The sequence below is a fragment of the Pseudomonas sp. SLBN-26 genome (assembly GCF_006715895.1).
GTDB classification, from domain to species: Bacteria; Pseudomonadota; Gammaproteobacteria; order Pseudomonadales; family Pseudomonadaceae; genus Metapseudomonas; species Metapseudomonas otitidis.
Window position 1 is genome coordinate 4,115,035 of the sequence record NZ_VFOB01000001.1, and the last position, 54,746, is coordinate 4,169,780.

The 54,746-nt window shown below is 68.4% G+C and carries 52 protein-coding genes, 1 other RNA gene and 1 pseudogene (2 of these 54 only partly in view); 18 read left to right on the forward strand and 36 right to left on the reverse strand.

Translation table 11 applies throughout. The features are described from left to right. The 4 genes from FBY21_RS18990 to FBY21_RS19005 all read right to left on the reverse strand — a co-directional run. A protein-coding gene (locus FBY21_RS18990; protein ID WP_142012944.1) for a polyamine ABC transporter substrate-binding protein crosses the window boundary here: on the reverse strand, positions 1-95 show its start. The gene continues 1,006 nt to the left of window position 1, outside the view; only the first 95 of its 1,101 coding nucleotides appear in the window; its start codon is at positions 93-95; its stop codon lies beyond the left edge, outside the window. 157 nt (positions 96-252) lie between these two features. Next, positions 253-1,623, reverse strand: coding sequence for an aspartate aminotransferase family protein (locus FBY21_RS18995; protein ID WP_107328487.1), 1,371 nt, complete (start codon positions 1,621-1,623; stop codon positions 253-255). Between the two features lie 64 nt (positions 1,624-1,687). After that, positions 1,688-3,046: a glutamine synthetase family protein gene (locus FBY21_RS19000; protein ID WP_142012946.1), complete on the reverse strand. Its 1,359-nt coding sequence runs from the start codon at positions 3,044-3,046 to the stop codon at positions 1,688-1,690. Between the two features lie 42 nt (positions 3,047-3,088). Continuing rightward, on the reverse strand, positions 3,089-3,841 hold the full coding sequence (locus tag FBY21_RS19005) for a gamma-glutamyl-gamma-aminobutyrate hydrolase family protein (protein WP_044402208.1): 753 nt from the start codon (positions 3,839-3,841) through the stop codon (positions 3,089-3,091). A gap of 276 nt (positions 3,842-4,117) precedes the next feature. On the opposite strand from FBY21_RS19005, the gene FBY21_RS19010 reads away from it, so the two are divergent. After that, positions 4,118-5,497: a glutamine synthetase family protein gene (locus tag FBY21_RS19010; RefSeq protein WP_074967085.1), complete on the forward strand. Its 1,380-nt coding sequence runs from the start codon at positions 4,118-4,120 to the stop codon at positions 5,495-5,497. A gap of 185 nt (positions 5,498-5,682) precedes the next feature. Further along, positions 5,683-6,741, forward strand: coding sequence for a polyamine ABC transporter substrate-binding protein (locus tag FBY21_RS19015; protein ID WP_044402202.1), 1,059 nt, complete (start codon positions 5,683-5,685; stop codon positions 6,739-6,741). A gap of 5 nt (positions 6,742-6,746) precedes the next feature. Here FBY21_RS19015 and FBY21_RS19020 read toward each other — a convergent pair whose 3' ends face one another. From FBY21_RS19020 to FBY21_RS19060, 9 genes and pseudogenes are all read right to left on the reverse strand, one after another. After that, complete coding sequence (locus tag FBY21_RS19020) at positions 6,747-7,655, reverse strand: CobW family GTP-binding protein (protein WP_142012948.1); 909 nt, start codon at positions 7,653-7,655, stop codon at positions 6,747-6,749. Then, positions 7,648-9,405, reverse strand: coding sequence for an amidohydrolase (locus FBY21_RS19025; protein ID WP_074967081.1), 1,758 nt, complete (start codon positions 9,403-9,405; stop codon positions 7,648-7,650). The genes FBY21_RS19020 and FBY21_RS19025 overlap by 8 nt, the downstream gene beginning before the upstream one ends. 84 nt (positions 9,406-9,489) lie before the next feature. Further along, positions 9,490-10,671, reverse strand: coding sequence for a pyridoxal phosphate-dependent aminotransferase (locus FBY21_RS19030; RefSeq protein WP_142012951.1), 1,182 nt, complete (start codon positions 10,669-10,671; stop codon positions 9,490-9,492). Positions 10,672-10,702: 31 nt separating this feature from the next. Then, positions 10,703-11,392 carry an ABC transporter permease subunit gene (locus FBY21_RS19035; protein WP_142012953.1) on the reverse strand — a complete coding sequence of 230 codons (690 nt, stop codon included), beginning with the start codon at positions 11,390-11,392 and terminating at the stop codon, positions 10,703-10,705. Positions 11,393-11,400: 8 nt separating this feature from the next. Beyond that, a complete protein-coding gene (locus FBY21_RS19040) occupies positions 11,401-12,111 on the reverse strand; it encodes an ABC transporter permease (protein WP_074967529.1) in 711 nt (236 codons plus the stop codon). Continuing rightward, positions 12,111-12,875 (reverse strand): transporter substrate-binding domain-containing protein, encoded by a 765-nt coding sequence (locus tag FBY21_RS19045; RefSeq protein WP_142012955.1) that lies wholly within the window; start codon positions 12,873-12,875, stop codon positions 12,111-12,113. Before FBY21_RS19045 ends, FBY21_RS19040 begins: the two co-directional genes overlap by 1 nt. Before the next feature lie 38 nt (positions 12,876-12,913). After that, positions 12,914-13,636 (reverse strand): annotated as a pseudogene (locus FBY21_RS19050) (ABC transporter ATP-binding protein); the annotation flags it as partial. Positions 13,637-13,719: 83 nt separating this feature from the next. Beyond that, the gene (locus FBY21_RS19055; protein ID WP_142012958.1) at positions 13,720-15,297 is read right to left on the reverse strand and encodes an amidohydrolase; all 1,578 of its coding nucleotides are present in this window, start codon (positions 15,295-15,297) and stop codon (positions 13,720-13,722) included. Between the two features lie 13 nt (positions 15,298-15,310). Next, positions 15,311-16,915: a 5-guanidino-2-oxopentanoate decarboxylase gene (locus tag FBY21_RS19060; RefSeq protein ID WP_142012960.1), complete on the reverse strand. Its 1,605-nt coding sequence runs from the start codon at positions 16,913-16,915 to the stop codon at positions 15,311-15,313. Positions 16,916-17,069: 154 nt separating this feature from the next. On the opposite strand from FBY21_RS19060, the gene FBY21_RS19065 reads away from it, so the two are divergent. The 4 genes from FBY21_RS19065 (at position 17,070) to FBY21_RS19080 (ending at position 21,084) form a co-directional block, all read left to right on the forward strand. Then, positions 17,070-18,005 carry a LysR substrate-binding domain-containing protein gene (locus tag FBY21_RS19065; protein ID WP_074967073.1) on the forward strand — a complete coding sequence of 312 codons (936 nt, stop codon included), beginning with the start codon at positions 17,070-17,072 and terminating at the stop codon, positions 18,003-18,005. Positions 18,006-18,068: 63 nt separating this feature from the next. Then, on the forward strand, positions 18,069-20,378 hold the full coding sequence (locus tag FBY21_RS19070; RefSeq protein ID WP_142012962.1) for a multiheme c-type cytochrome: 2,310 nt from the start codon (positions 18,069-18,071) through the stop codon (positions 20,376-20,378). 90 nt (positions 20,379-20,468) lie between these two features. Then, a complete protein-coding gene (locus FBY21_RS19075) occupies positions 20,469-20,771 on the forward strand; it encodes a DUF2388 domain-containing protein (RefSeq protein ID WP_044402169.1) in 303 nt (100 codons plus the stop codon). Between the two features lie 85 nt (positions 20,772-20,856). Beyond that, the gene (locus tag FBY21_RS19080; RefSeq protein WP_142012965.1) at positions 20,857-21,084 is read left to right on the forward strand and encodes a hypothetical protein; all 228 of its coding nucleotides are present in this window, start codon (positions 20,857-20,859) and stop codon (positions 21,082-21,084) included. Between the two features lie 125 nt (positions 21,085-21,209). Here the strand turns inward: FBY21_RS19080 and gcvH are convergent, their stop codons facing one another. The 9 genes from gcvH to FBY21_RS19125 form a co-directional block, all read right to left on the reverse strand. Next, the gene (gene gcvH, locus FBY21_RS19085) at positions 21,210-21,593 is read right to left on the reverse strand and encodes a glycine cleavage system protein GcvH (RefSeq protein ID WP_142012968.1); all 384 of its coding nucleotides are present in this window, start codon (positions 21,591-21,593) and stop codon (positions 21,210-21,212) included. 45 nt (positions 21,594-21,638) lie between these two features. Then, a complete protein-coding gene (gene gcvT, locus FBY21_RS19090; protein WP_074967067.1) occupies positions 21,639-22,721 on the reverse strand; it encodes a glycine cleavage system aminomethyltransferase GcvT in 1,083 nt (360 codons plus the stop codon). A gap of 184 nt (positions 22,722-22,905) precedes the next feature. Then, complete coding sequence (locus FBY21_RS19095; RefSeq protein WP_142016515.1) at positions 22,906-24,558, reverse strand: ABC transporter permease; 1,653 nt, start codon at positions 24,556-24,558, stop codon at positions 22,906-22,908. 17 nt (positions 24,559-24,575) lie between these two features. Next, the gene (locus tag FBY21_RS19100; protein ID WP_142012970.1) at positions 24,576-25,577 is read right to left on the reverse strand and encodes an extracellular solute-binding protein; all 1,002 of its coding nucleotides are present in this window, start codon (positions 25,575-25,577) and stop codon (positions 24,576-24,578) included. A 110-nt stretch (positions 25,578-25,687) separates the two neighbouring features. Further along, positions 25,688-26,905, reverse strand: a complete 1,218-nt coding sequence (locus FBY21_RS19105) for a 2-octaprenyl-3-methyl-6-methoxy-1,4-benzoquinol hydroxylase (protein WP_044402151.1) — start codon at positions 26,903-26,905, stop codon at positions 25,688-25,690. Between the two features lie 9 nt (positions 26,906-26,914). Continuing rightward, positions 26,915-27,397 (reverse strand): DUF4442 domain-containing protein, encoded by a 483-nt coding sequence (locus FBY21_RS19110; RefSeq protein WP_044402148.1) that lies wholly within the window; start codon positions 27,395-27,397, stop codon positions 26,915-26,917. 7 nt (positions 27,398-27,404) lie between these two features. Then, entirely contained in the window at positions 27,405-28,589 is a 1,185-nt protein-coding gene (gene ubiH, locus FBY21_RS19115) for a 2-octaprenyl-6-methoxyphenyl hydroxylase (RefSeq protein ID WP_142012973.1), read from the reverse strand. Between the two features lies 1 nt (position 28,590). Then, positions 28,591-29,925, reverse strand: coding sequence for a Xaa-Pro aminopeptidase (gene pepP, locus FBY21_RS19120; protein WP_044402143.1), 1,335 nt, complete (start codon positions 29,923-29,925; stop codon positions 28,591-28,593). A 46-nt stretch (positions 29,926-29,971) separates the two neighbouring features. Then, positions 29,972-30,526 carry a YecA family protein gene (locus FBY21_RS19125; protein WP_044402140.1) on the reverse strand — a complete coding sequence of 185 codons (555 nt, stop codon included), beginning with the start codon at positions 30,524-30,526 and terminating at the stop codon, positions 29,972-29,974. Positions 30,527-30,684: 158 nt separating this feature from the next. Here FBY21_RS19125 and FBY21_RS19130 point away from each other — a divergent pair, with 158 nt between their 5' ends. The 4 genes from FBY21_RS19130 (at position 30,685) to FBY21_RS19145 (ending at position 32,025) form a co-directional block, all read left to right on the forward strand. After that, positions 30,685-30,894, forward strand: a complete 210-nt coding sequence (locus FBY21_RS19130) for a TIGR02449 family protein (protein ID WP_044402137.1) — start codon at positions 30,685-30,687, stop codon at positions 30,892-30,894. Further along, complete coding sequence (locus tag FBY21_RS19135) at positions 30,891-31,205, forward strand: cell division protein ZapA (protein WP_044402134.1); 315 nt, start codon at positions 30,891-30,893, stop codon at positions 31,203-31,205. The genes FBY21_RS19130 and FBY21_RS19135 overlap by 4 nt, the downstream gene beginning before the upstream one ends. 34 nt (positions 31,206-31,239) lie before the next feature. Next, positions 31,240-31,418: non-coding RNA, 6S RNA (ssrS, locus tag FBY21_RS19140), on the forward strand. 7 nt (positions 31,419-31,425) lie between these two features. After that, positions 31,426-32,025, forward strand: a complete 600-nt coding sequence (locus FBY21_RS19145; RefSeq protein WP_142012975.1) for a 5-formyltetrahydrofolate cyclo-ligase — start codon at positions 31,426-31,428, stop codon at positions 32,023-32,025. Positions 32,026-32,053: 28 nt separating this feature from the next. Here the strand turns inward: FBY21_RS19145 and FBY21_RS29600 are convergent, their stop codons facing one another. Beyond that, entirely contained in the window at positions 32,054-32,197 is a 144-nt protein-coding gene (locus FBY21_RS29600) for a hypothetical protein (RefSeq protein ID WP_164707296.1), read from the reverse strand. Between the two features lie 209 nt (positions 32,198-32,406). Here FBY21_RS29600 and FBY21_RS19150 point away from each other — a divergent pair, with 209 nt between their 5' ends. Next, a complete protein-coding gene (locus tag FBY21_RS19150; RefSeq protein ID WP_142012977.1) occupies positions 32,407-32,856 on the forward strand; it encodes an EVE domain-containing protein in 450 nt (149 codons plus the stop codon). Between the two features lie 12 nt (positions 32,857-32,868). Here FBY21_RS19150 and FBY21_RS19155 read toward each other — a convergent pair whose 3' ends face one another. Beyond that, positions 32,869-33,285: a flagellar basal body-associated protein FliL gene (locus FBY21_RS19155; RefSeq protein WP_142012979.1), complete on the reverse strand. Its 417-nt coding sequence runs from the start codon at positions 33,283-33,285 to the stop codon at positions 32,869-32,871. 181 nt (positions 33,286-33,466) lie between these two features. Here FBY21_RS19155 and FBY21_RS19160 point away from each other — a divergent pair, with 181 nt between their 5' ends. Beyond that, a complete protein-coding gene (locus FBY21_RS19160) occupies positions 33,467-34,444 on the forward strand; it encodes an NADPH:quinone oxidoreductase family protein (protein WP_142012982.1) in 978 nt (325 codons plus the stop codon). A gap of 33 nt (positions 34,445-34,477) precedes the next feature. On the opposite strand, the gene FBY21_RS19165 is transcribed toward FBY21_RS19160, so the two are convergent. The 5 genes from FBY21_RS19165 to FBY21_RS19185 all read right to left on the reverse strand — a co-directional run bounded on the left by FBY21_RS19165 (position 34,478) and on the right by FBY21_RS19185 (position 39,975). Further along, positions 34,478-35,938 (reverse strand): amidase, encoded by a 1,461-nt coding sequence (locus FBY21_RS19165; protein WP_142012984.1) that lies wholly within the window; start codon positions 35,936-35,938, stop codon positions 34,478-34,480. Between the two features lie 132 nt (positions 35,939-36,070). Next, on the reverse strand, positions 36,071-37,105 hold the full coding sequence (locus FBY21_RS19170; RefSeq protein ID WP_142012986.1) for an extracellular solute-binding protein: 1,035 nt from the start codon (positions 37,103-37,105) through the stop codon (positions 36,071-36,073). A gap of 20 nt (positions 37,106-37,125) precedes the next feature. Then, a complete protein-coding gene (locus FBY21_RS19175) occupies positions 37,126-37,932 on the reverse strand; it encodes an ABC transporter permease (RefSeq protein WP_409563800.1) in 807 nt (268 codons plus the stop codon). After that, positions 37,932-38,840 carry an ABC transporter permease gene (locus FBY21_RS19180; RefSeq protein ID WP_074967041.1) on the reverse strand — a complete coding sequence of 303 codons (909 nt, stop codon included), beginning with the start codon at positions 38,838-38,840 and terminating at the stop codon, positions 37,932-37,934. The genes FBY21_RS19175 and FBY21_RS19180 overlap by 1 nt, the downstream gene beginning before the upstream one ends. Positions 38,841-38,853: 13 nt before the next feature. Further along, positions 38,854-39,975, reverse strand: coding sequence for an ABC transporter ATP-binding protein (locus FBY21_RS19185; protein WP_142012991.1), 1,122 nt, complete (start codon positions 39,973-39,975; stop codon positions 38,854-38,856). A gap of 211 nt (positions 39,976-40,186) precedes the next feature. Here FBY21_RS19185 and FBY21_RS19190 point away from each other — a divergent pair, with 211 nt between their 5' ends. Continuing rightward, positions 40,187-41,083 (forward strand): LysR substrate-binding domain-containing protein, encoded by an 897-nt coding sequence (locus tag FBY21_RS19190; RefSeq protein ID WP_142012993.1) that lies wholly within the window; start codon positions 40,187-40,189, stop codon positions 41,081-41,083. Between the two features lie 27 nt (positions 41,084-41,110). On the opposite strand, the gene FBY21_RS19195 is transcribed toward FBY21_RS19190, so the two are convergent. The 4 genes from FBY21_RS19195 to trxA form a co-directional block, all read right to left on the reverse strand. Then, positions 41,111-42,076: a CDP-6-deoxy-delta-3,4-glucoseen reductase gene (locus FBY21_RS19195; protein WP_142012996.1), complete on the reverse strand. Its 966-nt coding sequence runs from the start codon at positions 42,074-42,076 to the stop codon at positions 41,111-41,113. Positions 42,077-42,128: 52 nt separating this feature from the next. Beyond that, positions 42,129-43,595 carry a 4-hydroxy-3-polyprenylbenzoate decarboxylase gene (gene ubiD / locus FBY21_RS19200; RefSeq protein WP_044400925.1) on the reverse strand — a complete coding sequence of 489 codons (1,467 nt, stop codon included), beginning with the start codon at positions 43,593-43,595 and terminating at the stop codon, positions 42,129-42,131. Positions 43,596-43,724: 129 nt separating this feature from the next. Further along, positions 43,725-44,987, reverse strand: coding sequence for a transcription termination factor Rho (rho, locus tag FBY21_RS19205; RefSeq protein WP_044400922.1), 1,263 nt, complete (start codon positions 44,985-44,987; stop codon positions 43,725-43,727). A gap of 240 nt (positions 44,988-45,227) precedes the next feature. Continuing rightward, positions 45,228-45,554: a thioredoxin TrxA gene (gene trxA / locus FBY21_RS19210; protein WP_044400919.1), complete on the reverse strand. Its 327-nt coding sequence runs from the start codon at positions 45,552-45,554 to the stop codon at positions 45,228-45,230. 287 nt (positions 45,555-45,841) lie between these two features. Between trxA and ppx the strand changes: the two genes are divergently transcribed. Next, positions 45,842-47,347 carry an exopolyphosphatase gene (gene ppx, locus FBY21_RS19215; protein ID WP_044400917.1) on the forward strand — a complete coding sequence of 502 codons (1,506 nt, stop codon included), beginning with the start codon at positions 45,842-45,844 and terminating at the stop codon, positions 47,345-47,347. A 60-nt stretch (positions 47,348-47,407) separates the two neighbouring features. Here the strand turns inward: ppx and ppk1 are convergent, their stop codons facing one another. Both ppk1 and hemB read right to left on the reverse strand, forming a co-directional pair. Then, on the reverse strand, positions 47,408-49,612 hold the full coding sequence (gene ppk1, locus FBY21_RS19220) for a polyphosphate kinase 1 (protein WP_044400914.1): 2,205 nt from the start codon (positions 49,610-49,612) through the stop codon (positions 47,408-47,410). 19 nt (positions 49,613-49,631) lie between these two features. Next, positions 49,632-50,645, reverse strand: a complete 1,014-nt coding sequence (gene hemB / locus FBY21_RS19225; RefSeq protein WP_044400911.1) for a porphobilinogen synthase — start codon at positions 50,643-50,645, stop codon at positions 49,632-49,634. A gap of 236 nt (positions 50,646-50,881) precedes the next feature. Between hemB and FBY21_RS19230 the strand changes: the two genes are divergently transcribed. Next, entirely contained in the window at positions 50,882-51,478 is a 597-nt protein-coding gene (locus FBY21_RS19230; protein WP_162484930.1) for a DedA family protein, read from the forward strand. 1 nt (position 51,479) lies between these two features. On the opposite strand, the gene FBY21_RS19235 is transcribed toward FBY21_RS19230, so the two are convergent. Next, on the reverse strand, positions 51,480-52,712 hold the full coding sequence (locus FBY21_RS19235; protein WP_142012998.1) for a sterol desaturase family protein: 1,233 nt from the start codon (positions 52,710-52,712) through the stop codon (positions 51,480-51,482). 116 nt (positions 52,713-52,828) lie between these two features. Between FBY21_RS19235 and FBY21_RS19240 the strand changes: the two genes are divergently transcribed. From FBY21_RS19240 to FBY21_RS19250, 3 genes are all read left to right on the forward strand, one after another. Then, positions 52,829-53,662, forward strand: coding sequence for a dienelactone hydrolase family protein (locus FBY21_RS19240; protein WP_142013001.1), 834 nt, complete (start codon positions 52,829-52,831; stop codon positions 53,660-53,662). A gap of 13 nt (positions 53,663-53,675) precedes the next feature. Then, the gene (gene elbB / locus FBY21_RS19245) at positions 53,676-54,335 is read left to right on the forward strand and encodes an isoprenoid biosynthesis glyoxalase ElbB (protein WP_044400901.1); all 660 of its coding nucleotides are present in this window, start codon (positions 53,676-53,678) and stop codon (positions 54,333-54,335) included. A 146-nt stretch (positions 54,336-54,481) separates the two neighbouring features. Next, positions 54,482-54,746, forward strand: partial view of a thioesterase family protein gene (locus tag FBY21_RS19250; protein WP_142013004.1) — the 5' portion only. It continues 206 nt past the right edge of the window; 265 of the gene's 471 nt are visible here — the first part of the coding sequence; the start codon lies at positions 54,482-54,484; its stop codon lies off the right edge, out of view.

Below are 54,746 nucleotides of genomic sequence, written 5' to 3' on the forward strand. Positions count from 1 at the left end.
TAGACGTGCAACACCTTTTCTTCTGCCTGGGCCACGCCGGCCACAGCGCCAGCCAGCGTCACGGCGAGCAGGGTCTTGCCGAAGGTTTTGAACATGCGGGTAGCTCCGTTTGTTGTTTAAGTGTCCGAGCGGCGTCGTAACCGAATACGCCACCGCCCGGTGAGCCTGGCCAACGCACTGGCACAGTCTAGGGTGGGGGGCGGTGCTTACAACAGCTCGCGGTAGCGATTGTTTGCAAACTCGCCCATTTGCTCAACCCAGAACTGCACTCGCGGTGAGGTCAAGGCACTTGCGAGCCTTGGTCACCAGTTCGTCGATCTCGTCCTTGGTGATCACCAGGGGGGGCGAAATGATCATCGTATCGCCCACCGCCCGCATGATCAGGCCATTGCGGAAGCAGTGCTCGCGGCACTGCATGCCCACGCCCAGGTCGTTGAAGCGTTCGCGGGTCTTCTTGTTCTTGACCAGCTCGAGTGCGCCAACCATGCCCACTCCACGCGCTTCACCGACCAGGGGATGGTCAGCCAGCTCCTGCCAGCGTTGCTGCAAATATGGTGCCGTTTCCGCCTTCACCTTCTCGACGATCTTCTCGTCACGCAGGATGCGGATGTTCTCCAGGGCCACGGCGGCCGCCACCGGGTGACCGGAGTAGGTGAAGCCGTGGTAGAACTCGCCGCCCTGGTTGAGGACCTCGACGATCTCGTCACGGACGATGACGCCGCCCATGGGGATGTAGCCGGAGGTCAGGCCCTTGGCGATCGGCATCAGGTCCGGGGCGTTGCCGTAGTACTGGCTGCCGAACCATTCGCCGGTACGGCCGAAACCGCAGATCACTTCGTCGGCGATGAACAGGATGTCGTACTTGGCGAGGATCTCGCGGATCTTCGGCCAGTAGGTTTCCGGCGGGACGATGACGCCACCGGCGCCCTGGATGGGCTCGGCGATGAAGGCGGCGACGTTCTCCTCGCCGACTTCGAGAATCTTCTTCTCCAGCTGCTCGGCCGCCCAGACGCCGAACTCGGCCGGGGCCATGTCGCCGCCCTCGCCGTACCAGTAGGGCTGGGGAATGTGCACGATGCCGGGGATCGGCAGGTCGCCCTGGCCATGCAGGGCCTTCATGCCGCCGAGGCTGACGCCAGCGACGGTGGAGCCGTGGTAGCCGTTCCAGCGGCCGATCACCACTTTCTTCTTCGGCTGGCCCTTGGTCGCCCAGTAGTGGCGGACCATGCGCAGCACGGTGTCGTTGGCCTCGGAGCCGGAGCCGGTGAAGAACACATGGTTCATGCCGTCCGGCGCCAGCTCGGAAATGGCCTTGGCCAGTTCGATGGCCGGCGGGTGGGCGGTCTGGAAGAACAGGTTGTAGAAGGGCAGTTCGCGCATCTGGTTGGCCGCGGCCTGCACCAGCTCCTCGCGACCATAGCCGACGTTCACGCACCACAGGCCGGCCATGCCGTCCAGGATCTTGTTGCCTTCACTGTCCCAGACGTAGACACCTTCGGCCTTGGTGATGATGCGTGCACCCTTGGCATTCAGCGCCTTGTAGTCGGTGAAGGGCGGCAGGTGGTGGTCACGGCTGAGGGCCTGCCACTCAAGGGTCCTTGGATTGGTCACTTGGCTGTTCATTTCCATACCTCGTTAAACACTCTTCGGCGACGCCGGCCTTCACGGCCGGCGTGCCGGTTCCTGATCAGACGGAGAGCAGCAGGAACTCACGTTCCCAGGAGCTGATCACCCGTTTGAAGTTTTCGTGCTCGGCACGTTTCACGGCCACGTAGGCCTTGATGAACTTGCTGCCCAGGTACTTCTCGATCTCCCGGCAGGATTCCATCCGTTCCAGTGCTGCCTCGATGGTCAGCGGCAGGCGCAGGTTGCGGCGCTCGTAGCCACGACCCTTCACCGGCGCACTCGGCTTCACGCCTTCCACCATCCCCATGTACCCGCACAGCAGGCTGGCGGCGATGGCCAGGTAGGGGTTGGCGTCGGCGCCGGCCAGGCGGTTCTCCACGCGGCGGTTCTGCGGGCTGGCATCCGGCACGCGCAGGCCCACGGTGCGGTTCTCCTCGCCCCACTCCACGTTCACCGGCGCCGAGGTATCGGGCAGGAAACGACGGAAGGAGTTCACGTTCGGGGCGAACAGCGGCAGCAATTCGGGGATGTATTTCTGCAGGCCCCCGATGTGCTGGAGGAACAGGTCGCTCATCGAACCGTCATCGTTGGAGAAGACGTTCTTGCCCGTCTTGATGTCGATCACGCTCTGGTGCAGGTGCATGGCGCTGCCCGGCTCGTCGGTGATCGGCTTGGCCATGAAGGTGGCGGCCACGTTGTGCTTGAGGGCGGCCTCGCGCATGGTGCGCTTGAACACCAGGATCTGGTCGGCCAGGTCCAGGGCATCGCCGTGACGGAAGTTGATCTCCATCTGCGCCGGGCCTTCCTCATGGATGAGGGTGTCCAGGTCCAGGTCCTGCGTCTCGCACCAGTCGTACATGTCCTCGAACAGCGGGTCGAACTCGTTCGCGGCATCGATGGAGAAGGACTGGCGGCCGGTTTCAGGACGGCCGGAGCGGCCCAGCGGGGCCTGCAGCGGGAAGTCCGGGTCGTCGCAGCGCTTGGTCAGGTAGAACTCCATCTCCGGCGCGACGATCGGCTTCCAGCCCTTGTCCGCGTAAAGCTTGAGCACCTTCTTCAGCAGGTTGCGGGGCGACAGCTCGATGGGGTTGCCCTGCTTGTCGAAGGTGTCGTGGATGACCATGGCGGTGGGCTCGATGGCCCAGGGCACCAGGTAGACGGCCTTCTCGTCCGGGCGGCAGAACATGTCGATGTCCGCCGGGTCGAGCAGGTCGTAATAGATGTCGTCCTCGACATAGTCGCCGGTGACGGTCTGCAGCAGCACACTCTCGGGGAGGCGCATGCCCTTCTCGTCGAGGAACTTGTTGGTCGGCGAGATCTTGCCGCGCGCAATGCCGGTAAGGTCGCTGATCAAGCATTCAACTTCGGTGATTTTGCGTTCTTTCAGCCAGCTGGTGAGCTGGTCGAGCTTGGTAGTCATAAAGACCTCAGGGTTTGAGAGCCTCGACTGGAATAGCCGGGCTCAGCGTTGCCCCGCCCTCTCCCTGCAAGCCTCACCAAAGGCCTGGAAGATGGCGAGATATACGGGGTTGGAGCGAACCTGCCACTCGGGGTGCCACTGTACGCCGAGTGCGAAGGACCTGGCGCCTTCGACCGATACGGATTCGACCAACCCGTCGGGCGCCAGCGCTTCAACTCGAAGGCCGGGCGCCAGACGTTCAACGCCCTGGCCGTGGATGGAATTGACAAGAAACTCGCCCGGCACACCGAGGCCGGCGAGCACACCACCCGGTTGCACGGAAACCGGGTGGCGCGGTGCGTACTGGACCTCCAGCGGCTGGTCTTCAGGCTCGCGGTGGTCCATGAAGCCCTCGACCTCATGCACCTTCTGGTGCAACGAGCCGCCGAAGGCCACATTCATTTCCTGGAAGCCCCGGCAGATGCCCAGCACCGGCACGCCACGCTCCACTGCAGCACGCAGCAGGGGCAGGGTGATGGCATCGCGATCAGGGTCGTGGAGGGTGCCGGGCGCACTGGCCGGGCCGGAATAAAGATGAGGTTCTACGTTGGAAGGCGAACCGGTGAACAGGAGTCCGTCTAGACTCTCCAGCAGGGCATCGATGTCCAGAATATCGCCCAGCGCCGGAATGATGAGGGGGATACCGCCAGCCCCAAGGGCTACCGCCCGAAGATATTTGTCACCTGCAACATGGTAGGGATGTGGACCGATCTGCTTGGTGCAAGCGGTTACGCCGATCAACGGCAGGCGAGACATGGGGCACCCGTTTTATTGCTGTTATGGGTTTCGGCCGAGCTTAGCGTTGTTCATTTTTTTACACAATAGGGCTGTAAAAAATTGAACACACCCCACTGGACGCCGCGCCGGGCATGGCTCCGAGCAGGGCCAAGATGCCCTGAAACGCCCCAAAATTGGCCATCGAGCCCCGCTTTAGGGCAAAATAGGGCGCTATTGACATCCAGGGGGCTTTTCGATTGACTCAACCCCTAGTCAATACGTGATTGATATTTTTAACAAGAAAGGTGTTGCATCATGTCGGTACCCCCGCGTGCCGTTCAGCTTCAAGAAGCGAACGAGTTCCTTAAGGAACATCCTGAGGTCCAGTTCGTCGATCTCCTGATCGCAGATATGAATGGTGTGGTTCGAGGCAAGCGAATCGAACGCGCCAGTCTCCACAAGGTCTACGAAAAAGGTATCAACCTCCCCGCCTCCTTATTTGCCCTCGACATCAACGGCTCCACCGTCGAAAGCACCGGCCTCGGCCTGGACATCGGCGATGCGGACCGTATCTGCTACCCGATCCCCGGCACTCTGTGCGACGAGCCCTGGCAGAAGCGCCCCACCGCGCAACTGCTGATGACCATGCACGAAATCGAAGGCGAGCCGTTCTTCGCCGACCCGCGTGAAGTCCTGCGCCAGGTCGTGGAGAAGTTCGACGAGCTGGGCCTGACCATCTGCGCCGCGTTCGAGCTGGAGTTCTACCTGATCGACCAGGAGAACGTGAACGGCCGTCCGCAGCCGCCGCGCTCCCCGATCTCCGGCAAGCGCCCGCAGTCCACCCAGGTCTACCTCATCGACGACCTCGACGAGTACGCCGATTGCCTGCAGGACATCCTCGAAGGTGCCAAGGTCCAGGACATCCCGGCCGACGCCATCGTCAAGGAAAGCGCCCCTGCCCAGTTCGAAGTCAACCTGCACCACGTGACCGACGCCCTCAAGGCGTGCGACTACGCGGTCCTGCTCAAGCGGTTGATCAAGAACATCGCCTACGACCATGAAATGGACAGCACCTTCATGGCCAAGCCCTACCCGGGCCAGGCGGGCAACGGTCTGCACGTGCACATCTCCCTGATCGACAAGAAGACCGGCAAGAACATCTTCGCTGCCGATGATCCCGAGCAGAACGCCGCCCTTCGTCATGCGGTCGGCGGTGTGCTCGAGACCATGGCCGCCTCGATGGCCTTCCTCTGCCCCAACGTCAACTCCTACCGCCGCTTCGGCGCACAGTTCTACGTGCCGAACGCGCCGAGCTGGGGCCTGGACAACCGCACCGTGGCCGTTCGCGTGCCCACCGGCAGCTCCGATGCGGTGCGCATCGAACACCGCGTAGCCGGTGCCGACGCCAACCCGTACCTGATGATGGCGGCCATCCTGTCCGGCATCCACCATGGCCTGACCAACAAGATCGAGCCCGGTGCGCCCATCGAAGGCAACTCGTACGAGCAGCTGGAGCAGAGCCTGCCGAACAACCTGCGCGACGCCCTGCGCGAACTGGATGACAGTGAAATCCTGGCCAAGTACATCAGCCCGGACTACATCGACATCTTCGTCGCGTGCAAGGAAAGCGAGCTGGAGGAGTTCGAGCACTCCATCTCCGACCTCGAATACAACTGGTACCTGCATACCGTGTAATCGAGTGCAGAAACGCCGGCCCCAGGGCCGGCGTTTTTTTGCCTGCAATCCGCCTCCCCGCGTGCGGGCTGGGCAGTGGAAAACGCGCAAAGGCCCGAGCTAGAGAGGCCCAGGCGCTGATGTGAATCAACCTGCTGAACCTCATGCCGCCGCACAATGCTGCGCCATCCACCAGGGAGGACTCCATGCCCCGCTTCCTCGCCCCATTGCTGCTCGCGTTGCTGCCGACCCTTGCCGCCGCCGACGAGAGCATCCGCGTCTACAACTGGAACGACTACATCGCGCCCCAGGTCCTCAAGGACTTCGAGCAGCAGACCGGCATCCGCGTCGACTACCGCACCTACACCAGCGCCGAAGAGCTGCTCAAGGTCATCGACAGCGGCGAAGCGGCCGACGTGGTGGTGCCCTCCCACAACAACCTTCCCGAGCTGATCCGCGCCGGCAAGCTGCAGCCGCTGGACCTCGCCCGCCTGCCCAATCGCAAGCACCTCGACCCGCAGCTGATGAGCAAGCTCGCCGGCGTCGACCCCGACAACCGCTACGCCGTGCCCTACCTGTGGGGCGCCGTCGGCCTCGCCGTGAACGGCCCGCAGGCCGAGAAAGCCTTCGGCGGCCCGCTGCCCAACAGCTGGGCCGTACTCTTCGATCCCGCGCAGAGCAAGCGCCTCTCCAGCTGCGGCATGAGCGTGCTGGACGCCCCGGACGAAGCCCTCTCCGTACTCATGACCTACCAGGGCCGCAGCCTCGCCCGCACCGCGCCCAGCCGGCTCAAGCGCTCGGCCGAAGTCCTGGCAGGCCTGCGCCCGAACCTGCGCTACATCGACAGCGAGCGCTACATCGAAGACCTCAACAAGGGCCACCTGTGCGTCGCCATGGCCTGGGTCGGCGACGCCCTGAACGCCGCAGCCGCCGGCCAGCCGGTGCGCTTCGTGGTGCCCGACGAAGGCTCGGTGCTGTTCATCGACAACCTGGTCATCCCCAAGAGCGCCAACCGCGCCGACCTGGCCCACCGCTTCATCGACTTCCTGATGCAGCCCGAGGTCGCCGCCCGGATCACCAGCGAAACGCTCTACCCCAACGGCAACGTCGACTCGCGCCAGTTCCTCGAACCCAGCCTGCGAGACCAGCCCGGCCTCTACCCGGACAAGGAGACCAAGCGCCGCCTGTTCGCCCTGGAGCCCCTGCCCGAGAAGCTCGGCGCCACCCGCGACGAGATCTGGACCGCCTTCCGCGACGGCCGCTGAGCCATTCAGCCCAGGCAGTCGCGCAGACCGCGCTCCAGGGCTTCACGCCCGGCAAACCCCTGCCGGGCGATGAACACCAGCTGTGAACCCTCCGCCCGCTCCCGCATCGCCTCGAACTGGCTGCGTCCGCCCACCTGCTGCAGCCAGAGGCTCTCCTCCCGCCCGGCCAGGCGTATGCAGCCCTTGATACGGAAGATTTCCGCCGGCACCTGCCCCAGCCAGGCCTGCAGGCGCGCACCGTCGAAGCGCTCGCCGCTGCGCCACAGCCAGCTCTCGAACAGCCCGGCGTGGGCCACGCCCGCCACCGGCACCAACCCCGGCGCCCGCTGCGCCGGCTCCAGCCACAGCGCCTCCGGCAGGTCGGCCTGCACCCCGACATGCACCAGCGCCCGCCCCGGCAGGGCCTGCCGCACGGCGGCCAGGGTGGCCTCGTCCACCAGGTCCGCCTTGTTCAGCAGCAGCACATCGGCCGCCGCCACCTGGGCGCGGGCCAGGCGTGCGTAGTCGCCCTCCAGCGCCAGATGCCGCGTGGCGTCCACCAGGGTGATCACCAGGTCCAGCCGCAGCAGGTCACGCAACTGTGGATAACCCAGGGTCTGCACGATGCGCTGCGGGTCGGAAACACCACTGCACTCGATGACGATGCGCTCCAGGCGCGGCGAGAGCTGCGCCAGGCTGGCCAGCTGCGCCAGCAGGTCCTCCTGCACCGTGCAGCAGATGCAGCCGTTCTGCAGGCTGTACACCGCATCGGTCACCTCGGCCACCAGCGCCGCATCGATGTTCAGCGCACCGAAATCGTTGACGATCACCGCCAGCCGGCTGTCCCCGGCCTGCCGCACCATGCGGTTGAGCAGCGTGGTCTTGCCCGCGCCGAGAAAGCCCGCCACCACCGTGACCGCGATGCGCTCAGCCATCCTGGCGTGCCCCCGACTCGATCACCGGCGGCTCGCCGCGCCACACCGCCTGCAGCCCCAGGCCCGCCAGCGCCTCGCCCCGGTCGTACACCAGTTGCCCCTCGACGAAGGTCAGCAGCACCTGGGTGCGGTGGATGTAGTTGCGCGCCGGCTGGGCGAACAGGTCGCGGTCGAGCACGATCAGGTCCGCCGCCTTGCCCACTTCCAGGCTGCCGGTGCTGGCCTCCAGCCCCATGGCGAGCGCCCCGTTCAGGGTGGCCACCCGCAGCGCCTGGGGCAGGCTGATGGGCTCGCCGAAGCAGGCCGGGTCGTCGTTCCAGGGGTTCTGCCGGGTCACCATCGTCTCCAGCGCCAGCCAGGGATCGATGGACGCCACCGGCCAGTCGGTACCGAACACCGCCGTGCCACCGGCCTCCAGCACCCCTTTGAAGTCGTAGATGCGCTTCAGCCGCTCCTGGCCGTAGCCCGAACGCGCGCCACTGGCGAAGGGCGTCGGGTACCAGGCCGCCGGGGAGAACTCGGCGATCACCTGCAGCGCCTGGAAACGCGCCAGGTTGCCCGGGTGCAGCAGCGTACTGTGGGCACACTGGTGGCGCACCCCGCTGAAGCCGTTGCGCCGCCGCGCCTCCGCCACCGCATCGAGGAACACGTCGGACGCGCCATCGCCGGTGCAGTGGGCGATCACGCGGATGCCCCGGCGGTCCATGTCCACCAACATGTCGGTGATGTGCTCCGGGGTAAGGTTGAGCTTGCCGCGCCAGTCCGACTCGTTCGGCCAGGGCGTCAGCAGGAAGGAGGAGCGCGGCTCCACCGTGCCGTCGAAGTGGAACTTCACCGCGTTGGCGCTCAGCCGGGCGCTGCGGTAGTAGTGGCGCTCGCCGGCCAGCAGCTCCCAGCGCCGACGCACCGGGAAGATGTCGTCCTGCCAGCTGATCGCCGCCTCGATGCGCACCGTCAGCTCGCCGGCGTCGTCCAGCGCCTTCAGCGCCTGCAGGCGGTGTTCGCAGACGTGCACGTACTTGCTCGCCGTGACCCCGCGCGAACTCTGGAAGTGCACGCCATCACGGTAGGCCCGGCGCAGCACCGCCACCGGGGTCGGCGGCATGGCGGCGTGGATCATCGCGTAGGCGCCGTCGATCATCAGCCCGGTGGGCTCGCCGGTCAGCGGGTCGCGCTCCAGGTAGCCGTTGCGCGGGTCGGGGGTATGGCGGTCGATGCCCGCCAACTGCAGCGCCTTCGAGTTGACCATCATGGTGCCCCACATGCGGTCCAGCAGCGCCACCGGGCGGTCCGGCATCACCGCATCGAGCCAGGCGCGGCCGGGCACCAGGCCCGCCTCGCGGAAGGTGTAGCGCACCCAGTACTGGCCGTGGATCCAACCCTCCCCGGGGTGGGCATCGGCATAGGCGCGGATCGCTGCCTCCAGCTGCGCCGGCGTCGGGTCCTCGATACCGACATCGAGGTCGTCGCTGTAGCGCGGCGCCAGGGCCAGGTCCGGGTGGGTGTGCATGTCGTGCAGGCCGGGCATGCAGAAGGCCCCGTCGAGGTCGTGCACGCGGGTCTGCGGGCCACGCAGCGCCTGCACGGCGGCACGGCTGCCCACGGCCAGCAGGCGCCCCCCGCCGATGGCCACCGCCTCGGCCCAGGGCTGCGCCGGGTCCTGGGTGTAGAAGCGACCGTTGTCGAGGATCAGGTCAGCAAAATGGCCCGTGGCCGAATGGGTCGAGGAGAAGTTGTCGGCGTCAGTCATGGCGGCACCTTGTGATTTTCGGGCGTGGCCAGGCCCGGCGCGCGAATGCACCGTGAGCCTGGTTCGGTCAGGAATTGCGGTGGGTCAGCGCGAGCGTTGCAGGCGCTGGATAAAGCCGGCGATGCGACGGCAGGCTTCCTCCAGCTCGGCATCGGAGACGGTGAACGAGAGCCGCACGAAGCCCCGACAACTGGCGCCGAAGGCTTCGGCATCAAGCACCGAGACGCCGGTCTCGCGGAACAGCTGCCAGGCGAAGTCCATGCCCGACAGCCCCGTCTCGCGCACGTCCACCAGCATGAACATGCCCGCTTCCGGCACCTTGCAGCGCAGCAGCGGCACATCGGCGAGCCCCCGCACCACCAGGTCGCGGCGGCGGCGGTAGGTCTCGCGGGCGTCCCCCACCACCGCCTCGTCCAGCTCCAGGGCCTTCAGCGCGGCAGCCTGGATGAAGCCCGGCAGGCCGTAGATCATGCACAGCATCAGGTTGTCCAGGTGGCCGATCAGCGCCGGCGGCGCCACCACCCAGCCCACCCGCCAGCCGGTCATCGCATGGGTTTTGGACAGACTGTTGAGCACCACGGTGCGCGCCGCCATGCCCTCCAGGCTGGCGATGCTGCGGTGGCTGCGCTCGTAGGTGAGCTGCCCGTACACCTCGTCGGAAATCACCCAGAGGTCATGACGACGGGCCACCTCGGCCACCGCCTGCAGCTCGTCGGCGGTGTAGACGTTCCCGGTGGGGTTGTTCGGCGTCGCCAGGGCGATACCCCGGGTGCGCGGCGTGAGCACCGCCGCCAGGGCTTCGGCGGTGAGGCGGAAGTCGCCCTCCGCCGGCTGCGGGATGCTCACCAGGCGGGCGCCGGAAGCCTGGATGCTGGCGGCGTAGGTCAGGTACATCGGCTCCGGCACCAGCACCTCGTCGCCGGCCTCGAACAGGCACAGCGCCGTGGCGAACAGGCCGTTCTGCGCCCCGGCGACCACCGCCACCTGCTCGGCGCCCACCGGGATGCCCAGCAGCCGGCGCTGCTTGGCGGCGATGGCCTCGCGCAGGGCAGCGCGGCCGATCACCTCGGTGTAGTGGGTGTCGCCCTGGGCCAGGGCCTCGACGGCCGCCGCGCGGATCGGCTCGGCGGTGGTGAAGTCCGGGTCGCCGATGCTCAGGACGATGGCGTCCTCGCCGCGCGCCTGGGCGGCACAGGCCGCGTAGTGGATGTCCCAGGCGCTGACGGTCTCGCCGCTGATGCGCCCGACCAGGGATGAATACTTCATGCACGGCTCCTTGGGGTCCGGGTCCATGGGTTCAGGCCTGGCGCTGCGGCGTACGGCCGATGCGCGCGAAGCCCTGTTCGATGAGGAAGGCGAGGACGATGTACACCACCGCCACCACCAGCAACGGCTCGTACACCTTCAGCGTCTGCGCGCGCACCAGGTTCGCCGCCCCCAGCAGGTCGGTCACCGCCACGGTGGAGGCCAGCGCCGTGGACTTGAGCAGCATCACGCTCTCCCCGGCCAGGGCCGGGCGCAGCATCTGCAGGGCCCGTGGCATCCACACCCGCCGCAGCACCTGCGCGGGTCGCATGCCATAGGCCCGCGCCGCCTCCAGTTCGCCCCGGGGCACCGCCCGCAGGCCACCGCGCAGCACCTCGCCCACATAGGCCCCCACGCTCAGGGTCAGGGCCAGCGCCACGTACCAGAAGCCCTCGCGCAGGTAGGGCCAGAGCAGGCTGTGGCGGATCAGCGGGAAGCTGGCGAACACGCTGCCGAGGCCGTAGTAGAGGATGTAGATCTGCACCAGCAGCGGCGTGCCCCGCAGCACGCTGGTGTAGAACCGCGCCGCGCCGGCCAGCAGCGGGTTGCGGGCCAGCCGCGCCAGCGCTACGGCAACGGCCAGCAGGAAGCCGAAGACCGCCGACACCAGCAGCAGCTGCACCGTCAGCAGCACGCCACGGGAAAGCTCGCCGATGAAACCGTCCAGCCAGGAAAAGTCCATGGGGCCTCCTAGGCGAGCCGGGGCATCCACCGCTCGAAGCGCGCTTCGATACGGCGGAAGACCAGCCCGGAACACAGGGTGATGACGTAGTAGAAGGCCGCGACCACCAGGTAGAACATCAGGTAGTGCTTGGTCGAGGCCGCCGCCTGGCGCCCCGCGCCCAGCAGTTCGCTGTAGCCCACCACGCTGATCAGCGCGCTGTCCTTGACCAGCACCAGCCAGAGGTTGGACAGCCCGGCGACCACGTGGGGCAGCATGCTCGGCAGCAGCACCCGGCGCAGCACCAGCAGCGGGCGCATGCCGTAGGCCCGCGCCGCCTCCACCTGGCCCACCGGGATGGCCTCGATGGCGCCACGGATGATCTCCGCCGAATAGGCGCCCTGGACGATGCCCAGCACCACGATGGCGGCGAGGAAGCCGTTGACCTCCACCGGCGGCTGGCCGGCGGCGGCCATCAGCAGGTTGAGCAGGTCGGAGCCGGCGTAGTACAGCAGCAGGATCAGCAGCAGCTCCGGCACCGCGCGGTACAGCGTGGTGTAGCAGTTGGCCCAGATCACCAGCCAGCGCGGCCCCCACAGCTTCAGCAGGGCCACGCTCAGCCCCAGCACCAGCCCGAGGACGAAGGCCCCCAGGGAGATGCCCAGGGTGCGGATGGCACCCTCGGCCAGGGCCTGCAGCCAGCCGTCAGCGAACAGCAGCCGGGAGAAGTCGGGCGCCATCATGGCCGCGCCGCGATGTCGGTCTTGAAGTAGCGACTGCGGATGGCGTCGTAGGTGCCGTCGTCGCGCAGCGCCTGCAGGGTCTGGTTGAGGCGCTCGCGCAGGGCATCGTTGCCCTTGCGCACCGCCGCGCCGACGCCTTCGCCCAGCAGCGGGTCCTGGGGCGCCACGCCCTTGCTGGCGAGCATGGCGTTGTCCGGCAGGTCGAGCAGCGGCTCCACCGCCAGCTGGTCGGCGAGGAGGATGTCGACCCGGCCGCTGCGCAGGTCGGCGAGCAGGTCGTCCTGGTCGTTGTAGTAGCGCACCGTGGAGGTCTTGCCGTAGTGAGCCTTGACGTACGCCGAGTGGGTGGTGGAGCCCTGCACGCCGATGATCAGGCCCTTGAGGCCTTCCGGCGTGGGCGCCACGTCCAGGCTGCGGTCGGCGACCCACAGCGCCGGGGTGAAGAAATAGGGCTCGCTGAAGTCCACCACCTGGCGCCGCTCGGGGGTGATCGACAGGGAGTTCAGCACCACGTCCACCTGCTGCGCCTTGAGCGCCGGGATCAGCCCGTCCCAGGCCATCTCGTTGAGCGGGCACTGGGCCTGCAGGCGTTCGCACACCGCACGGATCAGCTCCGGCTCGAAGCCGCTCCAGTCACCTTTGCCGCTCTTGAAGGAGAACGGCGGGTAGGGCTCCAGGGCGATGCCGAAGACGATGGTCTCCTGGGCCGTCGCTGCGTGGCTGGCGGTGGCCAGGAGCAGGGCGAGAAGGGTTTTCTTCATGTGGATTCCCTCGGTTGTGGTCGTTGTTGTCAGGGGATTCAGCGGTTGTCCTGGGCCATCACGAACTGCCGGCAGCGCTCGCTGCGCGGGTCCAGCAGCACCTGCTCGGGCGGACCCTGTTCCTCGATACGGCCCTGGTGGAGGAACACCACCTGGCTGGACACATCACGGGCGAAGGCCATCTCGTGGGTGACCAGGATCATGGTGCGGCCCTCCTCGGCGATGCTGCGGATCACCCGCAGCACGTCGCCCACCAGCTCCGGATCCAGCGCCGAGGTGGGCTCGTCGAACAGCATCACCCGGGGCCGCACGGCCAGCGCCCGGGCGATGGCCACGCGCTGCTGCTGGCCGCCGGAGAGGAAGGCCGGGTAGGCGTGGCGCTTGTCCGCCAGGCCGACCCGCTCCAGCAACTGCTCGGCGTGGGCGATGGCCTCTGCGCGGGGCTCGCCGAGCACATGCACGGGCGCCTCGATGACGTTCTCCAGCACCGTGCGGTGGGGCCAGAGGTTGAAGTTCTGGAACACCATCGCCAGGCGCGCCCGCAGCCGCTCCACCTGGCGCGGGTCGCCGATGCGCCCATGGCCGTGGCGGTCACGCTTGAGCAGCACGGCCTCGCCGTTGATGCGCAGGCTGCCGGCATCGGGAATCTCCAGCAGGTTGATGCAGCGCAGCAGGGTGCTCTTGCCCGAGCCGCTGGCGCCGATCAGCGACACCACGTCGCCCTCCCGCGCCTCCAGGGAGATGCCCTTGAGCACGGCATGGTCGCCGTAGCTCTTGTGCAGCCCCTCGATGGCCACCACCGGGGTGGCGCCGTCACATGCCTGGTTCATCGCTTCGCTCCCGTTCATTCGTCGTCCCGCGCCGGAATCCACCACTCTTCGCCACGCACGGTGCGGATGTACTCCGGCCAGCGGAACCGGTGCGGCGCCTCGAAATCGGCCGGCAGCAGCGGTGCCTGCCAGTGCTCGCCGCCGATGCCGCCCCCGGTGCGCCGGACGAACTCGTCCCGCGCGGCCCCCAGCAGCTCGGGCCGGGTGAGCAGGTCCACCAGGGTCGCGGCGATGGTCTTGGCCGCCACCTGGATCATCGGGTCGATGGTCTCGCGGATGCCGCCCAGGGCATTGGCCACCCAGTCCGGGTAGGGCGTGCCGGCGGCGGCGAGCATCGGCCGCGCCACCAGCAGGCGCACCGTCGGGCAATGCCAGGTGTATTCCGGGTAGTCGTCGGAGGTGAGGTGGCGCTGCCAGGCCGGCATCTGCAGGCGCAACTGGCGCTCGCACTCGCGGGGGTCGATGAGGGCCTCGGTGGCCGCGAGGAAGGGCCGCTCCATGGGCTCCAGCCCCAGGTTGGCCTGGATCTCCCGGGCCACGGCGATGGCCGCCTCGCCCCACTGCGGCGCACCGACGGCGGCCAGGTTGTCGTAGGTGGCCTGGGCCAGCACGTGGTTGGGCAACCCGCCACGGGACTTGCACACCCAGGTCTTCTTCCACTGGCAGCCGGTGGCCAGGGCCGCCGCAGCGGCGTTGTTGTCCATCACCCGGCAGACGGTCTCGGCCTGCTCGATGGAGTCGCAGCGCAGCAGGTACTGGATCTGCGCCAGGTGCGGCGGCAGGTTGTCGGCGGTGGCCTGACCGGCGGTGAGGATGGCCTCGTTGAAGCTCCACAGGCCGGTGAACGGCAGGGTGGAGCGGCGCAGGCTCTCGTTGAGGGTGTAGAAGTGCACCAGCGCGTCGTTGGCGCCCGGCGCGCGGGCCGCCAGGTGGTTCTGCGGGATCGGGCTGTAGGCGTCGGCGGCGATCCAGTCCTGGGGCGCCTCGCAGGTGAAACTGTAGATGAAGGCGTAGGCGATGCCGCAGTGGGTGTCCCAGGTGGTGGTGTTGTTCAGCGGCAGCATGTAGGTGGGGTGGAAGCTGATGGCCGCGTCGAGGTCGTCGTAGTACCCCTTGGCCGCGTGCACCGGCTTGGAGGCGCGCAGCTTCTCCGCCGGCTCGCCGAAGAAGCGCAGGGTGCCCTTGAGGCCGTGCGCCTGCATGGCGGCCTTGGCGGCCAGCACCCCGCCCAGGGCGCTGATGCCCAGGGCCGAGTGCGGGTCGGTGTGGCCCGGGGCGAAGCGCGACAGACCCTCGCGGGGCATCGGCCGGGTGGTGGCGGCCTGGCAGTTGCCGGGCACCGCGTCGTACTCGGCGTAGCTGGCCAGCACCGGTCCGTCGCCGGTGCTGAAGGTGGCGCAGAAGGCCGTGGGCATGCCGCCGCTGGCCTCCTCCACGGTGAAGCCCTCGCGGCGCAGCAGGTCGACGTACCAGGCGCAGGACTTGTACTCGCGGAAGGCCGGCTCGGCGAAGTGCCAGATCACCTGGTGCCAGTCGGACAGCGGCTGGCGATGGCGTTCCACCCAATCCAGGGCAAAGGCTTTGGCAGACATGGGCGCTCCGGGCTCAGGCAGGCAGGAAGTCGGCGGCGTCGAGCTCGACCAGGTGCGGCTCGGCGCTCCCGTCCAGCTCGCCGAGCAGCGCACCCAGCGCCTCCAGGCCGGCCACGCGGTGGTGGCGGACATGGCAGGCACGGGCCAGGGCGGCGAAGTCCGGCGCGAGGATGTCCACCCCCAGCGGCGGCACCTCGCGGGCCAGCATGCTGTCGCGGATCTCGCCGTAGCAGCGGTTGTTCCACAGCACCAGGATCACCCCGGCACCGGCCTCGCGGGCGGCGATCAGCTCGGCGCTGGAGAACTGCAGGCCGCCATCGCCCACCAGCGCCAGCACCGGGCGACGGGGGCAGGCCAGCTTGGCCCCGATGGCCGCCGGCAAGGCGTAGCCGAGGGTGCCGTAGCCGGTGCCGGCGTTGAACCAGCTGGCCGGCGCCGGGGCCCGGTAGCCCAGGGCGCCCTGGTAGACCGGCTGGGTGGAGTCGCCCACCAGGATCGGTGCCGGCAGGCTGTCGCGCAGGGTGTCCAGCAGGGCCTGCATCGCCCGTTGCCGGGGGCTCCAGCCGTCGCGCTCGCAGGTATTGACCCGCGCCACGGCAGCCCGGGCCCAGTCACCGTCGCCCGCTCCGGCGGGCAGTGCCGCCAGCAGCGCCTCCAGGCCAAGACGGGCATCGCCCAGCAGGCCGACGTCGGCCCGGGCGGCACCGAGTACCTGCAACGGATCGATGTCCAGGCGGATCAGCGGCGCCTCGACGCGGAAGGGGCCGAGGCCGAAGAAGTCGTAGTCGGTCTCGCCCAGCTCGGTCCCGACGGCAAGGACCGCATCGGCCTCGGCGAACAGCGCCCGGCCGTGGGCAGCGGATTGCACCCCGTCGAGCAGCAGCGGATGCCCGGGCTCCAGCAGGCCCCGGGCGTTGGTGGTGAGGGCCACCGGCGCCTGCAGGCGCTCGGCCAGCTGGCGCAGGGCAGGGCCGGCACCCCGGGCCCCGCCGCCAGCGAGGATCAACGGGCGCCGGGCGCGGGCCAGCAGGGCGACCGCCTCGGCCACGGCGGCCGGTGCCGGCGCGGCAGCCTCGGGCAGCGGGCGCGGACGCAGGTCCAGGCCATCGGCGGGCATCTCCAGCACGTCCAGGGGAATCTCGATGTGCACCGGGCGCGGGCGGGCGCAACGGAACAGGCCGAAGGCGCGGGCCAGCACCTCGGGCAGTTCGTCGGGGCGCTGCAGGGTGTGGCTGAAGGCGCAGACGCCGGCGACCATGGCGCGCTGGTCCGGCAGCTCGTGGAGGTAGCCGTGGCCCAGGGCCTGGTGCTCGCGGCGGCTGGTGGTGGAGATCACCAGCATGGGCACCGAGTCGGCGTAGGCCTGGCCCATGGCGGTGAGGATGTTGGTCATGCCCGGGCCGGTGATGATGAAGCACACCCCCGGCTTGCCGCTGGCACGGGCATAGCCGTCGGCCATGAAGCCGGCCCCCTGCTCGTGGCGCGGGCTGACATGCCGCAGGCGGCTGCCGTGCAGGCCGCGATACAGCTCGACGGTATGCACGCCGGGAATGCCGAAGACGGTGTCGACACCGTAGCCTTCGAGCAACTGGACGAGCGCCTGGGCACAACGGGCCATGCGAGCACCTCTTGTTCTGGTTATGGGCTCCCGGCTTCCGCCGGAGGAAGGGCTCCAGTATTGGTGAACGACACGCAACTACAATCGAATTGTTTTTGCCTTATTGTTCGATCCTGCTCACCATTCGACCTTTACCGCCGCCCTGGAGCCGCCCATGCGCTTCCCTTCGATGACAGCCCTGCGCGCCCTCGACGCCGTCGCCCGGCTGGGCAGCGTCTCCGCTGCCGCCCGCGAGCTGAGCCTGACCCGCAGCGCCATCAGCCACCAGATCAGCAGCCTGGAAGAGGCCCTCGGCTTCGCCCTCACCGAGCGCATCGGCCGTGGCATCGGCCTCACCTACCGGGGCGAGCGCTACGCCCGGGAGGTGCAGCGGGCGCTGTCCAGCCTGCGCGAGGCCGCCCTGGGGCTGGACCAGCAGGAGGTCTCCGGGCGGCTCTGCGTGAGCTGCAACCCCGGCTTCGCCACCTACTGGCTGTGCCACCACATCGGCTCCTTCCAGCGCCAGTACCCGCAGGTGCAACTGCAGGTGGTCTCGCCCCGCACGCCGGACGACACCCGCAACCCCCAGGCCGACCTGTTCATCGCCTACGGCATGGGCGACTGGCCGGACCAGTGGGTGGAGCAGATCGTCGCCTTGCGCTTCTTCCCGGTGTGCAGCCCACGCCTGATCAATGCCCACGGCGGGCTCAAGCACCCAACCGAGCTGGCGGGCTTCCCCCTGCTGCACATGAACGACCACAGCGACTGGCGGGTCTGGCTGGCCACCGCCGGCGCCTCCCAGGTGGACGCCTCCAGCGGCATCGTCTTCTCCGACGCCCATTGCGCCCAATCGGCCTGCATCGCCGCCCAGGGCGTGGCCATCGGCGACAACCTGCTCAGCGGCGATGCCCTGGCCCGGGGCCTGCTGGTGCGCCCCTTCGAGACCAGCATCGATTCGCCCCGGGGCTACTACCTGGTGGCCGACCCGTTGAAGGCGGAACGCCCGGCGGTGCGCGCCTTCGGCAACTGGGTGCGGCACCAGCTGCAGGCCACCACCGGCGACCTGCGCCGCGAGCGGCCCCACCCGGGCGAGCCGCAGGCGCTGGTTTGACAGCCCCCACGCCTTCACGGAAGCTGCCGCCTTCCGTGCCCATGCGCCACAGCGGACGTCTGCATGCCTGATCCGAGCCCCACGCCCTCCACCCGCCCACGCCGCAGCTACGTGCTGCCGGTGCTGCTGTCGCTGGCGGTGCTGCTGGGGCTGGGCAGCTGGCTGTGGATCGCCGGCGGGCGCCCCTACACGCCGGCCAGCACGCCCCGCGCCAGCCTCGACGACAGCCCCGCGCAATGGGTGGACGAGCAGCAGTGCGCCACCTGCCACGCACCCCAGGCCCGTGCCTGGAAGGGCTCCCACCACCAGCTCGCCCTGCAGGAAGCCAGCGCCAATACGGTGAAGGGCGACTTCAATGACGTCCGCTTCGAGGATGGCGCCGGCGCCACGCGCTTCTTCCAGCGCGACGGCGGCTTCTGGGTGAACACGGCAGGAGCGGACGGCCAGCAAGGCGACTACCGCGTGGCCTGGGTGATCGGCGTCGAACCGTTGCAACAGGTCCTGCTGGCGTTCCCGGACGGGCGCTACCAGGCCCTCGACATCGCCTGGGACGTGCAGCGCCAGGCCTGGTTCCGCCTGCCGGCGGGCCAGGGCGTCGACAGCAGGGCCGACAGCCACTGGGCCCAGCCCGGGCAGAACGCCAACCTGCAGTGCATCGACTGCCACACCAGCGGCTTCCAGAAGAACTACGACGCCGCGACCGACCGCTATGCCAGCCAATGGCAGAGCCCCGGCGTCGGCTGCCAGGCCTGCCACGGCCCGGCCTCGCGCCACCTGGAGTGGGCGCACTTCAGCGGCCTGCACGCCCAGGCCGGCTTCAGCCTGGACCTCAGCCGCGCCAGCAGCCGCCTCCAGGTGGAAAGCTGCGCGCGCTGCCACGCCCGTCGCACGCCCCTGGGCGAGGGCTACCAGGTGCAGGACCGTTTCATGGACGACTACCTGCCCGCCGCCCTGACCCGCGAGTTGTACGAGCTGAATGGCCACTTCAAGGAGCAGGTCTACGAATACGGCGCCTTCACCCAGAGCCGCATGTACGCGCGCGGCCTGAGCTGCACCACCTGCCACGACCCCCACGCCGGCACCCTGAAGGTGGAAGGCGACCGCCTCTGCACCCAGTGCCACAACCCCGAGGGCCGCAGCCGTGTCGCCGGCATCGACGACCGGGGTCTGCGGGCGCGGGACTACAGCAGCCCCGACCACCACCACCACCGCTCCGGCGAGGCCGGCTCGCGCTGCGTCGACTGCCACATGCCGTCACGCACGCTGCTGGGCAACGACCTGCGCCACGACCACCGCTTCAGCCTGCCGGACCCGGCCCACGCGCTGAAGCTGGGCACCTCGGATGCCTGCCAGGCCTGCCACGCCAACCTGCCCAACGAGACCCTGGTGGGCGAGTTCGAGCGCTGGTACGGCCGCACCCAGGCCGGTGCGCCACGCTATGACGAGAGCCTGGCCCTGGTGCGCCAGGGCAAGCCGGGCGCCTCGCGGGCGCTGTTCCAGCAGCTGGAGCGTGCCGACCTGCCGGCCATCCGCCGCGCGACCCTGCTGGCGGAGCTGCCGGCCTACCCCAGCGAGCGGGCACTGAAGGTGGCCGCCAACGACCTCAACCACGCCGCGCCCCAGGTGCGCGAGGCGGCCATCCGCGCCGTCAGTGCCCTGCTGCCGCCGGAGCAGCGCCGCGACCTGCTGGGCCCGCTGCTGAGCGACCGCGTGCGCGCCGTGCGCATCGCCGCCGCCCGCGACCTGCTGGGCATGCGCACCACCGGGCTGGGCAACTACCAGCGCGCCTGGAGCCAGGCCATCGGTGAATACGAGGCGGCCCTCAGCAGCCAGGCCGAGCGCCCGGAGGTGCAGCTGGCCCTGGCCGCCCTGCAGCAGGCCGACGGCCGTGCCGACCAGGTGGAAGGCCGCCTGCGCACCCTGCTGGCACGCAACCCGGACTACCTGCCCGGCACCGTCGCCCTGTCCCAGTGGCTGGACGCCAACCAGCGCGGCGACGAAGCCCTGGCCCTGCTGGACCAGGCCCTGGCCCAACACCCCGAGGCGGGCGCCCTGCACCATGCACGGGGCCTGGCCCTGCTGCGCCGGGGTGATCGCAGCGGCGCGCTGCAGGCCCTCGAACACGCCGTCCGGCTGGAGCCGGTCAACCCGGGCTACGGCTACGCACTGGCCACTCTGCTGCACGATGCCGGCCGGCTGGAGGAGGCCTGCCGGCGCCTGGAGCTGGTGCTGGAAAGCCAGCCGGCCCACCGCGAGGCCCGCCTGGCGCTGATCGCCTACTGGCGCGAGGCGGGGCAGATCCAGCGGGTGCAGGCCCTGCTGGCCGAGCTGGAGCAACTGAACCCGGACGACCCGGCGCTGCGTCGCGAGTGACGCCACGACGGTTCGCATCGAGCCGGCGGAACTCCGGGCACGGGCCTAGAATCCAAGGTGTCAGGTCCCCCCAACACCCTGGAGCCCGCCATGCGTACCCGTCTTGCTGCCACCGTCCTCGCCCTGATCGCCCTCCCCGCCGGTTCGGCCATGGCCGATACCTTCTGGCGCAACGTGATCTCCTCCGGCGCCACCACCGCCTCCACCTATGTCACCTTCAAGGACCACAAGCTGATCGTCGCGGCCCGCGAGGATGCCAGCAGCTTCGTCGCCAGCGACGGGCAGATCCGTGGCCCTTACCTGGAGGCCGCGCTGCGCCAGGTGCGCGCCGACAACCCCGGCCTCACCGCCAGCGACGAGGAGCTGGCCAGCGCCATCCTCGCCAGCGAATAACGCGAAACGGACGATACGCCGCACGGAACGCAACGGGAGGCCGGGTTAGACTGGCCTCCCGCAACCGGCACAAGGACCGCGCCCCATGGGCAATCCGATTCCCACCCTCAAGGTCATCCTGATCCTCACCATCGCCGTCGACATGTTCTGGTTCGGCGACCGCCTGCTGTCGATCTTCGGCTTCAGCTTCTACGAGATCCTCCCCGACAAGCTGATCAGCCTCATCGCCCTGATGAGCAACGCCCTGATGATCCTCTTCAACGTGCTGCTGATCGGGCTGCTCTCGCGGCTGCAGCTGAAGGACGAAAACTGAGCGCACGCCACCACCGCCCGGCAGGGGCAGCGCTCTGGCATCTGTAGGCAAACGATTGGGAATAAACGCAGCCCGACCGTTGGTGACACCGGCCGGGCGCGCCCCATTGCGGGGCGCAAGCGTGATCAGGCTTCGGCGACGGCGGCGTAGCCGGCAGCGTCCAGCAGCTTGTCCAGCTCGGCGGTGTTGGTCGGCTTGAGCTTGAAGAACCAGGCGCCGTAGGGATCGCTGTTGACCAGCTCGGGCGAGTCGGCCAGTTCTTCGTTGATGGCGATCACTTCGCCGGAGACCGGCGCATAGATGTCGGACGCGGCCTTCACCGACTCCACCACACCGGCTTCCTGGCCAGCGGCCAGGGCCTTGCCCAGCTCCGGCAGTTCGACGAAGACCACGTCGCCCAGGGCCTCCTGGGCATGGTCGGAGATGCCGACGGTTACGGTGCCGTCGGCTTCCAGGCGCGCCCACTCGTGGCTGGCGGCGTAACGCAGGTCGGCGGGAATGTTGCTCATTGTTCTGGCTCCTAAGGACAGTGGCGGGCAGCCCGCCTGGGAAATTTAGATCAAGGCCCTGCCATTGCGAACGAAGTTCGGCTGGACCACGCGAACCGGGTACCACTTGCCACGGATCTCCACTTCGGCGCGCTCACCGGTGGCCGCCGGGACCCGCGCCAGGGCGATGGACTTGCCCAGGGTGGGGGAGAAGCTGCCGCTGGTGATCTCGCCATCGCCGATGCCCTCGACCCGCACCACCTGGTGGGCGCGCAGCACGCCGCGCTCTTCCAGCACCAGGCCCACCAGCTTCGGGTGGGGGCCGGCGGCGCGCTCGGCCTCCAGGGCGCTGCGGCCGATGAAGTCACGCTCGGCGGGCTCCCAGGCGATGGTCCAGCCGAGGTTGGAGGCCAGGGGCGAGGTGTTCTCGTCCATGTCCTGGCCGTAGAGGTTCAGGCCGGCCTCCAGGCGCAGGGTGTCGCGGGCACCGAGGCCGATGGGGGAGATGCCGGCGCCGACCAGCTCGTTGAGCATGTCCACGGCCTGGTCACGGGGGAACATGATTTCCAGCCCGTCTTCACCGGTGTAGCCGGTGCGGGCGATGAACCAGTCGCCTTCGGGCAGGCCCTGGAAGGGCTTGAGTTCATGGATCAGCGCGGCGCGTGGGCTGCTCACCAGGTCGGCCAGGCGCTGGCGCGCGGTGGGGCCCTGGATGGCCAGCAGGGCCAGGTCGTCGCGCAGGGCCAGGCGCACGTCGAAGGCTTCGGCGTGGCGCTGCATCCAGGCGATGTCCTTGTCACGGGTGGCGGCGTTGACCACCACGCGGTAGCCCTCAACGGTGAGGTAGACGATGAGGTCGTCCACCACGCCGCCCCGCTCGTTGAGCATGACGCTGTAGAGCGCCTTGCCGGGGCTCTGCAGGCGGCTCACGTCGTTGGCCAGCAGGCGCTGCAGGTAGGCCGTGGCCTGGCTGCCGGCAACGTCGACGACCGTCATGTGGGACACGTCGAAGACGCCGCAGTCGCTGCGCACCTGGTGGTGCTCCTCGACTTGCGAGCCGTAGTGCAGCGGCATGTCCCAACCGCCGAAATCGACCATCTTGGCGCCAAGGGCCAAGTGCAGGTCATGGAGCGGTGTGCGCTGTCCCATGGGTTTCTCCTTCCGGGCTTGGCGAACTGCGATCCGCGCTCAAGCCCCCGCCAATCCTGGCGTTCAGGGCTGCCGGGGGCCTTTCGTGACACGGGGTCCGAGGGGCGGGCCGCAACGAATGGCGCGCATTGTAGCTGCAAGGTCGGAGACTGGACACCCGACGGGTGACCGGCTGGTCGAGCGGCTATACGCCACCCATCGGGCGGGCCGAACGGCGGATCAGCAGCACCACCGGCAGCAGCCCCACCAGCACCAGGCTGAGGGCCGGCAGCGAGGCCCGTGCCCACTCCCCTTCGCTGGTCATCTCGAAGACCCGCACGGCCAGGGTGTCCCAGCCGAAGGGGCGCATCAGCAGGGTGGCGGGCATTTCCTTGAGCACATCGACGAACACCAGCAGCGCGGCGCTCAGCAGCCCCGGTGTGAGCAGCGGCAGGTAGACCCGGCGGAACAGGCCGAGCCCGCCCACGCCCAGGCTGCGGGCCGCCTCCGGCAGTGACGGGCGGACCCGCGCCAGCGCGCCTTCCAGCGGGCCGTGGGCCACCGCGAGGAAGCGCACCAGGTAGGCCACCAGCAGGGCACTGAGCCCACCCAGCAGCAGCGGCTTGCCGCCCCCGCCGAGGGCAGAGGACAGCGGCACGACGACGGCCCGGTCCAGGTGGCTGAACACCAGCATCAGCGCCACCGCCAGCACCGAACCGGGCAGGGCGTAGCCGAGGTTGGCCAGGCCCACGGCGGCCCGCACAGGCCGCGTCGGCTGCTGGCGCCGGGCGAACACCAGCAGCAGGGCGACGCCCACGGTGATCAGCGCCGCCAGGCCGGCCAGGGCCAGGCTGTGCAGCACCAGTGCCTGGTAGCGCTCGTCCAGGTCGAAGCGGCCGCGCTGCCAGAACCAGGCCAGCAGCTGCAGCAGGGGAATGACGAAGGCGCAGGCGAACACCAGGGTGCACCAACCGCTGGCAGCCAGGGCGCGCCAGCCCTGCAGCCGGTAGAGCGGTGCGCCGCGACCGCGCTCCTTGGCCGGGCGCGGCACGCCCCGGGCACGGCGCTCGCCGTAGAGCACCAGGCCGACGCCGAGCAGCAGCAGGCTGGCCAGCTGGGCGGCGCTGGACAGGCTGAAGAAGCCGTACCAGGTCTTGTAGATGGCGGTGGTGAAGGTGTCGAAGTTGAACACCGAGACGGCGCCGAAGTCCGCCAGGGTCTCCATCATGGCCAGTGCCAGCCCGGCACCGATGGCCGGCCAGGCCACCGGCAGGGCGACCCGCCAGAACGCCTGCCAGGGGGACTGCCCGAGGGTGCGGGCGGCTTCCATGAGGCCGCGCCCCTGGGCCAGGAAGGCGGCCCGCGCCAGCAGGTAGACGTAGGGGTAGAACACCAGCGACAGCACCAGGATGACGCCCCCGGTGGAGCGCACCCGGGGCAGCCGCACGCCGCTGCCGAACCACTCGCGCAGGGCGCTCTGCACCGGGCCGGCGAAGTCGAACAGGCCGATGAAGACGAACGCCAGGACATAGGCCGGGATGGCGAAGGGCAGCATCAGCGCCCAGTCGAGCCAGCGCCGGCCGGGGAATTCGCAGAGCGCCACCAGCCAGGCCAGGCTCACCCCGAGCAGGGTGACGCCGGTGCCGACGCCGAGCACCAGCACCAGGCTGTTGCCCAGCAGGCGGGGGAGCTGGGTGTCCCAGAGGTGGGCCCAGATCTCCCGGTCCACGTCCTGCCAGGCCAGCAGCAGCACCAGCAACGGCAGGACCACCAGGCTGGCGGCGGCGAATGCCGGCCAGTGCCAGTGAAGGCGCGGCGAGCGCGGGGGCGCCGGCTCGCCGCTGGCGGGGTTCGCCAGAACCCCTTGGGCGGGGCTCAGCGCCACGCCACCCGGTCCATCATGCGGATGGCCTCGGCCTGGCGCTGGCCGGTGACTTCCACCGGCATGTCGTCGGCCTTGAAGGGGCCCCAGGCGGCCACTTCGTCAGACGGGTTCACCTTGGGGTTGGCGGGGAACTCCTGGTTGAGGCTGGCGAACAGGCCCTGGGCGTCGGGGCCGGTCATCCACTCCACCAGGGCGCGGGCCGCCTCCGGGTGCGGCGCGTGGCGGGTCAGGCCGATGCCGGAGAGGTTGACGTGCACGCCACGGTCCGCCTGGTTGGGCCAGTAGAGCTTGGCGCGCAGCTGCGGGTTCTGCTTGTGCAGGCGCCCGTAGTAGTAGGTGTTGACGATGCCGACGTCGCACTGGCCGGCGTCCACGGCCTGGATCACCGCGTTGTCGTCGGCGAAGGGGTCGGTGGCCAGGTTGGCGACCCAGCCCTTGAGCACCTGTTCGGCACGCTCGGCGCCCTGGGCTTCGATCAGCGCGGCGGTCAGCGACTGGTTGTAGACCTTCTTCGAGGAGCGCAGGCACAGGCGGCCTTCCCATTCCGGGCCGGCGAGGGCTTCGTAGGTGGAGAGGTCTTCGGGCTTCACCCGCTCGGTGGAGTAGACGAGGGTGCGGGCCCGCAGGGACAGGCCGGTCCACTGGTCGCTGCTGGAACGGTACTGGGCGGGGATGTTGGCCTTGACCGCATCCGAGCCCAGGGGCTGGAGGATGCCCATCTGCTCGGCCTGCCAGAGGTTGCCACCGTCGACGGTGAGCAGCAGGTCGGCCACGCCGTTCTCGCCCTCGGCCTTGATGCGCTGCATCAGCGGCGCTTCCTTGTCGGTGATGAAGCGGACCTTGACGCCGGTCTTGACGGTGTAGGCATCGAACACCGGCTTGATCAGCTCGTCGATGCGCGAGGAGTACACCACCACCTCGTCGGCGGCTTGCACGCTGGGGATGCCAAGGCCGACGGCCATCAGGGTGAGAAGGGTCTTGCGCGCCTTCATTGCTCATGCCTCTCGTGGTCGGAAAGGCTGGCGATAGTAATCAATCTCAGTTGCATGCAGGCCGGCCATGTATGACCGGGTGTTTCTCCGGGGCGCGAGGCCCCGGACGGTCAGGCGCGGGCGAGGTCCGGCAGGTCCCCGGAGAGGCCGAGGGCCTGGCGCACGAACAGCGCCTTGGCCTCGGGCTGCTGGTTGACCCAGCGCAGGCCGGCATTGCGCAGCCAGCGCAGGGGCAGCGGGTCGGCCTGGAACAGGCGCTCGAAGCCCTCCATGGCCGCCATCATCCCCAGGTTGTAGGGCATGCGGCGGCGCTCGAAGCGGCTGAGCACCTTCTCGTCCGCCAGGCGCTCGCCACGGGCATGGGCGTGCAGCAGCACTTCGGCCAGCACGGCGGCGTCGAGGAAGCCGAGGTTGACCCCCTGGCCCGCCAGCGGGTGGATGGTGTGGGCGGCATCGCCGATCAGCGCCAGGCCGGGCTCGACGTAGCGCTTGGCATGGCGCTGGCGCAGGGGGATGCACAAGCGCGGGTCGCTGTGCTCGACGCGCCCCAGGCGGTGCTCGAAGGCCTCGCCGAGGGCGCTGCAGAAGGCTTCGTCGCCCAGCGCCATGAGCCGCTCGGCTTCTTCCGGGGTGACGGACCAGACGATGGAGCACCAGTGCTCGTCGCCCTGGCGGTCCAGCGGCAGGAAGGCCAGCGGGCCGTCGTCGGTGAAGCGCTGCCAGGCGGTGCGCCGGTGCGGCTGCTCGCAGCGCACGCTGGTGACGATGGCGTGGTGCAGGTAATCCCATTCGCGGGTGGCGCAGCCGGCCAGGCGGCGTACGGCGGAGTTGGCGCCGTCGGCGGCGATCACCAGCGGGGCACGGAGCTGGCGGCCGTCCACCAGGGTCAGCAGCCAGTCGTCGCCGGAATGGCGCAGGTGTTCGAGGCGGGCATTGGGCATCAGGCCGATGCCGCTGTCGTGCAGGGGCTCCAGCAGGGCGTCCTGCACCACGCGGTTCTCGACGATGTGGCCGAGCACGTCGGCATGGACGCTGGCGGCGGAGAAGTGGATGGCGCCGGTGCCGGTGCCATCCCAGACCTGCATCTCGCCGTAGGGGCTGGCGCGCCGCGCGACGACGCCCGGCCAGGCGCCGAGACGGTCGAGGATGCGCTGGCTGGCGGCGGACAGGGCGCTGACGCGGGGCTCGAATGCGGCCTCGGCATCGAAGGGCTTGACGCTGAGGGGGCTGCCGTCGATCAGGAGGATGTCCAGCCCGCTGTCCTTGAGTGCCAGGGCCAGGGCGCTGCCCACCATGCCTGCACCGACGATGATCAGATCCGCTTGCATGTCCGTTCCTTATGCGCCTTGTCGCGCCTGCGGCTTGAGCCGCACGTAGAGGGTCTTTCGCACCCGGGCCACCAGGGTGCCTTGGCCGTCGTGCACGTCGACGTGCAGGTCGGGCAGGTACTTGTCGCCGCCGGCGGTGTGCTGGCGGATGCGCTCGATCAGCGCGTCATCGATGTGGAACTCGGCGTACACCGGCCCGCGCCCGGGGGCGATGAAGTCGATGTGGGCGGCCTTGTCCCAGACGATGTAGTCGCGCCCCAGCAGCTGCATCAGCATGAGCATGTAGAAGGGGTCGGTCATGCTGTAGAGCGAGCCGCCGAACTGGGTGCGGACGTAGTTGCGGTTGTACCAGCCCAGGCCCATCTTGACCCGCACCAGGCGGAAGTCTGCGCTGATCTGCCGCACGCGGATACCCGCCCCGAGGTAGGGCGGGTAGAGGTTCAAGGCCCAGCGCAGGATGCGCGCCTTGCGCGCCAGTCGGCGGTCCGCCATGGCGCGGTCAGACCGGGCGGGTGCCCAGGCCCATGGCCTGGCGGGCGAACCAGCGCTTGGCCGGGGGCAACAGGTCGAGGCCGAGCAGGCCCAGGTTGCGCCCGGTGGCCAGCAGCGGCTCCTTGTTGGAGAACAGCCGCGTGACCTGGTCGGAGAAGCCGACGGTGAGGTCCTGGTCCAGGCGCTGGCTGGCGAGGTAGCCCTGCAGGGTGGCGAGGTCGCCCAGGGGCGCGGTGCTGGCCAGCAGGGTTTCCGCCAGGGCCACGGTGTCGCGCAGGGACAGGTTGTAGCCCTGGCCGGCGATGGGATGCAGGCTGTGGGCGGCGTTGCCGAGCACCACCAGGTTGGGGCGCACCTGCTCCTCGGCCTCGATCAGGGTGAGCGGGTAGAGGTGGCGGGCGCCGACCTGGGAGAAGGCGCCCAGGCGGTAGCCGAAGGTGGCCTGCAGTTCGCCGAGGAAGGCACGGTCGTCGAGGCCGGCCAGGCGCTGGGCGTCATTGCCCGGCCGGGTCCAGACCAGCGCGCAGCGGTTCTCCGGCAGCGGCAGCAGGGCCATGGGGCCTTCGTCGGTGAAGCGCTCGAAGGCCTGGCCACGGTGGGATTCCAGCGGGCTGACGTTGGCGATCAGCGCGGTCTGCCCGTAGGGGTTGCGGCGCACGCCGATGCCCAGCTGCTCGCGCAGGCTGGAGCGGCCGCCGTCGGCGAGGATCGCCAGGTCGCATTCGAGCTGGGTCTCGTCGTTGAGGCTGAGGCGGTAGCCGCCTTCCAGCGGCTCCATGCGCACCACTTCCGCCGGGCAGTGCCAGGTGACCACGTCCGGATCCAGGGCCTGCCAGAGGCACTGCCCGAGCCAGGCGTTCTCCACCACGTAGCCGAGGGCGGGGACGCCCTCTTCGATGGCAGCCAGCCGCGCCGCACCGAAGCGGCCGCGGTCGGAGACGTGGATCAGCAGGATGGGCTCGGCGCGCTGGGCGATGGCCGGCCAGAGGCCGAGGCGTTCGTAGATGCGCCGGGTGCCGAAGGAGAGGGCGGAGGAGCGGGCGTCGTAGCTGGGCTGGTAGCTGTTGCCGGGGGCGAAGGGCTCGATCAGGACGATCTTCCAGCCCCGCTCGCGGGCACCTTGTTGCAGGGCCAGGGCCAGGCTGGCACCCACCAGGCCGCCGCCGACGATCGCCAGTTGGGTGCGGGCCATGTCAGGCGGCCTCGCTGCGGGCGGCGGCCATCAGGGCTTCGATCTCGGCGACGGTCTTGGGTACGCCACCGGTGAGGATCTCGCAGCCTTTCCGGGTGACCACGACATCGTCTTCGATGCGCACGCCGATGCCGCGCCACTTCTTCGGCACGTCCTGGTTGTCGACGCCGATGTAGATGCCGGGCTCGACGGTCATCGCCATGCCGGGCTCGAGGACGCGCCATTCGCCGCCGACCTTGTATTCGCCGACGTCGTGCACGTCCATGCCCAGCCAGTGGCCGGCACGGTGCATGTAGAAGGGTTTGTAGGCTTCGCGGGCGATCAGCTCATCCACCTCGCCCTGCAGCAGCCCCAGTTCCACCAGGCCGGCGGTGATGACCCGCACGGTGGCTTCGTGAGCTTCGTTCCAGTGCTTGCCGGGGGCGATCTCGAGGAAGGCGGCCTCCTGGGCGGCCAGCACCAGCTCGTAGATGGCCTTCTGCTCGGGGCTGAAGCGGCCGCTGACGGGGAAGGTGCGGGTGATGTCGCTGGCGTAGCAGTCCAGCTCGCAGGCGGCATCGATCAGCACCAGGTCGCCGTCCTTGAGGAGGGCGTCGTTCTCGCGGTAGTGCAGGATGCAGGCGTTCTTGCCGGCGGCGACGATGGAGCCGTAGGCGGGCATCTTCGCGCCGCCCTTGCGGAACTCGTATTCCAGCTCGGCTTCCAGGCTGTATTCGTAGAGGCCGGCGCGGGCGGCCTGCATGGCGCGGACATGGGCACGGGCGGAGACTTCGCCGGCCTCGCGCATGACCTTGATCTCGGCGGCGGACTTGTACAGGCGCATGTCGTGCAGCAGGTGGTCCAGGGCGACGAACTCGTTCGGCGGCTGGGCGCCCTGGCGGGCCTTGGAGCGGATCACGTTGACCCACTCCATGAGGTGGTGGTCGAACTCGGGGTTGGTGCCGATGGAGTAGTAGACCCGCGAGCGGCCTTCGATCAGGCCGGGGAGGATGTCGTCGATGTCACCGATGGGGAAGGCGTCGTCCGCGCCGTAGTCACGGGTGGCGCCGTCCTGGCCGGCACGCAGGCCGTCCCACAGTTCACGCTCGGGGTCACGCTCACGGCAGAAGAGCACGTACTCGCCGTGTTCCCGTCCGGGGATCAGCACCATCACCGCTTCCGGCTCGGGGAAACCGCTGAGGTACTGGAAGTCACTGTCCTGGCGGTAGACGTGCTCGACGTCGCGGTTGCGGATGTACACCGGCGCGGCGGGCAGGATGGCGATGCTGTTGGGCACCATCTGCTCCATCAGCGCCTTGCGGCGACGGGCGAATTCGGACTTCGGGATACGGGTCATGCGCGCTCCTTGATCGAGGGTGCCGGGATGGCACCCGTGACGCGGGTCAGTGCAGGGAGGTCTTCGGCGCCGGTGCGGCGCCCCGGTTGCATTCGCTGAACAGCAGCAGGGGGGCGACGCGCAGGTACTCCATCACTTCCATGTAGTCGGTCTCGCCGTCCTCGGAATCTTCCAGGGCGCTCTGCACCTGGGCGATGGAAGCAAGGTCCTGTAGGACTTCGACCGCTTCGCCTGACAGCGCACCTTCACGCGCGGTGAGGCCGAAGCCGCCAAGGAAACCCTGGCACCACTGGCCCAGGGCCGCTGCGCGTTCGGACAGGGGCGTTTCGTCGTCGGGCAGCAACAGCACGACGGCCATCTCGCCGCCGGTGAGTTCGCCCTTGACCATCTCCTGCAGGCCGATCAGGGCCTGGCGCAGGTTGTCCTCGGGCGAGGCGCCGAGCAGTTCGGCAGCATCCTCCAGCCAGGGCTCGGGCTCGAAGCCGGCTCCGGCGCAACTGCGCCCCAGGAGCAGGCCGTGGAGTTCGGCAGGGGAAACGGGCTGGCCGGTGCTGGCGAGCAGCGCGGCGAATGCGGAATACGGGGAGTTCGGGCTGGGCATGGGTGGCTAGGCGCCGGGGGGCGCAATCACTAGAATGACGGCCTCGTATCCTAGCATCGGCACGCGCGCCAAGACCATGCGACGTCGCCGCGGGGTTTGTCCCTGGATCGGGCCGGTCCTGTATAGTCCCCGTCCACTCATCGCCGAGTAGAAAGCCCATGGAAGATGCCGACCTGAAAGCACTCGCCACCCGCCTGGAACACCTGATCCAGCGCGTGGAGCAGCTCAAGGCGCACAACCGGCAACTGCTCGCGAACGAGAGGATGTGGAAAGAAGAACGCGCTCATCTGATCGAAAAGAACGAACTGGCCCGGCAGAAGGTCGAAGCGATGATTTCGCGCCTGAAAGCCCTGGAGCAGGATTCATGACCCAGTCCAATACCGTCACCGTCCACATCCTCGACAAGGATTACTGCATCGCCTGTCCCTCGGACGAGCGCGCCAACCTGGAAAGCGCCGCCCGCTACCTGGACGGCAAGATGCGCGAGATCCGCAACAGCGGCAAGGTAATCGGCGCCGATCGCGTCGCCGTGATGGCGGCGCTCAACATCACCCACGAACTCCTGCACAAGCAGCAGCGCCTCGACCAGGAGGCCACGTCCACCCGTGAACGGGTGCGCGACCTGCTGGAACGGGTCGACCACGCCCTGGCCACCGATCAGGATGCACCCGGGGCCTGACGCCACCGACCTTTCTTGGGGTATACTCGCCGCCAGCTCCCTGGTGTGTTTGCCAGTCGGTGATGTCCCTGAGCCGATACGCACAACCACGGGGGTTGTAAGTGGGGCCGGTGTGCATGTCCGCCTGACGGAAAGCCTTAACGCCTCCTGCAACCTCCACCTTGAACTTTCGGGTTCAAGGGCTAACCCGACAGCGGCATAACCGGGGAGTCATATTTTCATGGTCACTGCCGGCACCCTCTCCCGCCCGGCCCTGCGGCGCCTCCTCAGGCAACAACGCCGCCAGCTCTCCCCCCTCCAGCAGAAGAAAGCCGCCCGTGCGCTGTACCGTCAGCTCGCGCAGCACCCGCTGTTCCGCCGTGCCCGCCACCTGGCGCTGTACCTGCCCAACGACGGCGAGATCGACCCGCGACCGCTGCTGCGCGAGGCCCAGCGACGGGGCAAGGCCACCTACCTGCCAGTGCTCAATGCCTGGCCGCGCACGCGCATGGCCTTCCAGCGCCTGATGCCCGGCGAGCGCCTGGTGCGCAACCGCTTCCGCATCGAAGAGCCGCGCACCAATACGGCGCGGCAGCGGCCGGTGTGGACGCTGGACCTGCTGCTGATGCCGCTGGTGGGATTCGACGAGGAAGGCGGCCGTCTGGGCATGGGCGGCGGCTTCTACGACCGCAGCCTGGCCTACCGGTCACGCCGCAAGCAGGGGCAGAAACCGACGTTATTGGGCCTGGCCCATGAATGCCAGAAGGTGGATCGGCTGCCGCTGGCGAGCTGGGACGTCCGCCTCCAGGGCACGGTGACGGACGGCGGCTGGTATCGCTGAGGGCGCCGGAAGGACGGGCGCCCGGGGGTCAGGGCTGTTGCTGCTGGGTGATCACGCCAGCGGGAGCGCTGCCCTGGCGCTGCTCCCAGAGGCTCTGGGTGTAGCCCGTGGTGACCACGCCCAGGCCGAAGATGATGACCAGTACCCAGAGAAGATCGGGTTTACGCTTCATCGAAATGCCTCCCCCTTCAAGGCATGGTGCCCGCGATGACTTGCGGCGATTTTCTGGTTTTTTGAGTGGGCTGTGCGGCAACGTCCGGCTCGAAGCGCGGCATTTTCAGGCAAGCCGTGATAACGCGCAATTATGACGCCAACCGATTGTCGGCTAATCGTTACATTTCTTTCCGTTGGCGCAAGGACCACTTTTCAGGAGCAAAGTTCATGCCCCACTGGCTGATGAAATCGGAACCCGACGAACTGTCGATCCACGACCTGCAACGCCTCGGCCAAGCGCGCTGGGACGGGGTGCGCAACTACCAGGCGCGCAATTTCATGCGTGCGATGAACCCGGGCGACCTGTTCTTCTTCTACCACTCCAGCTGCCCGGAGCCGGGTATCGCCGGGATTGCCCGCATCGTCGGCGCCACCTACCCCGACCCGACGGCCCTGGACCCGCAGAGCCACTACTTCGACGCCAAGGCCAGCCACGAGAAGAACCCCTGGAGCGCCCTGGACGTGGAATTCGTCGAGGCCTTCGCGCGGGTCATCCCCCTGGCGCAGCTGCGCGAGGCAGAGGCCCTGCAGTCAATGCCGTTGGTGCAGAAGGGCTCGCGCCTGTCGGTGATGCCGGTGACCGATGCCGAATGGCAGGCCGTGCTGGCCCTGCGCTGAAACCGCAGCCCGTCAGGGCTGCACGATCAGGTTGTTGAACAACAGGTCCTCGACCAGCGGCTTGCCTTCTTCCTGGTTGAGCGCCTGCTGCACCTGCTTGAGCGCTTCCTGGCGCAGTGCTTCCTTGCCCTCCACCGAGCTGAGCGACTCGTCGGTCTGCTGGGCGAACAGCATCACCAGCTGGTTGCGGATCAGCGGCTCGTGGTACTCCACCGACTTCTTCGCGTCTTCCCCGGTGACCCGCAGGGAAATGTCGGCCTTGAAGTACTTCAGCTTCGGCCCGGCGCCGTAGTTGCCTACCAGCGCGGGCACCAGGTCGAGATAAAGCACCTTGGGCGCCTCGCCCTCCTTGGCCCCTCCCTCGGATTCCGAGGCGAAGGCGGAGAAGGGGATCAGCAGGGCCAGCAGCAGAGCGAGAGTGGTCTTCACGGGAGGGATTCCTGATGGGGCGTGCCCGCTAGCATAGCCACAGCCCGGGGCGAGCCCAAGCCCGATGCTTATGCAGCCCTATCAGGACCGGCCATGCTCGTTGACCGACCCTGCCCCCCGCCTACACTGCCTGACCACAGGGCCGGCGCCGGGCCGGTCGCCAACGAGGATCGAATCCCCCATGAAAGCCGTCCTGTGCAAGGCCTTCGGCCCCGCCGAGACCCTGGTGCTCGAAGAGGTTGCCAGCCCCGAGCCGAAGAAGAACGAAGTGCTGATCGACGTGCACGCCGCCGGGGTCAACTTCCCGGACACCCTGATCATCGAAGGCAAGTACCAGTTCAAGCCGCCGTTCCCCTTCTCCCCGGGTGGCGAAGCCGCCGGCACCGTCGCCGCCGTCGGCGAGAAGATCACCCACCTCAAGCCCGGCGACCGGGTCATGGCGCTGACCGGCTGGGGCAGCTTCGCCGAGCAGGTGGCCGTGCCCGGCTACAACGTGATGCCGATCCCCAAGGGCATCGACTTCAATTCCGCCGCCGCCTTCGGCATGACCTACGGCACCTCCATGCACGCGCTCAAGCAGCGCGCCAACCTGCAACCGGGGGAAACCCTGCTGGTGCTCGGCGCCTCCGGCGGCGTCGGCCTGGCAGCGGTGGAGATCGGCAAGGCCATGGGCGCGCGGGTCATCGCCGCCGCCAGCAGTGACGAGAAGCTGGAAGTGGCCAAGGCTGCCGGCGCCGACCTGCTGATCAACTACAGCACCAGCAGCCTGAAGGAGAAGGTCAAGGAACTGACCGGCGGCCAGGGTGCGGACGTGATCTACGACCCGGTGGGTGGCGACCTGTTCGACGAAGCCATCCGCTCCATCGCCTGGAACGGCCGCCTGCTGGTGGTCGGCTTCGCCAGCGGCCGCATCCCCGAGTTGCCGGTGAACCTGACCCTGCTCAAGGGCGCGGCGGTGGTCGGCGTGTTCTGGGGCTCCTTCGCCCAGCGCCAGCCCCAGGACAACCTGGCCAACTTCCAGCAGCTGTTCGCCTGGCATGCCGAAGGCAAGCTCAAGCCGCTGGTGTCCCAGACCTTCCCCCTGGAGCGGGCCGCCGAGGCCATCAACGCCCTCGGCCAGCGCAAGGCCGTGGGCAAGGTGGTGGTCACCGTCCGCTGAACCCTGGCCCCGGCAGCGCCGGGGCCTGCCCCATCACCCCTGCGCCAGCAGGGGTGGCGGGCGACGCGCGTACCACTGCGTCGCCTGCTCGTAGGCATGGGCCAGTTGCAGCACCGCCAGGTCCGCGTGGTGCCGACCGATGACCTGCATCCCCATCGGCAACCCCATCTCGTTGAACCCCACCGGCACGCTGGCCACCGGGCAGCCGGACAGGGTTCCGGGGATCACCACCTCCATCCAGCGGTGGTAGGTGTCCATGGACCTGCCAGCGATGGCCTTCGGCCAATCCCAGTGCTTGTCGAAGGGAAACACCTGGGCGCTGGGCAGCAGCAGGAAGTCATAACGCTCGAACAGGCGGCTGATGGCGCGGTACCAGTCGCTGCGGGTGACGGACGCGCGGTACACCTCCATGGCCGACAGCTGCAGGCCATTCTCCACCTCCCACACCGCCTCGGGCTTGAGCCGCTCGCGCCGCGCCGGATCGGCATGGGCCGCCGCCAGCGAGCCGGCCACCAGCCAGTGGCGCAGGGTTCGCCAGCAGGCCCAGAGGCGCTCCGGAGCAAAGCCCAGGGCCGCTTCCTCGACCTGGCAACCCAGTGCCTCGAAGTCCGCCAGGGCGCTGCCGCACAGCGCCAGCACGCCGGGCTCCATGGGCAGGTAGCCGCCCAGGTCACCGAGCCAGCCCAGGCGCGCGCCCGTGAAGTCCCGCTCCAGCGGCCCGGCGAAGGCCGCACCGGATTCGGCGATGGACAGCGGCGCGCGGGCGTCGAAGCCGGCCTGCACCGAGAGCAGCCAGGCCACGTCCCGCACGCTGCGACCCATCGGGCCCTCGTAGCCGAGCTGGTCGACGAACAGGTCGGCGCTGTCATCGAAGGGCACCCGCCCCTGGGACGGGCGGAAGCCGACGATGTTGTTGAAAGCCGCCGGGTTGCGCAACGACCCCATCATGTCGCTGCCGTCGGCCACCGGCACCATCTGCAGCGCCAGTGCCGCCGCCGCGCCGCCGCTGCTGCCACCGGCGCTGCGAACAGGGTCGTAGGCACAGCCGGTGACGCCGAAGACCGGGTTGTAGCTGTGGGAGCCGAGGCCGAATTCGGGGGTGTTAGTCTTGCCGATGAGGATCGCGCCGGCCGCGCGGATGCGCTCCACCATGATGCCGTCGCGCTCGGGCACGTGGTCGCGGAATAGAGGCGAACCGAAGGTGGTGCGGATGCCCCGGGTCAGCGACAGGTCCTTGATGGCGTGGGGCAGCCCGTGCATCCAGCCGCGGTACTCGCCGCGGGCCAGCTCGGCGTCGCGCCGGTCGGCCTCGGCCAGCAGTTGCGCCTCCGGCTGCAGGCTGACCAGGGCGTTGACCTCGGGGTTGAAGCGCTCGATCTGCGCCAGATAGGCCTGCATCACCTCGCGGCAGGACACCTGGCGCAGGCGGATGCGTTCGGCCAGCTCATGGGCCTGCAGCTGGACGAGTTCGGGGTGAAGCGTGTTCGGGCTCATGGCGTGCAGCCTTCTTCCAGTTCCATCGGGGTTCGGGTCGCGTCGCTCGCGGTGCGGGCGCGTTGCCGAGGCGAGCGATGCCGCTGCGCCTGCCGGAGCAGGCGCGCATCGTCAGGCCTCGGGAGAGTCGGGTCAGCGCATCAGGCTGGTCCAGATGCGGTCGGCCAGGCGGATCGCCCCTTCGCCGCAGGTCTGGCTGAACACCACGCGGGTGCCCTCGGGAATGTGCAACTCCGGTGCATCCTTGAGGCTGGCGTCCAGGTAGGGCTCCACACCCTTGATCGGGCTCTGGTGCTTGAGGAAGTTCTGGGTCAGCGCCGCGTTCTCCGGCTGGCTGAGGAAGGCGATGAAGCGCTTGGCGTTCTCCGGATGCTTCGCCCCGGCGGGGATCACCAGGTTATCCACCCAGGCCATCACCCCCTCCTTCGGGTAGAGGTAGGTGAGGCTCGGCTTCATCTCCCGCGCCCGCATGGACGAGCCGCCCCAGAACATCGACATGTCCACCTCGCCCGAGGCCAGGTTCTCGCGGATCGAACCGGCCTTGGAGCTGTAGGTCTTCACGAAGGGCTTCTGGTTCTTCAGCAGCGTCAGCACCTGCTGCATCTGCTTCGGGTCCTCGCTGCACAGCGGGATGCCCAGGTAGAGGCTGGCGGTGTCGATCACCTCGCTGGCCGAGTCGAACATGTTGATGCGCCCCTGCAGCGCAGCGGGCGGGGTGAACAGCACGGCGTAGCTGTCGGCCGGGCCGTCGTAGCGGGCGCGATCGAGCACCACGCTGGTGGTGCCCCAGATGAAGGGCACGGCGTAGGCGCCTTCCGGGTCCCAGGCGGGCTTCTTCAGCTGGTCCTGGATGTTGGCGTAGTAGGGCTGGCCGGCCGGGTCGAAGCGTTCCAGCAGCTTCTCCTGCACCAGGATCGGCACGAACTGGTGGGAGGGGATGGCCACGTCGTAGCCGGCGCCGCCCTGCTTGAGCTTGGCCAGCAGCGTCTCGTTGGAGTCATAGGAGTCCACGGTGACCTTGATGCCGGTCTCCTGCTCGAACTTGGCCAGGATCGGCGGCGAGAAGTAGCCGCTCCAGCTCACCACGTTCAACTGCTCGGCCGCCTGGGTGGCCGACGCCAGGCCCAGGGCCAGCGAAATACCTGCAACAGCACTCAATGTGTTCATCGTCTTGCTCCGGTTTGGGCTCAGGCCTTCTTCTTGCCGAGCAGATAAGAGAGGGTCACGAACAGCACGGAGACCCCGAGGATCAAGGTGGAAACGGCGTTGACGTCAGGCGTCACGCCCATGCGCAACAGCCCGAAGATGAAGATCGGCAGGGTGGTGGTGCCGGCCTGGGCCACCATCATCGAGATCACGAAGTTATCCAGCGAGACGATGAAGGCCAGCATCAGCCCCGAGACCATGCCCGGCGCCAGCAGCGGCAGGGTGACCTTGCGGAAGGTCCGCCAGGGGCCGGCGTAGAGGTCGGCGGCGGCCTGCTCCAGGGACAGGTCCATGTCGTTCAGCCGGGCGCGGATCGGCAGGTAGGCGAACGGGATGCAGAACACCGTGTGGGCGATGATCAGGTTGCCGTAGCCCAGCGACAGGCCGAGGGTGGAGAACAGCGCCAGGGTGGCGACGCCAACCACGATCTCCGGCAGCACCAGCGGCAGCATGATCGTCCCCATGGACAGCCGCAGCCCCTTGAAGCGCGCCCCGCGTGAGGTGCCCAGGGCCGCCAGGGTGGCGATGGCGGTGGCAGCCAGGCTGGCACACACGGCGATCAGCAGGCTGTTGCCGGCCGCCTGGCGCAGGGCCTGGTTGGCGAAGGCGGCGCGGTACCAGTCCAGGCTGAAGCCGGCCCACACGGTGGCCGACTGGTTGGCGTTGAACGACAGCACCACCAGCACCAGGATCGGCGCGTAGAGGTACAGGTAGAACAGCAGGCTGAGGGCGCCGAAGCCGGGGAAGTCCCGCACGCCGGGGCGACGGTTGCGAAACAGGGCACGCATCATCGGGCACCTCCCGCCGCACGGCCGGCGCGCCAGGCGTAGACCATCAGCACCAGCATCACCGCCGCCATCAGCACCAGCGACAGGGCGGAGCCCAGCGGCCAGTTACGAGCGTCGCTGAACTGCCGGAAGATCAGGTTGCCCAGCATCATGCGGGTACCGCCGCCAAGCAGCTCAGGAGCCACCATCGCCCCCAGGCAGGGCACGAAGGTGAGGATGGCGCCGGCGAGGATGCCGGGCCGGGCGATGGGCAGCACCACCTTGCGCAGGGTGCGCCAGCGTCCGGCGTAGAGGTCCTGGGCGGCCTCCAGCAGGCGCAGGTCCATGCGCTCCAGGGTGGCGTAGATCGGCAGCACCACAAAGGGCGCGTAGGTGTACACCAGCCCGAGCAGCACGGCACCGTCGGTGTACAGCAGGTTCAGCGGCTGGTGGATCAGGCCGAGGCCCATCAGCGTGCCGTTGACCACGCCGGTGCCGCGCAGCAGCAGGATCCAGGCGTAGGTGCGGATCAGCAGGTTGGCCCAGAACGGCACGGTGATGAGGAAGATCAACAGGCCCCGCCGGTGCGCCGGCTGCATCGCCAGCCAGACGGCCACCGGAATGCCCACCAGCAGGGTGATGACGGTGGTGGCGGCGGCGATGCCGATGGAGCGCAGGGCGATCACCAGGTAGGCATCGGCGAAGGCCAGGCTGTCGTCCAGCTGGCGTTCGAACAGCAGCGAGACATAGGCCTCGACGCTGAACTGCGGGTTCACCCCGCCGTAGGGGTTGGCCTGCATGAGGGAATAGCCGACCACGATGAGGATCGGCACCACCAGGAACAGGCCGATGGCGACCAGCGCCGGCGAAACGCCGAGCAGGCTGGCCAGGGCGCGGCGGCGTTCCAGGCTGTGGGTGAGGGTGCGCATGGTCCTGTCCTCCTCAGTCCAGCAGCACGCAGGCGCTGCCCGGCTCGACCCGCAGGCCGGCACGGGCGCCTACCTCGGGCTGGCGTCCCTGGATGGCGTTGTTGGGCAGGCGCACGGTGAGCGGCGTGCCGTCGTCCAGGGCGACCCGGTACTGCAGGTCGGTGCCCAGGTAGACCCGTGCCAGCACCTGGCACGGCAGGCTGTCGGGCGTGGCGTCCGCCAGCAGGTGCAGGCGCTCGGGGCGCACCGAGAGGCTGGCCTCGGCCCCGATGGCCAGGCCGTTGCAGGCCGGCGCCTGGAGCACCGCACCGCCGGGCAGGCGGAAGTGCGCGCCCTGGCTGTCGAGCGCTTCGAGACGGGCCGGGAGGAAGTTGGTCTCGCCGATGAAGTCGGCGACGAAGCGGTTGCGCGGGCGCTCGTAGATGTCGTCCGGGCCGCCCACCTGCTGCACCTCGCCCTGGGCGAGCACGGCGATGCGGTCGGACATGGCCAGGGCCTCTTCCTGGTCATGGGTGACGAAGATGAAGGTGATGCCGGTGCGGGTCTGGATGCTCTTCAGCTCCTCGCGCATAGCCTGGCGCAGCTTCAGGTCGAGGGCGGAGAGCGGCTCGTCCAGCAGCAGCACCTTGGGCTGGGGCGCCAGGGCACGGGCGAGGGCGATGCGCTGCTGCTGCCCGCCGGAGAGCTGGGCCGGGCGGCGCTCGGCGAAGGCCTCCATCTGCACCAGCGCCAGCATCTCGCGCACCCGCTCGGCCACGGCGGCCTTGCTCAGGCGCCGGCCCATGGGGTGGGATTCCAGGCCGAAAGCGAGGTTCTCGGCGATCGTCATGTGCGGGAACAGCGCGTAGTGCTGGAACACGGTGTTCACCGGGCGGGCGTAGGGCGGCCGGTCGGCGATGTTCTCGCCGAACAGGCGGATCTCGCCTTCGGTGGGGAACTCGAAGCCGGCGATCATGCGCAGCAGGGTGGTCTTGCCGCAGCCGGAAGGGCCGAGCAGGGTGAAGAACTCGTTGTCGCGGATGTCCAGGTCGACGCGCTTCAGCGCCACCGGGCCGCTCTGGGGGTCGCCGTAGACCTTGCGCACGGCGCGGATGGACACCGCCGCAGTGGTCGGCGGGCTGTGCAGGGCACTCATGAATACCTCCGGTTCCTTCCCCTGCGCCCGGTGGGCGGGGGTCTTGTCGTTGTTCTGGCAGGACTAGAGACAGGTGCAGCGTCGGGCTCGGGGCCCGGTTGTTGTGGGGCTGCTGGGGACGGATGGTCGGGGAAAGGCGGTTGAGCAGAAAGCTCAATTTTCTTACAGTCGCTGTTAAAAAATTTAATACCTGACCGCGAGCCCTTCAGCCATGTCGATCCAGCGCCTGCCGCCGCTCAATGCCGTGCGTGCCTTCGAGGCCGCCGCCCGCCTGGGCAGCTACGTTGCCGCCTCGCGGGACCTCCATGTCACCCAGCCGGCCATCGGCCGCCACGTGAAGCTGCTGGAGGAGTGGCTGGGGGTGCGCCTGTTCGACCGTACGCCACGCGGCGTGTCGCTGACTGCGGCCGGGCAGCGCTACTACGAGAAGATCGCCAGCGCGCTGCAACAGATCGCCGATGCCGGCCATGAGCTGACCCCGGGCGGGACGGCGCGCTGGCTGAAGATCATGGTGGTGCCGGCCTTCGCCAAGCGCTGGCTGATGCCGCGCCTGGAAGCCCTGCTGGAACAGCGACCGGGGCTGAAGATCGCCATCGAGCCCAACCCCACCTTCGAGGCGGTGGACGGCCAGCGGGCGGACCTGGGCATCGCCTACGGCCTGCCCGGGCAATACGGCCGCCGCACGGTCACCCTGCTGCACCCCAACGTGTTCCCGGTCTGCTCGCCCGCGTACCTGGCGGCCCATGGCCCGCTGGCGGGCCCGGAAGAGCTGGCGACGCACAAGCTGATCCACGTCGACGACGGCGAGTGGTGGAACGCCTGGCTGGCGGCACTGGGCTGCCCGCTGCGGGTCAGCTCCGAGGTGCTCTACATCAGCAACGACCACGCCCTGAGCATGGCGGAGAAGGGCCACGGCATCGCCCTGGCCAACGAGGTGCTGGTGCACCAGGAGCTGGCCGCCGGCAGCCTGGTGCGTGCGCTGCCGCTGCAGGCACCGCTGGAGCGCTACCAGGCGCTGCTGCCGCCCGGGCCGCACAGCACGGACGTGGAGTGGTTCATCGACTGGCTGTCGGCGGAGCTGCGCCGGGAGTTCCCGGAGCTGGCCTGACGCCGGGCACGCCCGGCGTCGCGGGGTTCAGCGGGGCGCGTAGGCGAAGACGTCGGCGCGCATCTGGTGGGCATCCATGCCGGCTTCCACCAGGGCATCGAGGGTGGCGTAGACCATCGCGGGCGAGCCGCTGGCGTAGACGTGCAACGGCTTGAGGTCGGGGAAGTCCTCGCGCACGGCCTCGTGCAGCAGGCCGTGGCGGCCGGGCCAGTCGCTGGGGTCGCTGACCACCCGGTGCAGGGTGAGGTTCGGCAGGCCCTGCCAGTCGTCCCAGTGCGCCAGCTCGTAGAAGTCCTCCGGCCGGCGCATGCCCCAGTACAGGTGCACGGGGTGGGCGAACCCGGCGGCACGGCAATGCTCGATCAGGCTCTGCATCTGGCCCATGCCGGTGCCGGCGGCGATCAGCACCAGGGGGCCGTCGGGCAGCTCGGCCAGGTGGGTGTCGCCAAAGGGCAGGCGGACCCGCGCCAGGCCGTCGCGCTGCAGTTGCTGCAGGAGGGCGGCGGCGCTGGGCTCACGGCCGAGGACGTGCAGTTCGAGTTCACGCCCGGCGCTGGGGGCGGAGGCGATGGAGAAGGCGGACGCTTCGCCATCGTCCCGCTCGATCAGCAGGTACTGCCCGGCGTGGTAGCGCGGCGGCTTGCCGGCCGGGGCACGCAGGCCGACCCGCCAGACGTCCCCGCCGACCGGGGTGCAGGCGGTGAGCTGGCAGCTCAGGCTGCGCACCGGCAGTTCGCCGGGGGCGAGCACGCCGTCCCAGTGCAGGACGCAGTCTTCCAGGGGTTCGGCGAGGCAGGTGAACAGCTCGCCATGGTCCAGCTCGCGGCCGCCCTGGCGCACCCGGCCTTCCACCAGCAGGGCGGCACAGATGTGGCAATTGCCGTTGCGGCAGCTCTGCGGGCAGTCGTAGCCCAGGCGCCGGGCGGCGGCGAGGATGTTTTCCCCGGGGGCGGTTTGCAGGACCGCTCCGGAGGGCTGCAAGGTCACTCTCAAGAGGTGTTCTCTTTGTTATGGCGGGCGTTCAGGGGCGCCCTGGCCCCTGTGCTCAATCTATACCCAGGCTGGACCACATCTCGTCCACGCGACGGGTTACCGCCTCGTCCTTGACGATGGCGCGACCCCACTCGCGGGTGGTCTCGCCCGGCCACTTGTGGGTGGCATCCAGGCCCATCTTGGAGCCGAGACCGGAGATGGGCGAGGCGAAGTCCAGGTAGTCGATGGGGGTGTTGTCGATCATCACCGTGTCGCGCTTGGGGTCCATGCGGGTGGTGATGGCCCAGATCACGTCGTTCCAGTCGCGGGCGTTGATGTCGTCGTCGGTGACGATAACGAACTTGGTGTACATGAACTGTCGCAGGAACGACCAGACGCCGAGCATCACGCGCTTGGCGTGGCCGGGGTACTGCTTCTTCATGGTCACCACCGCCATGCGGTAGGAGCAGCCTTCGGGCGGCAGGTAGAAGTCGGTGATCTCGGGGAACTGCTTCTGCAGGATCGGCACGAAGACTTCGTTCAACGCCACGCCGAGGATGGCCGGCTCGTCCGGCGGGCGGCCGGTGTAGGTGCTGTGGTAGATGGGCTTGCGGCGACGGGTGATGCGCTCGACGGTGAACACCGGGAAGGTGTCGACCTCGTTGTAGTAGCCGGTGTGATCGCCGTAGGGGCCTTCCGGGGCCGTCTCGCCGGGATGGATCACGCCTTCCAGCACGATCTCGGCACTGGCCGGGACCTGCAGGTCGGAGCCGATGGCCTTGACCAGCTCGGTGCGGTGACCGCGCAGCAGGCCGGCGAAGGCGTACTCGGAGAGGGTGTCCGGCACCGGGGTCACCGCGCCGAGGATGGTCGCCGGGTCGGCGCCGAGGGCGACGCAGACGGGGTAGGGCGTGTTCGGGTGCTTCTGGCACCACTCGCGGAAGTCCAGCGCGCCGCCACGGTGGCTGAGCCAGCGCATGATGACCTTGTTGCGGCCGATCACCTGCTGGCGGTAGATGCCGAGGTTCTGCCGCTCCTTGTTGGGGCCGCGGGTGATGGTCAGGCCCCAGGTGATCAGCGGTGCCACGTCGCCGGGCCAGCAGTGCTGGATCGGCAGCTTGCCGAGGTCGACGTCGTCGCCTTCCTCGATCACGTCATGGCAGGGGGCGTCCTTGAGGACCTTGGGTGCCATGCTGATGACCTTCTTGAAGATCGGCAGCTTGGACCAGGCATCCTTGAGCCCCTTGGGCGGCTCGGGCTCCTTGAGGAAGGCCAGCAGCTTGCCGATCTCGCGCAGTTCGGAGACGTCATCCGCACCCATGCCGAGGGCCACGCGTCCGGGCGTGCCGAACAGGTTGCCGAGCACGGGGATGTCGTAGCCGGTGGGGTTCTCGAAGAGCAGCGCCGGGCCTTGCTTGCGCAGGGTGCGGTCGCAGATTTCGGTCATTTCCAGGATCGGCGAGACCGGGGCGGTGACGCGCTTGAGCTCGCCACGTTGTTCCAGGCCGCTGATGAATTCGCGCAGGTCGCGATACTGCATGCGTGAGCCTCTCGGGGCGTGCAGGTCGGGGCGCAGAGTTTAGCGCCGATGGGGGCCTTCCAGAAGGACGAATGAACACCCGGAAACGCGAAGGCCGGGTTTCCCCGGCCTTCGTGGCACCACGACCTGTTACTTGCTGCGCTTCATGGACATGAAGAACTCGTCGTTGGTCTTGGTGTCCTTGAGCTTGTCGAGCAGGAACTCGATGGCGGCGATCTCGTCCATCGGGTGCAGCAGCTTGCGCAGGATCCACATGCGCTGCAGTTCGTCCTCGGCGGTCAGCAGCTCTTCGCGGCGGGTACCGGACTTGTTGATGTTGATGGCGGGGAACACGCGCTTCTCGGCGATGCGACGGTCCAGCGGCAGCTCCATGTTGCCGGTGCCCTTGAACTCTTCGTAGATCACCTCGTCCATCTTCGAGCCGGTCTCGACCAGCGCGGTGGCGATGATGGTCAGCGAACCGCCTTCCTCGATGTTACGGGCGGCGCCGAAGAAGCGCTTGGGCTTCTCCAGGGCATGGGCGTCGACACCACCGGTGAGCACCTTGCCGGAGCTGGGGATCACGGTGTTGTAGGCACGCGCCAGGCGGGTGATGGAGTCCAGCAGGATGACCACGTCCTTCTTGTGCTCGACCAGGCGCTTGGCCTTCTCGATCACCATCTCGGCGACCTGCACGTGGCGGGTCGGCGGCTCGTCGAAGGTGGAGGCGACCACTTCGCCGCGCACGGTGCGCTGCATCTCGGTCACTTCTTCCGGGCGCTCGTCGATCAGCAGGACGATCAGGTGGCACTCGGGGTTGTTGCGGGTGATGTTGGCCGCGATGTTCTGCAGCATGATGGTCTTGCCCGCTTTCGGCGGGGCGACGATCAGGCCGCGCTGGCCCTTGCCGATCGGCGCGCAGAGATCGATCACGCGGCCGGTGAGGTCTTCGGTGGAGCCGTTGCCGGCTTCCATCTTCAGGCGCTCGTTGGGGAACAGGGGCGTGAGGTTCTCGAACAGGATCTTGTTCTTGGCGTTTTCCGGGCGGTCGAAGTTGATCGAGTCAACCTTCAGCAGCGCGAAGTAGCGCTCGCCCTCTTTCGGCGGGCGGATCTTGCCGATGATGGTGTCGCCGGTACGCAGGTTGAAGCGGCGGATCTGGCTGGGCGAGACGTAGATGTCGTCAGGGCCGGCCAGGTAGGAGGAGTCGGCGGAGCGGAGGAAGCCGAAACCGTCCTGCAGAATCTCCAGCACGCCGTCGCCCGAAATTTCTTCGCCGCTCTTCGAGTGCTTTTTCAGCAGGGCGAAGATCACATCCTGCTTGCGCGAACGGGCCATGTTCTCGAGGCCCATCTGTTCGGCCATTTCCAGCAGTTCGGCAATCGGCTTTTGCTTGAGTTCGGTCAGATTCATAGGAATGACGTAGATGAGAAATGAGGGAAGGAAAGCTTGTGAGCTTGAGAGGCCGCGCCGAGGGAGGCGACAGATCGCTGCGCGTGATTCGAGTTGGAATGCGTCGACGGCGGCTTGCAGAGGGCAGCGGAGTGACGCTGCGGGCCCGAATTTAACACCGGGTTTCGGGTGAGTCCAGTACTGCGCCGACAAAAAACCCCGCATCGAGCGGGGTTTTTACGGAGATTCCCGGAGGGAAAATCAGATGTTGGCGTCCAGGAAGGCAGCCAGCTGGGACTTGGACAGGGCGCCGACCTTGGTGGCCTCGACATTGCCGTTCTTGAACAGCATCAGGGTCGGGATGCCACGCACGCCGTACTTCGGCGGGGTGTCCTGGTTCTCGTCGATGTTCAGCTTGCAGACCTTCAGCTTGCCTTGGTAGTCCTTGGCGATCTCGTCCAGGACGGGGGCGATCATCTTGCACGGACCGCACCATTCGGCCCAGTAGTCGACCAGCACCGCGCCCTCGGCGCTCAGTACGTCCTGCTCGAAGCTGGCGTCGGTGACGTGGGAGATGAGTTCGCTCATGGATGTTCTCCGGATTCGGAAGCGGAAATAGGCGGCCATCATAGCCCGCCTCGGGCGTGACCGAAAGCCGCGGCCGATTGAGTGTGCCTATGGGCTCGCTGGCGAAAGTTGATCGATAGCGGATCGCGAAGGGCCGCGCGGCAATCGGTCGCGTGGGTCACAGGTCCGGCCGGGCAGCGGGATGGCGCGCCGGCCGATCAGCGGAGACGGTCTGTGGGGAAGGCGCGCGTTGGCGTGTCACCGTGATCGTGGCAGGATGGCGCGGTTAAGAAACGAGACACCGGACCATGCCTTCGACCCGACGCCCCGCCAACCTGTCCCTGATCGCCGCCATCGACCTCGGCTCCAACAGCTTCCACATGGTGCTGGCCAAGGTCGACCACGGTGAAATCCGCATCCTCGAGCGCCTGGGGGACAAGGTGCAACTGGCCGCAGGCCTGGACGAAGAGCGCGTGCTCAGCGAAGAGGCCATGCAACGCGGCCTCGACTGCCTGCGGCGCTTCGCCCAGATGACCAACAGCCTGCCGGAAGGCGCCGTGCGCGTGGTCGGTACCAACGCCCTGCGCGAGGCCCGCAACCGCAGCGAATTCATCCGCCGCGCCGAAGCCATCCTCGGCCACCCGGTGGAGGTCATCTCCGGCCGCGAGGAGGCCCGCCTCATCTACCTGGGCGTGTCCCACAGCATCGCCGACACCCCCGGCAAGCGCCTGGTGGCGGACATCGGCGGTGGCAGCACCGAGTTCATCATCGGCCAGCGCTTCGAATCGCAGCTGCGCGAGAGCCTGCAGATGGGCTGCGTCAGCTTCACCCAACGCTATTTCCGCGACGGCAAGATCACCCCAGCGCGCTACGCCCAGGCCTACACGGCTGCCCGCCTGGAGCTGATGGGCATCGAATACAGCCTGCGCCGCCTCGGCTGGCAGCAGGCGGTGGGCGCCTCCGGCACCATCCGCGCCGTGGGGCTGGCTATCCAGGCAGCAGGCCTGGGCAATGGCGAGATCAACCCGGAAGGCATCGCCTGGCTCAAGCGCAAGCTGTTCAAGCTGGGCGAGGTGGAGAAGATCGACCTCGACGGCATCAAGCCCGACCGCCGCGCCATCTTCCCGGCCGGCCTGGCGATCCTCGAAGCCATCTTCGAGGCCCTCGAACTCAAGCACATGACCCACTCCGAAGGCGCCCTGCGCGAAGGGGTGCTCTACGACCTGCTCGGTCGCCACCACCACGAGGACGTGCGCGAGCGCACCCTGAGCGCGCTGATGGAGCGCTGCCACGTGGACCTGGAGCAGGCGGCACGGGTCGAGGCCAAGGCCCTGGAAGCCCTGGAGCAGGTGGCCGGCGACTGGCAGCTGGACGACGAGTGGCACCGCGACCTGCTGGTGTGGGGCGCGCGCGTCCACGAGATCGGCATGGACATCGCCCATTACCAGTACCACAAGCACGGCGCCTACCTGATCGAGCACTCGGACCTGCCGGGCTTCTCCCGCCAGGACCAGCAGATGCTGGCCCTGCTGGTACGCGGCCACCGGCGCAACATCCCCAAGGACAAGTTCGCCGAGTTCGGCGACGAGGGCGAGAAGCTGATCCGCCTCTGCGTGCTGCTGCGTTTCGCCATCCTTTTCCACCACATCCGCACCAACCAGGAGACGCCCCAGGTCCGCCTGAAGGTGGGCCCGCAGAGCCTGGACGTGCAGTTCCCGGAAAACTGGCTGGCGGCCAACCCGCTGACCCAGGCGGACTTCGAGCAGGAAGCCACCTGGCTCAAGCGCATCGACTTCACCTTCAGCGTGCGCTGACCGGGGCGATTCGCCAGGCAAGAAAAACGGGGCCCAAAGGCCCCGTTTTCATGTCCGCGTTCAGCGCGCGCTGATCGGCGGGTTGAGCAGCTTGTCCAGCAGGATGGCCTGCGCGTTGCGCGGGTTCTGGTTGCCGCTGGGGCTGTTGCGCAGGTAGCGGCCATCGGGCTGCAGGGCCCAGCTGTGGGTGTTGTCGGCCAGGTAGGTCTCCAGCTCCTTCTTCACCCGGGTGATGAGCTTCTTGCCTTCCACCGGGAAGCAGGTCTCCACCCGCATGTCGAGGTTGCGTTCCATCCAGTCGGCACTGGAGAGGTAGAGCTTCTCGTCGCCGTCGTTGAGGAAGTAGTAGATCCGGCTGTGCTCGAGGAAGCGGCCGATGATCGAGCGCACCTGGATGTTGTGGGACACCCCAGGGATACCCGGGCGCAGGCAGCACATGCCACGCACCACCAGGTCGATCTTCACACCGCTCTGGCTGGCCTTGTAGAGGGCGCGGATCACCTTCGGGTCGGTCAGCGCGTTGACCTTCACCATGATGTGCGCCGGCTTGCCCTCGCTGGCGTGCTGGGCCTCGCGGGCGATCATGTCGAGGATGGTCTTCTTCAGCGTGAAGGGCGCATGCAGCAGCTTCTTCATGCGCAGGGTCTTGCCCATGCCGATGAGCTGGTTGAACAGCTTGTGCAGGTCCTCACCGAGGGCCTCGTCCGCCGTCAGCAGGCTGTAGTCGGTGTACAGGCGCGCGTTGCCGGCGTGGTAGTTGCCGGTGCCCAGGTGGGCGTAGCGACGCAGCTCACCGCCTTCGCGACGCAGGATGAGCATCATCTTCGCGTGGGTCTTGAAGCCCACCACGCCGTAGATGACCACGGCGCCGGCCTGCTGCAGGCGGCTGGCCAGCTGCAGGTTGGACTCCTCGTCGAAGCGCGCGCGCAGCTCGATCACCGCCGTCACTTCCTTGCCGTTGCGCGCCGCCTCCACCAGGGAATCGACGATCTCGGAGTTGGCACCGGCACGGTACAGGGTCTGCTTGATGGCGAGGACGTTGGGGTCCTTGGCCGCCTGGCGCAGGAAGTCGATCACCGGGGTGAAGGACTCGAAGGGGTGCAGCAGGAGGATGTCCTGCTTGCCCACCACGTTGAACAGGTTCTCGGCCTTCTGCAGCAGCTTGGGGATCACCGGCGTGAAGCTCGGGTGCTGCAGCTCGGGGTGGCTGTCCAGACCGGTGATGCTGAACAGGCGGGTCAGGTTCACCGGCCCGTTGACCTGGTACAGCTCGCCCTCGGAGAGCCCGAACTGCTTGAGCAGGTAGTCGGACAGGTGCTTCGGACAGGTGTCCGCCACCTCCAGGCGCACCGCATCGCCGTAGCGACGGGAGAACAGCTCGCCGCGCAGCGCGCGGGCCAGGTCGTCCACGTCCTCGGTGTCCACCGCGAGGTCGGCGTTACGGGTCAGGCGGAACTGGTAGCAACCCTTCACCTTCATGCCGGGGAACAGGTCGTCGGCGTGGGCGTGGATCATCGAGGAGAGGAACACGAAGTTGTCCCCCGGCCCGCTGATCTCCTCCGGCACGCGGATCACCCGCGGCAGCAGGCGCGGCGCCGGGATGATCGCCAGGCCGGAATCACGACCGAAGGCATCGACGCCCTCCAGCTCGACGATGAAGTTGAGGCTTTTGTTCACCAGCAGCGGGAAGGGGTGCGTCGGGTCGAGGCCGATGGGGCTGATGATCGGCGCGATCTCGTCGCGGAAGTAGCGGCGCACCCAGGTCTTGAGCTTGGGCGTCCAGTAGCGGCGGCGGATGAAGTTGACCTGGTGCTTGGCCAGCTCCGGCAGCAGCACGTCGTTGAGGATGCTGTACTGCCGCCCCACCTGCTCGTGCACCAGCTCGCTGATGCGGGCCAGCGCCTGGTGCGGCAGCAGGCCGTCGGCGCCGGCCTGTTCACGGGCGAAATTGATCTGCTTCTTCAGGCCGGCGACGCGGATCTCGAAGAACTCGTCGAGGTTGCTGGAGAAGATCAGCAGGAACTTGAGGCGCTCGAGCAGGGGGTAGGTCTCGTCGAGCGCCTGCTCCAGGACACGGATGTTGAACTGCAGCTGCGACAGCTCCCGATGGATGTACAGGCTGCTGTCATCCAGGCCCGGGATCGGCGCGGGAGGCGGGGGGGCCTCCACGGGAGCCGGTGCGGGAACCTGGGCCTCCACCACCGGCTGCTCCGGGGCGGTCTGGGTGTCGGGGGTTGCGGCTGTATTCAATCCGTCGGTGTTCATTCAAGTTCCTGCTGGGGAGTCAGGCTCCCTTCTTGAGCATTTCTGCGGCACGCACCGCGAAGTAGGTAAGAATGCCATCGGCGCCGGCGCGTTTGAATGCGGTCAGCGATTCGAGAATCACCGATTCGCTCAGCCAGCCGTTCTGGATGGCCGCCATGTGCATGGCGTACTCGCCACTGACCTGGTAGGCGAAGGTCGGTACGCGGAAGGCCTCCTTCACGCGCCAGACGATGTCCAGGTAAGGCATGCCCGGCTTGACCATGACCATGTCGGCACCTTCGGCGAGGTCCGCTGCCACTTCGTGCAGGGCTTCATCACCGTTGGCCGGGTCCATCTGGTAGCTGGCCTTGTTGGCCTTGCCCAGGTTGGCCGCCGAACCGACTGCGTCGCGGAAGGGGCCGTAGTAGGCGCTGGCGTACTTGGCCGAGTAGGCCATGATCCGCACGTTGGGGAAGTCGGCCAGTTCCAGGGCCTCGCGGATGGCCTGGATGCGGCCGTCCATCATGTCGGAGGGGGCCACCACCTGGGCACCCGCCTCGGCATGGGACAGGGCCTGCTTGACCAGCGCGTCCACGGTGATGTCGTTCTGGACGTAGCCGTCCTCGTCGAGGATGCCGTCCTGGCCGTGGGTGGTGAACGGGTCCAGGGCCACGTCGCTGATCACCCCCAGCTCCGGGAAGCGGGCACGCAGGGCGCGGATGGCGCGCTGGGCGATGCCGTCCGGGTTCCAGGCTTCGGCACCGTCGAGGGACTTCTTCTCCAGCGGGGTCACCGGGAACAGCGCCAGCGCCGGGATCCCCAGGGCCACCCAATGCTCGGCCGCGTCCAGCAGCAGGTCGATGGACAGGCGCTCCACGCCCGGCATCGAGGGCACGGCTTCGCGGCGGTTTTCGCCATCGAGCACGAACACCGGCAGGATCAGGTCATCGACGGTCAGGGTGTTCTCGCGCACCAGGCGGCGGGAGAAATCATCACGGCGGTTGCGGCGCAGGCGGGTAGCAGGGAACAGGCGGTTGGCGGGGGTAAAGCTCACGGCATACTCCAGGGTCCGGGGGCGGACACAGTGCGACATTTTAAGCGGGCAATTATGACCGAATGGTAACAATGCATGACAGCGACCCTTGGTCGCGTCGACAGGCGCAAAACCCGACCGCGCAAGCCCCGACGGGTTCACAAGCCGACCATCGGCTGGCCATTGGCCAACCCGGGGAGCTTTCCCCGCAACCACATCCCGGTTAGGCTTCGCGTTCATTTTTGCCGCGCTGCCTGATGATGCTGCAACAATTCCTCCAGGATTTCGGGTACTTCGCCCTCTTCCTCGGTACCTTCTTCGAGGGCGAGACCATTCTCGTCCTGGCCGGATTCCTCGCGTTCCGCGGCTACATGGACATCAACGTGGTCGTCGCCACCGCCTTCTGCGGCAGCTACGCCGGTGACCAGCTGTGGTACTACCTGGGCCGCCACAAGGGCCGCCAGATCCTCTCCCGCCGGCCGCGCTGGCAGGCCATGGGCGACAAGGCGCTGGACCACATCCGCCGTCACCCGGACATCTGGGTACTGAGCTTCCGCTTCGTCTACGGCCTTCGCACCGTGATGCCGGTGGCCATCGGCCTGTCCGGCTACCCGCCGCTGCGCTACCTCATCCTCAACGGCATCGGTGCCATCGTCTGGGCCCTGGCGCTGGGCTTTGCCGCCTACCACTTCGGCGCCGTGCTCGAAGGCATGCTCGGCAACCTCAAGCGCTACGAGCTGATGGTGCTGGGCGGCCTGGTGCTGATCGGCCTGGCGCTCTGGCTGCGCCGTCGCATCCGCAACAGCCGCGCCATCCGTGAGGAACGCCGCCGGGAAAGCAGCGAGGAAAGCTGACTCAGGCTGTCACCGGCCGGGCCATGCGCAACCCGGCCAGCAGCCCCAGGCTGACCACCAGGTACAGCCCCAGGCCCACCCCGACCGGCATCGTCACTGCCCCCAGCCCCACCGGCCCAGCCGCCCCGGCAAGCACCCCGCAGGACGCCAGCCGCGCCAGCTCCAGCCCCATCGCCCAGGGCCGGCTCTCCAGCCAGGCGCCGATGGCGAACAGGCCGAACGCCAACCAGCCCCCGCCCAGCAGCAATGCCGGCAGCCCCATCCCGTCTCCTTTTGCCAACAGGTAGCTGCCCCCCAGCAGGTACAGCGCGAACTGCAGCGCCGCGTAGGCGGTGCGGGCCGGCGACAACGGCACCTCGTACTTGCGGAAGCGGGTCAGGTCCGGCTTGGCCAGCGGGTAGCGCTCAGCCACGTCCGCCGGCCGCCAGCCGGTGCGCATGAACCAGATGCGCAGCCGGTCCCACCAGGAGCGCGCCCGCGCCGCGTCCTGCCACAGCTGGGCGTAGAACTGCAGGTTGGCCCACAGCGGGTTCCAGCTGGCCAGCGGCGTGGTCACCCCGAACACCACCGGCTCTTCGTCCAGCTCCTCCTGGAAAGTGCCGAACAGCCGGTCCCAGAGGATGAACACGCCACCGTAGTTGCGATCCATGTACACCGGGTTCTGCGCGTGGTGCACCCGGTGGTTGGACGGGGTGATGAACACCCACTCCAGCGGCCCCAGCTTCGGCACATGGCGGGTATGCACCCAGAACTGGTAGAGCAGATTCATCGCCGCCACCGTCAGGAACACCAGCGGCGGGATGCCGGCCAAAGCCATCGGCAGGTAGAAGATCCAGCCGAAGATGAAGCCGGTGCTGGTCTGCCGCAGCGCCGTGGACAGGTTGTACTCCTCGCTCTGGTGGTGCACCGAATGCGCCGCCCAGAGCACGTTGCGCTCATGGCCCAGGCGGTGGTTCCAGTAGTAGCAGAAGTCGTAGAAGACGAAGGCCGCCACCCAGGTCCAGGGGCTGGCCGGGTCCGGCGCCAGCAACCCCAGGTGCTGCCAGGCGAGGGTGTAGGTGAGAACGCCCACCGTCTTGGTGAGCAGCCCGCAGGTGGTGGACAGCACCCCCGCGCTGAGGCTGTTGATCGCATCGGCGGTGCGGTAGGTGCGCACGCCGCGCCAGCGGTCGGCGAGCAGTTCGAGGCCGATCAGCAGGAAGAACACGGGAACCGCGTAGAGGACGTAATTCATGGGAAGGCCGTATCGTTCGGACGTTGCAGGGGCTAGGATTGCCAGCCTCGATGCTACGCCCGAGCGGCCCGCCGCCCCTGGCGCGGCATGACAGCCCGACCGGCATATGACGACAGATGCGTACACCTCTCAGACGACTGCTCTCGCTTCTTCTGCTGGCCACCGCCAGCGCCGCCCTGCTGGGCCTCTACCCCTATCGCCAGGCCTTGCTGCCGGTGGCGGACGACCTGCCCACCGCGCGCCAGCGCCTGGCCGACCACCTGAGCCTGTACACCCCCGCCGGTGACGGCCCGTTCCCCACGGTGCTGGTGTTCCACGGTTGCAGCGGGCAGAGCCCCGGCTTCGTCGACAACGTCCGCGACTGGCTGCTGCCCCAGGGCTATGCCCTGCTGTTCGTCGACAGCTTCGGCGCCCGCGACATCCGCGACTGGCACCCGGTCTGCGACGGCAAGCGCCTGTGGGGCAACGAGCGCGCCCTGGATGTCTACGCCGCGCTCGACCTGGCCCGCGCGATGCCCAAGGTGGACCGCCAGCGCCTGGCCCTGCTGGGTTACTCCCATGGCGGCTGGACCATCCTCGATGCCCTGTCATACGACGGCGCTGCCGGCCACGGCTTCCCCGCTGCCGGAGACGGCGCGCTCGACGGCGTACGCGGCGCCATCGCCTTCTACCCCTACTGCGGTTTCCCCGCCCACCTGCGCCAGGGCGTGGCCCATAGCGCCCCGGTGCTGATGTTCCTCGGCACGGCGGATCGAATCACCGACCCGCGCCAGTGTCTATCAGCCATGGAGGGGCTTTCGCCGGAGCGGCTGCAGGTGGTGCAGTACGCCGGGGCCGGCCATGTGTTCGACCAGCGCAGTGACCTGAATACCTACCAACCCGGGCTGGCCGAGGATGCCCATCGGCAAGCCCAGGCCTTCCTCCAGGAAACCCTGGGGGCAGCCCCGTGAAAAGGAGAGAACCATGAACAAGCACGTTGCCGTCATCCTGTCCGGCTGCGGTGTCTACGACGGCGCCGAGATCCACGAGAGCGTCATCACCCTGCTGCGCCTGGACCAGCGCGGGGCCAAGGTGCAGTGCTTCGCCCCCAACGTCGCCCAGCACCACGTGCTCAACCACCTCACCGGCGAGGAAATGCCCGAGAGCCGCAACGTACTCACCGAGTCCGCGCGGATCGCCCGTGGCGCCGTGAAGGACGTGCGCGAGCTGAAGGCCGAGGACTTCGACGCGCTGATCATCCCCGGAGGCTTCGGCGCCGCGAAGAACCTCAGTGACTTCGCCTTCAACGGCCCTGCCTGCCAGGTCCAGCCGGACGTGCTCGCCGCCGCCCAGGCCTTCGCCCAGGCCGGCAAGCCCGTTGGCCTGATCTGCATCGCGCCGCACCTGGCGGCGAAGATCTACGGCGAGGGCGTCGCCTGCACCATCGGCAACGACGCCGACACCGCCAAGGCCCTGGAAAGCATGGGCGCCCAGCACGTCGAGTGCGCTGTCGGCGACATCGTCGAGGACGAAGGCCGCAAGCTGGTGAGCACCCCGGCCTACATGCTGGCGCAGTCCATCAGCGAAGCCGCTTCCGGCATCTACAAGCTGGTGGACCGGGTGCTGGAACTGACCCACGCCTGACCCGCGCCTGCCCCCTGAGGAGCGGCCGCCCGGCCGCCCCTCCAGGCCGATCCGGCCATTCCCTCCGCTGCACGGGCCAGCCCCCTTGTCCGAGCACCTGCGGCTGCGGCAGCGTCGAATCCCTGCCTTTCGTGCCCAGGTGCGCCATGCCCGACAACACCTTCATCCTCACCCCGGAGCTGCAGGACGCGGTGCGCCAGTTCTTCGAGCGCATCCCCTTCAACCAGTCCCTCGGCATCCAGCTGGATGAGCTGTCCGCCGAGCGGGTGACCATGCACCTGCCGATGAAGCCCGAGCTGATCGGCAACTTCGTCCACGGCATCCTCCACGGCGGCGTGATCGCCTCGCTGCTGGACGTCACCGGCGGCGCCATGGCGCTTATCGGCGCCTTCCAGCGGCACCAGCACCTGT

What these genes read in the sequence shown, in the direction of transcription:
- FBY21_RS19105 (WP_044402151.1), bottom strand. Translation starts at nt 26,905, where the DNA reads ATGCAAGCGGATCTGATCATCGTCGGTGCAGGCATGGTGGGCAGCGCC.
- FBY21_RS19045 (WP_142012955.1), bottom strand. Translation starts at nt 12,875, where the DNA reads ATGAAGAAAACCCTTCTCGCCCTGCTCCTGGCCACCGCCAGCCACGCA.
- FBY21_RS19160 (WP_142012982.1), top strand. Translation starts at nt 33,467, where the DNA reads ATGAAAGCCGTCCTGTGCAAGGCCTTCGGCCCCGCCGAGACCCTGGTG.
- elbB (WP_044400901.1), top strand. Translation starts at nt 53,676, where the DNA reads ATGAACAAGCACGTTGCCGTCATCCTGTCCGGCTGCGGTGTCTACGAC.
- FBY21_RS19015 (WP_044402202.1), top strand. Translation starts at nt 5,683, where the DNA reads ATGCCCCGCTTCCTCGCCCCATTGCTGCTCGCGTTGCTGCCGACCCTT.
- FBY21_RS19035 (WP_142012953.1), bottom strand. Translation starts at nt 11,392, where the DNA reads ATGGACTTTTCCTGGCTGGACGGTTTCATCGGCGAGCTTTCCCGTGGC.
- FBY21_RS19040 (WP_074967529.1), bottom strand. Translation starts at nt 12,111, where the DNA reads ATGGCGCCCGACTTCTCCCGGCTGCTGTTCGCTGACGGCTGGCTGCAG.
- FBY21_RS19055 (WP_142012958.1), bottom strand. Translation starts at nt 15,297, where the DNA reads ATGTCTGCCAAAGCCTTTGCCCTGGATTGGGTGGAACGCCATCGCCAG.
- FBY21_RS19145 (WP_142012975.1), top strand. Translation starts at nt 31,426, where the DNA reads ATGGTCACTGCCGGCACCCTCTCCCGCCCGGCCCTGCGGCGCCTCCTC.
- rho (WP_044400922.1), bottom strand. Translation starts at nt 44,987, where the DNA reads ATGAATCTGACCGAACTCAAGCAAAAGCCGATTGCCGAACTGCTGGAA.
- ubiH (WP_142012973.1), bottom strand. Translation starts at nt 28,589, where the DNA reads ATGGCCCGCACCCAACTGGCGATCGTCGGCGGCGGCCTGGTGGGTGCC.
- FBY21_RS19150 (WP_142012977.1), top strand. Translation starts at nt 32,407, where the DNA reads ATGCCCCACTGGCTGATGAAATCGGAACCCGACGAACTGTCGATCCAC.
- gcvT (WP_074967067.1), bottom strand. Translation starts at nt 22,721, where the DNA reads ATGGGACAGCGCACACCGCTCCATGACCTGCACTTGGCCCTTGGCGCC.
- FBY21_RS19010 (WP_074967085.1), top strand. Translation starts at nt 4,118, where the DNA reads ATGTCGGTACCCCCGCGTGCCGTTCAGCTTCAAGAAGCGAACGAGTTC.
- FBY21_RS19185 (WP_142012991.1), bottom strand. Translation starts at nt 39,975, where the DNA reads ATGAGTGCCCTGCACAGCCCGCCGACCACTGCGGCGGTGTCCATCCGC.
- FBY21_RS19100 (WP_142012970.1), bottom strand. Translation starts at nt 25,577, where the DNA reads ATGAAGGCGCGCAAGACCCTTCTCACCCTGATGGCCGTCGGCCTTGGC.
- FBY21_RS19080 (WP_142012965.1), top strand. Translation starts at nt 20,857, where the DNA reads ATGGGCAATCCGATTCCCACCCTCAAGGTCATCCTGATCCTCACCATC.
- FBY21_RS19060 (WP_142012960.1), bottom strand. Translation starts at nt 16,915, where the DNA reads ATGGCCCGTTGTGCCCAGGCGCTCGTCCAGTTGCTCGAAGGCTACGGT.
- pepP (WP_044402143.1), bottom strand. Translation starts at nt 29,925, where the DNA reads ATGACCCGTATCCCGAAGTCCGAATTCGCCCGTCGCCGCAAGGCGCTG.
- FBY21_RS19000 (WP_142012946.1), bottom strand. Translation starts at nt 3,046, where the DNA reads ATGACTACCAAGCTCGACCAGCTCACCAGCTGGCTGAAAGAACGCAAA.
- ppx (WP_044400917.1), top strand. Translation starts at nt 45,842, where the DNA reads ATGCCTTCGACCCGACGCCCCGCCAACCTGTCCCTGATCGCCGCCATC.
- FBY21_RS19165 (WP_142012984.1), bottom strand. Translation starts at nt 35,938, where the DNA reads ATGAGCCCGAACACGCTTCACCCCGAACTCGTCCAGCTGCAGGCCCAT.
- FBY21_RS19110 (WP_044402148.1), bottom strand. Translation starts at nt 27,397, where the DNA reads ATGGCGGACCGCCGACTGGCGCGCAAGGCGCGCATCCTGCGCTGGGCC.
- FBY21_RS19130 (WP_044402137.1), top strand. Translation starts at nt 30,685, where the DNA reads ATGGAAGATGCCGACCTGAAAGCACTCGCCACCCGCCTGGAACACCTG.
- FBY21_RS19070 (WP_142012962.1), top strand. Translation starts at nt 18,069, where the DNA reads ATGCCTGATCCGAGCCCCACGCCCTCCACCCGCCCACGCCGCAGCTAC.
- FBY21_RS19170 (WP_142012986.1), bottom strand. Translation starts at nt 37,105, where the DNA reads ATGAACACATTGAGTGCTGTTGCAGGTATTTCGCTGGCCCTGGGCCTG.
- FBY21_RS18995 (WP_107328487.1), bottom strand. Translation starts at nt 1,623, where the DNA reads ATGAACAGCCAAGTGACCAATCCAAGGACCCTTGAGTGGCAGGCCCTC.
- FBY21_RS19030 (WP_142012951.1), bottom strand. Translation starts at nt 10,671, where the DNA reads ATGAAGTATTCATCCCTGGTCGGGCGCATCAGCGGCGAGACCGTCAGC.
- FBY21_RS19020 (WP_142012948.1), bottom strand. Translation starts at nt 7,655, where the DNA reads ATGGCTGAGCGCATCGCGGTCACGGTGGTGGCGGGCTTTCTCGGCGCG.
- FBY21_RS19230 (WP_162484930.1), top strand. Translation starts at nt 50,882, where the DNA reads ATGATGCTGCAACAATTCCTCCAGGATTTCGGGTACTTCGCCCTCTTC.
- trxA (WP_044400919.1), bottom strand. Translation starts at nt 45,554, where the DNA reads ATGAGCGAACTCATCTCCCACGTCACCGACGCCAGCTTCGAGCAGGAC.
- FBY21_RS19180 (WP_074967041.1), bottom strand. Translation starts at nt 38,840, where the DNA reads ATGCGCACCCTCACCCACAGCCTGGAACGCCGCCGCGCCCTGGCCAGC.
- FBY21_RS19075 (WP_044402169.1), top strand. Translation starts at nt 20,469, where the DNA reads ATGCGTACCCGTCTTGCTGCCACCGTCCTCGCCCTGATCGCCCTCCCC.
- FBY21_RS19005 (WP_044402208.1), bottom strand. Translation starts at nt 3,841, where the DNA reads ATGTCTCGCCTGCCGTTGATCGGCGTAACCGCTTGCACCAAGCAGATC.
- FBY21_RS19025 (WP_074967081.1), bottom strand. Translation starts at nt 9,405, where the DNA reads ATGACTGACGCCGACAACTTCTCCTCGACCCATTCGGCCACGGGCCAT.
- FBY21_RS19175 (WP_409563800.1), bottom strand. Translation starts at nt 37,932, where the DNA reads ATGCGTGCCCTGTTTCGCAACCGTCGCCCCGGCGTGCGGGACTTCCCC.
- FBY21_RS19065 (WP_074967073.1), top strand. Translation starts at nt 17,070, where the DNA reads ATGCGCTTCCCTTCGATGACAGCCCTGCGCGCCCTCGACGCCGTCGCC.
- FBY21_RS19125 (WP_044402140.1), bottom strand. Translation starts at nt 30,526, where the DNA reads ATGCCCAGCCCGAACTCCCCGTATTCCGCATTCGCCGCGCTGCTCGCC.
- FBY21_RS19135 (WP_044402134.1), top strand. Translation starts at nt 30,891, where the DNA reads ATGACCCAGTCCAATACCGTCACCGTCCACATCCTCGACAAGGATTAC.
- FBY21_RS19240 (WP_142013001.1), top strand. Translation starts at nt 52,829, where the DNA reads ATGCGTACACCTCTCAGACGACTGCTCTCGCTTCTTCTGCTGGCCACC.
- FBY21_RS19235 (WP_142012998.1), bottom strand. Translation starts at nt 52,712, where the DNA reads ATGAATTACGTCCTCTACGCGGTTCCCGTGTTCTTCCTGCTGATCGGC.
- FBY21_RS29600 (WP_164707296.1), bottom strand. Translation starts at nt 32,197, where the DNA reads ATGAAGCGTAAACCCGATCTTCTCTGGGTACTGGTCATCATCTTCGGC.
- ubiD (WP_044400925.1), bottom strand. Translation starts at nt 43,595, where the DNA reads ATGCAGTATCGCGACCTGCGCGAATTCATCAGCGGCCTGGAACAACGT.
- gcvH (WP_142012968.1), bottom strand. Translation starts at nt 21,593, where the DNA reads ATGAGCAACATTCCCGCCGACCTGCGTTACGCCGCCAGCCACGAGTGG.
- ppk1 (WP_044400914.1), bottom strand. Translation starts at nt 49,612, where the DNA reads ATGAACACCGACGGATTGAATACAGCCGCAACCCCCGACACCCAGACC.
- FBY21_RS19190 (WP_142012993.1), top strand. Translation starts at nt 40,187, where the DNA reads ATGTCGATCCAGCGCCTGCCGCCGCTCAATGCCGTGCGTGCCTTCGAG.